We start from the raw sequence: 54,925 nt of genomic DNA on the forward strand, positions 1-54,925 counted from the left end.
CGCCTCGCAGAACGGATGGCTGGACGAGAAGGCCGTGGTGCTGGAGTCGCTGACGGCGTTCAAGCGCGCGGGGGCGGATGCGATTCTGACCTATTACGCGGTGGACGCGGCGCGGTGGTTGCGCGGGGAATGACCCGCTCTGCCCGATGCACAAAGGCATGTCCGAAGTCGGCGGTCGACAGGTGCTGCCATGGTTAATCAGGGCAAGAAACGGGTCGTCCCAGTGATCGTCTTGCTGTGCGCCATGTTGTGTCTGTGCGTGGGTTTATGGGTTCGGGATCGCTTGGTGGTGAAGGTGCAGGGGTCGGTGATTGCGCGCGCGCTGACGGCATCTACTCCGGCCGGTGTCGAGGCTGCCCGGAGCTACCCCGCCGAGACCGTTGGCGTGGACGAGGCTGGTACCCATGTTCGCCGCTTCCTCCAGAAAGCCGGCTACACGTACGCCGCGTTCAACGGCGAATTGCTTGGTGCTGATCGCGGCGAGTGGGGTGGGGAGCTGGTGTTTCGTGATGCAAGCGGGGCGGTGCAAACGTTACTCAGGCAGAACGTGCGGGGCATCGTGGGCATGCCGTTCGGCGTCGTTGTCTTCACCGGGTTGTCCCATATGGGGCATGGTGCCGGCGCCATTTTTCGCGTGGAGCAGCGCAACGATGGTGTCGTTGTCGCGACGCCACTGCATTCTCTTCGCGGTGCTCCGGGTGATGTGCGGTGGACAACGCGCGGTGATCTGGTGTTTACGGTCGATTATGTGTCTCGTGGCAGACTCTTCGGAGGGATGCATACGCAATGTTTCCTGCTGAAGAGATCAGGTGGCCTTCGAAGGCAGCCTTGCCTGGCCATCGCAGGTGCATAGCAAAAGAGCAGGAATGCCAGCAGGAGCTCTCGTCCTCCTGCTCTGAAAGCGGCAAGGGCATCGCGGACAGAGTTCGCCCGGACCCGATCATGGGCGCAACCTCGCGCCTAGGGAACGGCCGCTCGACGACGGGCCCTCGAATCAATCCGCTTCGCGATCATCCCCGCCATCGATATGCGCTCCGCGCGCCGCATAGCGACGCGCCACCACCGCGCATACCATCAGCTGCAACTGATGGAAGATCATCAGCGGCAGTACCAGTGCGCCGAGGCCGCCGAGCTGGCCGGCGAACAGGATCTTGGCCATCGGGATGCCGCTGGCCATGCTCTTCTTGGAACCGCAGAAGACGATCGTGATCTCGTCCTCACGGGAAAAGCCCAGCCGTCGTGCGGCCCAGGTCAGGATGGGCATCATCAGCGCCAGCAACAGGCCGCACATCGCCAGGGTGGACAGCAGCGCCGAGAGCGGCGTGTCGCGCCACAGGCCTTCCACCACCGCGGCGCTGAAGGCGGTGTAGACCACCAGCAGGATCGTGCCGCGGTCGGTGTAGCCAAGCACGGGCTTGTGCCGATCGATCCAGCCACCGATCCAGCGCCGCGCGCCATGGCCGAGCGCGAACGGCAGCAGCAACTGCAACACGATGTCCAGCACGCCGTGCCACGAGGCGCCGCCGCCACGGGTGGCCAGCAGCAGGCCGACCAGCAGCGGGGTCAGCGCGATGCCGATCAGGTTCGACATCGAGGCGCTGACCACGGCGGCCGGGACATTGCCGCCGGCGATCGAGGTGAACGCGATCGACGACTGCACCGTCGAGGGCAGCGCGCAGACGAACAGGAGGCCAAGGTAGAGATCCGGCGTGAGCAGTGCGTGGCCCAGCGGCCGCAGGGCCAGGCCCAGCAGCGGGAACAGCACGAAGGTGCCGGCGAACACGGTGAGGTGCAGGCGCCAGTGGGCCAGCCCCTGCATGATGGCCGAGCGCGGCAGCTTGGCGCCGTGCAGGAAGAACAGCAGCGCGATGGCTGCGTCGGTGATCACGTCGAAGGTTCGCGCCAGCTCGCCCCGGCAAGGCAGCAGCGAGGCCAGTACGACGGTGGCGAGCAGGGCGAGGGTGAAAGGGTCCGGCAGCAGGCGACGCGACGACATGTCGGGGATTCAGTCCAGCCCGCACTGGTCGCGGTGCTTCCTGCGCCACCACAGCACCAGTCCGATCACCGCGAGAATGCCGACCAGGGCCCACAGGCTGCTCTGGCCGCGATGGATCCACTTCACCAGCCATGCATGGTTGTCGGCGCCCAGGAAGCCCAGGTAAACCCAGAACGGCACGCTGATCAGCGCGGCTACGGTGTCGATCAGCAGGAAGCGCAGGAACGACACGCGATGGGTCATGCCGGCGGTGAGGTAGATGGTGGTGCGCATGCCGGGCAGGAAGCGGGCGAAGAACAGCACGCGGTTGCCATAGCGCTGGAACTTGTCCTGCACCCTGCAGTAGCGCGAGGGCGTGAGGATGCGCGCCACGAAACGCCACTTCAGGATGCGCGCGCCGTAATGGTGGCCCAGCAGGAAGATCGCGCAGTCGCCCAGCAGCACGCCGAACATCGCCAGGGCGACCATCACGTGGACGTTCGCATAGCCCAGTCCGGCGATCACGCCGCCGGCGACCAGGGTGATGTCTTCGGGCAGGGGCAGGCCGGCGCCACAGATCATCAGCGCGAGGAAGACGGCGAGGTAGCCGTTCTCGGCAAAAATCGTGACGAGCTGTTGCAACAGATCCATCAGTAATCCCGTGCGTTCCGCGGAACACGCCGGGACGAAGCCCGAGATGATCCCACACTCGCATTGTCGCCCGCAGCGACAGCCAGGATGGCGCGGGCGCAGGGCCCGGACCTGCGGCAGTTCACCGCAGTCACGCCGAGGCCACCGGCGGGCGCACGCGGGCGGCCAGCAGTTCGCGCAGTTCGGCCTTCTCGGCGCTGTCCAGCGTGCCTTCGCGGCTCTTCGCGGTCAGCGCATCGCGGCGCTGGGTGACCGCCTGGTCTTCCATGCGCTGCAGCGCATCGAAGAATTCCGCCGCTTGGGCCTCGGGTTCGCCGACGACCGTGGTCGCCATCAGTTTTTGCAGCGACGGGTAGGCTTCGCGCTCGGCAAAATGCTCCACCAGCATCGCCGGATTGATGCCTGGGCGGGCGCGCGCCAGGTCGAGCAATTCGGCCAGCAGCTCCACGCCGGGCTTGTCCAGGCGCAGGAAGCGATAGGGCCTTTCCACCTGGTCGGCCAGGCCAGGCTGGGCCAGCAACAGCGAGATCGCGCTGCGCACCAGGCTGCGCTGCACCGCGGTGGGGCGTTGCAACGCGCGGTGCGCGGCCGGGTCGGCCTGCAGCATCGCCCGCGCGCCGCTGCGTTTTTCCAGCTCCTGCGCCATCAGGTCGCGGAACGCGCCGTCGGGCAGTTTGCCGATCAGCGGACGAGCGCGCTCGGCCAGCCGGGCGCGGCCGTCGAGGCTGGCCATGTCGACGTCGTGCGACAGTTCGTTGAAGAAATAGTCCGATAGCGGCATCGCTTCCCGGATGCGCTTCTCGAAGCCGTCCTTGCCCTCCTTGCGCACCAGCGAGTCCGGGTCCTCGCCGTCGGGCAGGAACAGGAAGTACGCCTGGCGACCGTCGCGCAGGCGCGGTAGCGCCGATTCCAGCGCCTTCCAAGCGGCGGCGCGGCCGGCGCGGTCGCCATCGAAGCAGAACACCACGTCCGGCGCGGCACGGAACAGCACCTCGGTGTGTTCCGGCGTGGTCGCCGTGCCCAGCGTGGCCACCGCGATCGGCAAGCCGGCCTGGTGCAGCGCGATCACGTCCATGTAGCCCTCGACCACCACGATCCGCAGCAGGTTCGCGTTCGCCTGCTTCACCTGCCACAGCGCGAACAGCTCGCGGCCCTTGTGGAACAGCGGGGTCTCGGGAGAGTTGAGGTACTTCGGGGATTGTTCGGAGCTCAGGACGCGGCCGCCGAACGCGATCACCCTGCCGCGGCGGTCGAGGATCGGGAACATCAGCCGCTCGCGGAAGCGATCGTATTTGCTGCCGCGCTCGCTGGAGGCGACCATGCCGGCCTCGTTCAGCAGCTCCATCCGGCGCGGCGTGTTGCCCAGCGCCTTGATCACGCCGTCGTAGCCGGCCGGTGCCCAGCCGAGGCGGAAACGCCTGATCGTCTCGGCGTCCAGTCCGCGCTTCTTGCAATAGGCCTGGGCATCGCTGCTGCGCGGCAGCTCGCCTTCGTACCAGCCGGCGGCGGCATCCAGCAGCGCGTAGAGATCGGTCTTGTCCTCGCGCGGCACCGCTTCGCGGCCGCCTTCGCGGGGCACGGTCAGGCCCACCGTCTGGGCCAGTTCCTCGACGGCGTCGGGAAACTCCAGGCGGTCGTAGTCCATCAGGAACTTGATCGCGCTGCCGTGCACGCCGCAACCGAAGCAGTGGAAGAACTGCTTGGCCGGGCTGACGTAGAACGACGGCGAGCGCTCGTTGTGGAACGGGCAGCACGCCGTCCACTCGCGTCCGGCCTTCTTCAACGGCACCCGCCGCTCGATCACGTCGACGATGTCGACGCGGGCAAGCAGTTCATCGATGAAGCTGTCGGGGATCAGGCCACGCATAAGCGGCCTAGTTTAGTCGGTCGGCGCCCCCGCCGCGTCCGCGGACTGCGCTAATCTCGGCCGGGGTCTCAACGGGAATGTGACGACGATGGCTGGATGGCTGTTCCGCCCGGCGGCCGCCTCCGACGTGGAGGCGGCGGTGCCGCTGATCCATAGCTCGGGGCCGGCGGCCTTCGACTATGTTTTCGCGGTGCCGGACGTGGGTGATGCGCAGGCCTTTCTGCGGCGGGCCTTCGTCGACGGTGCGGGCGAGTTCGGCTGGCGCAACCACGTGGTGGGCGAGCGCGACGGCGTGGTGGTAGCGGTCGGGGCGGGCTACGGCGGCGACACCAAGTGGCCGTTCACCCTGGCCGCGGCGCGGCAGATCGTGCGCCATTACGGCTGGCGCCATGCGCCCGGGGTGATCGGGCGTGGCCTGCGCACCGAGTCGGTGATCCCGCCGCCGGCCGGCGATCTGTATTACCTGGGACATCTGGGTGTGAGTCCGGCCCTGCGCGGCAAGGGTGCGGGCACCGCCCTGGTCGCCCACCTGCTGGCGCAGCGGCCGGCGGCTGCGCTCGGCCCCGTCGTGCTGGACGTGGCAATGACCAACCCCGATGCCCAGCGCCTCTATCAGCGGCTGGGGTTCGGGGTGACCGCCGAGCGCCCATCGACGCTGGCCAATCCGCAGGGCCGCGTGCCGGGCCACCGGCGCATGCAATGGCAGGCGCCGGCGGAGCACGCCTAGAGGATGTGGAAGACGCCGATCACCGCCAGCACGGCCAGCAGGAACAGGATCACGAAGCAGGCGAACAGCACCTTGGCGATGGTCGCGCTGGCGCCCGACACGCCACCGAAGCCGAGCCAGCCGGTGACCAGCGAGATGATGGCGAAAATGATGGCCCACTTCAGCATGACGATCTCCTGCAACTGCGGGTTAGGCACGGCGGGACTCCACCGGCTCGGTTTGCTTTGTAGCGCCAGAGGCGTGAAGCCGATGCATCACGCCACTTGCCCGCACCAGCTGGCCGCGGCAAGCTGCGCGGCCAGCCGGGAGTGACGAATCGTGGTGATCATCGCGGTGATGATGGTGAAACAGCGGAAGATCGTCCGCGCGTTCGAGCGGGCGGCGGCAACCACGCCCGCCACCGCGTGCCGCCCGGAACAGCTGGGCCTGAAGCAGGGCATGGCCTGGTATTCGCTGGTGCAGCACGCGGTGTTGCGCTGCCCCGGCGAGGGGCGCTATTTCCTGGACATGGCGAACTGGCAGCGGCTGCGCAAACGGCGCCAGCGCGTGGCGCTGGCCGTCATGGCGATCCTGCTCGGCCTGCTGGCGCTGATGGTGCTGCTGCGACAGGGCTGAGGCAGCGTACGCCGCGAACGGAGATCAGCCCGCCAGGCGGGTCTTGATGCGGCCCGACACCACGCCCATGTCGGCGCGGCCGGCGGCTTTCTCCTTCACCGCGGCCACCACCTTGCCCATGTCGCGCGGCGAGCTGGCGCCGGTTTCGGCGATCGCGGCGGTGATCAGCGCGTCGATCTCGGCCTCGTCCAGTTTGGCCGGCAGATAGGTCTCGATCACCACCATCTCGGCGCGTTCGATCGCCGACAGGTCGTCGCGACCGGCCGCATCGAACTGGCTGACCGAGTCCTTGCGCTGCTTCATCATCTTCTCGAGCGTGGCCAGCACCTGGACGTCGTCGAGTTCGATCCGCTCATCGACCTCGCGCTGCTTGATCGCGGCCAGCATCAGCCGGATCACGCCCAGCTGGTGCTTTTCGCCGGCGCGCATGGCGTTCTTCATGTCTTCGGTGAGCTGCTGCTTGAGCGTCATGGGCGGGGCCTTATGGGATGAATGGACCATTCTACGGAAACGACAAAGCCGGCGTTGCCCCTGGGGACAACACCGGCCATGTCGTATCGGCTGTGCCTGCGGTGGCTGCGAGCGGCTCTCGTCGAAGAGCTGGCGCCGACCGTGTTTCCGGGTGCGCAGCGCCGGGGCGCCGCATGACCTGCCGGACGGCAGGTCGGGAAACTCAGTACAGGCGAACCTTGCGCGAAACGTCGCGCGACAGACGGCGCAGGTGACGCTTCACGGCGGCAGCGCGCTTGCGCTTGCGTTCCTGGGTCGGCTTCTCGTAGAACTCGCGCTTGCGCGTTTCGGCAAGGACGCCGGCCTTTTCGCAGGTACGCTTGAAACGACGCAGTGCGATCTCGAACGGCTCGTTCTCGCGAACTTTTACGTTGGGCATGGAAACTCCGGGTGGTAATCTGCCTGCTCTTGCAGGACAGCTGAATGTGGTGAGCCGGGAATTATACCGTGCATGACGAAGAATTTTCAAAGGCCGGGCCGATGAAGCCGATTCTGGGCATCGAGAGCTCCTGCGACGAGACCGGCGTGGCGCTGTTGCGCTGGCAACCGGACGCGCCCGGGAAGGGGCTGCTGGCCCATACGCTGTACAGCCAGATCAAGCTGCACGCCGATTACGGCGGCGTGGTGCCGGAGCTGGCCAGCCGCGACCACGTGCGCAAGCTGGTGCCGCTGATCCGCGAGGCGCTGGCCGAGGCCGGGTTGACCGTGCAGGACCTGGGCGGGGTGGCCTACACCGCCGGGCCGGGTCTGGTCGGCGCCCTGCTGGTCGGTGCGTCGCTGGGCCGCGCGCTGGCCTGGGCGCTGGGCGTGCCCGCGATCGGGGTGCATCACATGGAAGGCCACCTGCTGGCGCCGCTGCTGGAGGAAAACCCGCCTGAGCCGCCGTTCGTGGCCTTGCTGGTGTCCGGCGGCCATTCGTTGCTGGTCGAGGTGAAGGCGATCGGCCAGTACACGATCCTGGGCGACACCCTGGATGACGCGGCCGGCGAGGCGTTCGACAAGACCGCCAAGCTGATGGGCCTGCCATATCCGGGCGGCCCGGCGCTGGCGAAACTGGCCGAGCAGGGCACGGCCGGCGCGTACCGATTCTCCCGCCCGATGACCGACCGGCCCGGGCTGGATTTCAGCTTTTCCGGCCTGAAGACCCAGGTGCTGCTGGCCTGGCAGAAATCCGACCAGAGCGAGCAGACCCGCGCCGATATCGCCCGCGCCTTCCAGGAGGCGATCGTCGACACGCTGATCATCAAGTGCCGCCGCGCGCTGGAAGCCAGCGGCGCGCGCCGGCTGGTGATCGCCGGCGGCGTGGGCGCGAACCGACATCTGCGCAGCGAGCTGGCCAGGGCCGGCGAGAAGGACGGCTTCCGGGCGTATTTCCCCCGGCTGGATTTCTGCACCGACAACGGCGCGATGATCGCGCTGGCCGGCGCGATCCGCCTGGCCAGCGGCCAGCATCAGGACGAAACCATCCAGGTACGCCCGCGCTGGGATCTGCAGACGCTGCCGGCGGCATAGCGCGGCATGGCGATGGGCGGGTACCGCCTTTTTGCCGTCATTCCCGCGAACGCGGGAGGCGCTTTATCAACAGCGAAGCTGGCCACCCATCCTGATTTTCAGGATGCAGGCGCTTGGGTGCTCACCACTGCGTGCGCCCCGGCAACAGCCCCTTCAGCTCCGCTTCGGTGAGGTTGCGCCACTGGCCGGGTTTCAGATGGGCCAGCTTGACGTTGTCGATGCGCACGCGGCGCAGCTGGGTCACCCGGTAGCCGAACGCGGCGGCCATCAGCCGGATCTGGCGGTTGAGGCCCTGGGTCAGCACGATCGAGAAGCCGAACTTGGCGATCCGGCGCACGCGGCAACGCTGGGTCATCTGGCCGTGGACGCGCACGCCCTTGCTCATGCCGGCCAGAAATTCGTCGGTCACGGCCTTGTTCACGCCGACCAGATATTCCTTCTCGTGGTGGTTCTCCGCGCGCAGGATCTCGTTGACGATGCCGCCGTTGCTGGTCAGCAGGATCAGCCCCTCGGAATCCTTGTCCAGCCGGCCGATCGGAAAGATCCGCTGCGGATGGTCGATGAAGTCCACGATGTTGCCGTCCACGCCCTGGTCGGTGGTGCAGGTGATCCCCACCGGCTTGTTCAGCGCGATATAGATCGCCTTCTTCGCGCCCGGCGTGGCAGCGAGCACGCGCGCCTTGACGATCTCGCCATCGACGCGTACCTCGTCGCCATCCAGCGCCTTCGCACCGGTCGTGACCACCTCGCCGTTGATGCTGACCCGACCGGCCAGCAGCAACTCGTCCGCCTCTCGGCGCGAACACAGGCCGGCTTCGCTGATGTACTTGTTGACGCGCATGTCGGCTCCTACCCACTGCTCTCAGGATCGAAGCCCCACGCCCCGTCGCAGCAACTGCAGCGCCGCCATCGTCAGTCCGGCGATGAACACCAGCATCACCGCGAACGCACCGCCCACCGACACGTCGCTGATGCCGAGCACGCCGTAGCGGAATGCGTTGACCATGTACAGGATCGGGTTGGCGTGGGAGATGGCGCGCCACGGTTCGCCCAGCATGTTGATCGAATAGAACACGCCGCCGAGGTAGGTCAGCGGGGTGATCACGAAGGTCGGCACCAGCGCGATGTCGTCGAACTTGCTCGCGAATACCGCATTGATGAAGCCGGCCAGCGCGAAGATGACCGCACCCAGGGTGACCGCGGCCAGCGCCACCAGCGGATGTGCCACGTGCAGCGAGGTGAAGAACAGCGCCACCAGCAGCACCAGCGCGCCGACCACCAGGGCGCGTGCCACCGCACCGATCACGTAGCCGTAGAGGATCGCCCAGTTGGCCATCGGCGACACCAGCATTTCCTCCACCGAGCGCTGGAACTTGGCGCCGTAGAACGAGCTGGAAATGTTCATGTAGCTGTTGTTGATGACGCTCATCATCACCAGCCCCGGCACGATGTACTGCATGTAGCTGAAGCCGCCCTCGACGATGCCGATGCGGCTGCCGATCAGCTTGCCGAAGATGATGAAGTACAGCGTCATCGTGATGATGGGGGGGATCAGCGTCTGCGTCCAGATGCGCACGATCCGCACGATTTCGCGGCGCGCCACGGTGTACAGCGCGACAAGGTTGGTCGAGGCGTTCATGCCGCTTTCTCCCGGGCCGGTGCACGGCCTTGCTCGACCAGCCGCACGAACAGCTCCTCCAGCCGGTTGGTCTTGGTGCGCATCGAGTTCACCGTGATGCCGCCGGCGGTCAGTGCGCCGAACAGTGCGTTGAGGTTCTGCGTGCGCGCCATTTCTGCCTCCAGCGTGCGCTCGTCGATGCGGCGGAAGCCGATGCCGTCCAGTTGCGGCAGCTCGGGCGGCACCTCGCTGACGTCGAGCACGAAGGTCTCCACGTCCAGCGTCGCCAGCAGGCGTTTCATGCTGGTGTTCTCGATGATGGTGCCGTGGTCGATGATCGCGATGTTGCGGCACAGCGACTCGGCTTCCTCCAGGTAATGCGTGGTCAGGATCACCGTGGTGCCGGCCGCGTTGATCGCGCTGACGAACTGCCACATCGAGCGGCGAATCTCGATGTCGACGCCGGCGGTGGGTTCGTCCAGGATCAGCAGCTTCGGCTCGTTCATCATCGCGCGGGCAATCATCAGCCGCCGCTTCATGCCGCCGGACATCTCGCGCGCCTGGTGGAAGGCCTTGTCCCACAGGCGCAGTTCCTTCAGGTACTTTTCCGCGCGCTCCGCAGCGAGCTTGCGCGGGATGCCGTAGAAGCCCGCCTCGTTGACGCAGATGTCGAACGGCTTCTCGAACTGGTTGAAGTTGATCTCCTGCGGCACCAGCCCGATCAGCTTCATCGCCTCGCTGCGCTGATGGTTCACCGACACGCCGAACACCTGGGCGTCACCGTCGGTGGCGTTCACCAGCGACGACAGGATGCCGATCAGGGTCGACTTGCCGGCGCCATTGGGGCCGAGCAGGGCGAAGAAATCGCCGGGCTGCACGGTCAGGCTGATGCCTTTCAGCGCTTCGACGCCATTGCGATAGGTTTTGCGCAGATTGTCGACGACAAGTGCGGGTGCCGTGGGGCGGATTTCCGGGGACATGGGCTGCACCGAGGGGGTTAGCCCTTATTATAGCGGGCCAAGCCGCACCGCCCGAGCCTGTCTGGCGGCACACACTGTTTCCGGAAACCCCATGGCCGATCATTTCCAGCTCCGTCTTGTCGACAGCGTCATGCTGGCGCCCACCGTGCGCCACCTGGTGTTCGAGCGCGTCGACGGCCAGCCGCTGGCCTTCCAGCCCGGCCAGTTCCTGCAGGTGCATTTCCACTACGACGACGGCACCGCGACCAAGCGCAGTTATTCGGTGGGCAGCGTCGGCGACGGCAGTTCACCCGTGCAGCGCATTGAGATCGCAGTGAGCTATGTCGACGGCGGTGCGGCAACCAAGTTGCTTGGCGGGCTGGCACACGGCGGCGTGATCGACGCCAGCGGCCCGTACGGCCGCTTCTGCCTGCAGGAAGCGGACACCCATCCGCGCTACCTGCTGCTGGCCACCGGCACCGGCGTCACCCCGTACCGCGCCATGCTGCCGCAGATCGAAAAGCTGCTGGCCGCCGGCGACCGCGAAGTGGTGCTGCTGTACGGCGCCCGCAACGAAACCGAGCTGCTCTACGGCGAAGAGTTCGAAGCCTTCGCGCAAGCCCACCCCGGCTTCCACTTCCATGGCTGCCTCAGCCGAGAAGCCCGCGCCGTGCCTCGCAGCAGCGACCGCAGCGGCCATGTGCAACACGTGCTGGCCGAACTCGGCCCCCACGCCGACCGCGACATCGCCTACCTGTGCGGCAACCCGAACATGGTCGACGCCGCATTCGCCGCGCTGCAGGAGTTCGGCCTGCCGGTGAAGCAGATCAGGCGCGAGAAGTACATTTCGTCGCGGTGAGGTGCTGGCGACGAGCGCGAAGCTCACGCTTCACGCTTGGACGGTTCAGTCGTGCGCGCGCTGTTGCTACAGAATGATCACGCGGAACGTCACCGAGAAGTTCGGCGCGGTCGCACCGCTCTTGCCGGCCATGATGCCCTGCGGGGCGATCTTCAACGCCTTCACGTTGGCATCGGCACCGCTGCCGTCGTTGGCTGGGGTGTAAGTCCATGGCCCTGCGCTGCCCACACTGGAGTAGCTCACGTTGGCTGGCGCAAGCGTCAGGCCGCTGATAGGCGTGCCGTCGGCGAAGGCGACACTGCCCAGCACGAACTTGGTGTTCGCCGGCAGCGGGTCGGTGATCACCAGGCTGTTGTTGTCCGCAGGACCCACGCCGTTGTTGCTGACGTTGATGGTGTATTGCACTGCCGCGCCAGGAAAGGAGTGCATCGCCTTGCCCGCGGGTACGGAACAACTGGCGGGATTGCCGGCTGTGGTGCAGTAGGTGGGATCAGTCGCCACGGTGACTGATTTCATCACCAGCAGATTGGGTTGCGGGAACGCGACGTCGAACATCGCTGCCGCCGTGTGCTTCACCGTGCCCTCGGTGCCTTCGTAGCCAGTTACCTGCGCAAGCCAAGAACCCACTTTGATGTTGGCTGGCAACGTGTAGGCGTACTCATAGGTACGTGTTGCCGCGCCGCTGGAGTTGAGCGGCTCTGTCATGGCTGACGGAGTCAGCACAACCGTATTAGAGGAGTCTGTTAGCGTGATTGTGGCCTGGGTTACGTCGTAGCTGCCGAACGGATCGCTGATCACTGCGCGTACATAAACAGTATCGCCCGGTGCATAGGATGCTTTGGTGGTAGTGGCGCCGTAAGCGGCCGAGTAGATCTTGACGCTATCGACGTTGATGACGGTGGGTGTGTCGAACGACACTGTACTGCGATTGACGCCGGTGAGCTGTTCGACGTCAATATTGACGGTACCGCCAAGGAGATCGCTCCCTGAGTTGTTCAGTATCCGCAACGAAAGAACATCCCCCGTAGCCAAGTTCCCTCTACCGTCATTCGGTACCGTGACGGTGAAGGAGCGCAACGTCCAAGCGGTGCTACTGAAAGTCTGAGGAGTGCTGGTGCCGATCAAGGTGTTGTTCTTATACAGTTGAACGTACATCGAGCGGCTATTCTGAAGGAACGCACTACCGCTTTTACGAGTCATGAGAGATATGCTGACGGCGTCGGTTCCCGGCGTGAGTACCAAAGGCTTCTTGACGGCAGCAAGCAGCCAGTTGTCAGATCTGCCTCTCAAGATCGTAACGGGCGCGCCTCCTGCAAGTTGTGGCAAGCGGCTCATCGTGTTGTCGTCGTACAAATACAGGATCTTGGTGCCCGACGCGGGCTTTGAAACCTGTGTGGCTGACACCGTTACCGTAGGCGCAATCGGTGTTCCGCCGGTGCCTCCCGAGTTGGTCACGGTCGCGCTGTTGTCGATGGTGAACCCCGGAGCATCGCTGCCGGACACGGTGACGTCGTAGACGATGGTGACGCTGCCGTTGGCTGGCACGCTGATGCCGCTCACGCTGACCTTGCCGGTGCCGTTGGCCCCGCCGCTGCTGGTGCTGCCGTTGCTGCTGCCGACGGGCGTGCTGACAACGTTGAGACCGCCCACGCCGGCCGGAATGTCATCGCTGACGCTGACCCCGCTGGCCACGGCGACGGTGTTGTTGATCAGGGTGATCGTGTAACGCAGCGTGTCGCCGGGGTTGGTGTCGCCGCCGTTGGTGTCCAGCACGGTCTTGGTCGAGGTGGACAGATCCGAGCGGATGACGGTGGCGACGTCGGTGCTGCTGTTGTTGGCCTTGCTGTAATCGCCCAGTGTGGCAACGGTTGCCGTGTTGCTGATGCTGGCCGGCGCATTGCCGGCCACAGCCACGTTCAGCGTGATCGCCGGCAGGTCGCCGCCGGCAGCCACCGTGCTGGGGTTGCTGCAGGTCACGACCTGGCCGGCGGCGCCGCAGGTCCAGCCAGTGCCGCTGGCGGAAACGTAGCTGAGCCCGGTGGGCAGCGTGTCGGTGACGGTGGTGGTGCCGGAGGTGGCGTAGGCACTGTAATTGTGCACCGCGAAGTTGTAGCTGCCGTTCACACCGGTGGCGAAATTGCCGCTGTGGGACTTGGTGATGCCCAAGTCGGGACCGACGTATTTCACGCCGAAGAGTGCGCCCTGCAGGCCGCCGGCGGTCAACACGGCCCTGACCGTACTCGGGCTGCCTGCGCTGGCAAAGGCATAGCTGCCTACTGTTCCGGCAACGCCGGACTCCGTCACCGTGGCGGTTCCGACGCCACTCCGGCTCGGGTATATATTTGACGTGCCATAAGGGATGCTGGCGAGCAAGGTCCAGGGAGTGCCGCTGGTGTAGAAGCTGAGGCTCTCATTGTCATTGCTGGATTCGCCATCCGCCGCCACGAAGGCAAATGGGGCGGGACCACCGGAGGTGTCGACGTTGATGCCGGTGAGGTTGATGGTCACCGTGCTGCCATCGTTTGCCGTATAGAGCACGGGTTGGCCGGGAATACCCGAAAACGTCGAATTGTTGCCGAGCGCGGCACCCGACCACGACGGAACACCCACGGTGTTTGTCGCGGCGCTCGACTTCAGGTTGAAGCTCATCACGGCGCCGTTCGACAGCGTGACGACAAAGTCCTGGCCAGCGCTGTTGCGCGCCGCGCTGTCGCTGTAGCCGCTGAAGTCGATCCAGCAATAGGACTGATAATCGGCTGGCGCCGTACCGCGACTGGTTGCGGGGCCGCAGGTCGTGTTCGTGGCTGCGAGCGCCGGCAGGGTACCCAGGCAGCCTGCCATCAACAGCAGAAGCAGGACGCTCCAGCGGGCGAAATTCCCACGCAGCGTTCTCGTTGCGCACGTACGCATGGTCGTGGTCAATCGGAAAAACGGTGTCATCGGCTCATTCCTTCCGCCATGGCCCTCACCGTATCCTGATCGAACTTGAAGCGGAAGCGCAGGAACATGCCTTTCGCGGTGTAGTGCGCGGCGGTGAAGTCCTGGTCGTAGTAGCCCTTGAAGTTGTAGCCCACGCTGAGCCACATGTTGGTGCCGACGTCCCAGCCGGTTTCCAGGCCGAGGCTGCTGCTGGATACGCCGGAGCGGTACGAGTGCATGCGGCTGGCGATCACGCCCACGTCCCAGTGCTCGGACACGTCGTAGCGGAACTCGCTGCCGATCAGGTCGGTGTAGCCGGCGTAGCTGCCGCTGTCGAACTTGTAGCGCGCGTACTTCGAGCCGTAGTAGATCGACCACTGCGAATGGTCACCGCGGTAGTTGGCCTGCAGGTTGTTGACCAGCTTGGCGGTCTGCTGGTTGATGCCGAACGTGCCGGAGCTGCCCAGCGCGCCGGCCAGCTGTTGCGGGCTCTGCTGACTGGCGGCGATGCCGGTGCTGCCCTGCTGCAGGAACGGCGACACGGACAGGCCCTGCTGGTTGTTCCAGGTCAGGTCGAGTTGCTCCAGCAGCGACCAGCGACCGTCGTCCGGGCGGTGCGCGAAGCTGAAACGCAAGGTCGCATTGCTGGACTTGCCGCCAGGACTGAAGCGGCTGTCGAACGCCTGCAAGGTGCTGGAGAACGCGTTGCCGGCGGACAGGTCGCGGTAGAAACCACCGAACAGGCCGATCCGCCTTTCGCTGGTGGAACGCAGCGACTCGACGCGGCTGGTCCATGACCAGTCCTTCTGGCGCCAGGTGCTGCCGAGGAACATCGAGGTGAAGTCTTCGGTGGCCGAGCCGGCGATCGAGGGCGTGGCCGCATCGAGCGCGCCCGCCACCGGGACGGCCTGGCCATCGGTGGTGGTGCCGGTGGTCGGTGCATCCGGGCGATGCAGCGACTTCACCTGGTTCAGGCCGGCGCTGAGGGTCAGCGACTTGCTGACCTGCCAGCCCTGGGTGAGCCCGGAGGTGGAGAACGTGCGCGGACCGTATTCGGTCATCTGCTGGCCGATCGAGTTGGTCAGCTGGGCACGCTGCCACGGCGTGGCCCGCACGCCCAGTTCGGTCATGCGGCTGTACTGCTGCTGCGCACCGTCGTTGAACTGCTGGTTGACGAACAGGGTGGCCGCGTCGGTCATCTTGTAGTCGACGCCCAGCAGGGTGCTGGCCGGGTAGGCGGGGTCGTTGCCGGCGATGTTCTGGCTGGTGATGCCGTGCAGGGTCACCTTGTTGTCGAAGATGCCGGTGCTGCCGCCCAAGTAGACCTGGTCGGCGCTGCCGCTGCCATAGCTGCCCAAGCCGTTGCCGAGCTGACCATTGCCGAGGATGCCGCTGGTGACGCCACCGTTGCCGGCGTCGACCACCGTGGCGCCTGCCTGCGGATAGTCGTCGCTGACGTGGCGTACGCCCATCGTCAGCGCGTGGTTGCCGGACTGGTAGCGCACGCCCGCGTCGGCCACGGTGCGCGTGCTGGCCAGCTGCAGCGACTGCTCGCGATAGGCTTCCATCTGCAGCGACCAGTGCTTGTCCAGCAGGTAGCGTGCGTTGCCACCGAACTTGCGCGTGCCACCCTGGCCCAGCGACTGCTGGCCCAGGCCAAAACCCACGCCGAGCTGGCGCAGGTAGAGTTCGCTCTCCAGTCGCTTGCCGTGATTCTGCAGGGTCACCAGATAGGCCGTGCCGGAACCTTGCGCCGTGCCGGAGGTGCTGGCACCGGGCACGTTGTTGAAACCGGTCAGCAGGTTGGCGGTGCCGGCCGCCGACGAGGTGTGCGACACCTCGGCCTTCAGCTCGCTGGTGCTGGTCAGCTTCACCCGCAGGTCGGCGCCGCCCAGCCGGTTGCTGCCGGTATCGGCGCCCTCGTTGACCATGGTCACGCCCAGCTCCAGTCGGTCGCCGGCGGCCTTCACCGCGACGCGGCCGCCGGCGGTGATCGACTGGTCGCCGGCGCGCATCACCTCGTACTCGGCCACGATGTAGACCGGGTTCATGTTCTCGTCGAAGCTGGGCACCGGCTGCTTGAAGAACAGCGCGCCGCTGTAATAGTCCAGCGTGTAGTCGAGATAGCTGCTCAGCTGCTGCGTGCTGATCACGCGCTCGTTGTGGTAGCGGTCACGCGTCTCCAGGCGGATGCGCTCGGAGTTCAGCAGGATCTGCTGGCGCGCCAGGTGGTACAGGCCCGAGGTGCCGTTGCCCTGGATCTCGTCGTGCACATAGGACTGCGCGTTGCGCGCGGCGAACGCGGTGTAGCCAAGGTGCCTGCTTTCGTAGGCGCTCTGCACGCCGTTGAAGCGGCGGTCGTAACGCGACAGCTCGGTGACGTTGAGGTTGGTGTCGAAGTCGCCGAACATCGCGTAGAACTGGCCGCGTTCGATCTTCAGGTACAGCTTGCTGGCGCTGGACGCGTCGTAGCCCTGCTCGGCAGCGTCGCCGTACAGCATGAAGTACTGGTTCGGATCGACGCTCTGCTGGAGGCCGTTGAGCGTGGCGCGATCGGCGCCGCTGGCCTTGGCCGAATCGTAGGCGGCGGTCAGCAGGTACTGGCCCTTGATCATGCCCTTGGCGTACAGCGCGATGCGGCCGTCCTGGAACAGGTCGCGGTTCGGATCGTTGCCTGGCACGTTCTCGATATGGCCGCGGATGCCGTTGAACGCGGCGGTGCCGTTGGCCACGCCGACCAGGATCCAGTCGCGCTTGCCCGGCTGCATCCACGCGCGCAGGTCCTGACGGGTGTCGTTCTGCAGCGGAATGCTCACCATGACCTGGCCCGACACGGTGGTCGGGGCCAGTTCCAGATACGCGATGCCGTCATCGGCGACGGTGTACTTCGGTTCGCGCGGGGCGATCGCCAGCAGCTGGTTGTCCTGCAATTCCTGCTGGCTCTGGTACGGCTGGTAGGGCGATTGCAGCGTGTAACGGCCGGTCATGCCGCGACGCACCGGATAACCCCAGCGGTCGTACACGCGGATGGCCACGCGCGGGCGGCTCCTGCCGTTGGCGACCAGGCTGGATTTTTCCGGCGCCAGCTCGGCGCGCACCGGCACGCCGGAGTAGTGCACGCGGTGCTCCATGCTTTGCACCACCTTGTCGCCTTCCATGATGTCCGCGAGCAGGATGTTGTCGCCTTCCACCAGCGGCACGCCCAGCCATTCGCTGGCGGCGACGGTATGGCCGGCGTTGAGCTTGGTGCCGGAGAAGTTGCGCGACGACACCGGCGTGCCGTTCACCGACAGGCGCACCTGCTGCTTCGGGCCATGCCTGACCGCCACCTTGATGCTGGGTACGGACGGCGAATAGCTGCTGTCGGGCCAGATGAATCCGGCCTGCGATCCGGCGCTTTCCACTTGCTGCATGTTCAACTGGAAGTGGTCGGCCAGCGCGTCACCCTCCGCGCTTTTGTCGTCCTGCATGGTCTGCGTCGTCGCGGCTTTCGCTGCGGACGGGGCCAGGCCCAGCGTGGCGACCTGCTGCCGGTCGGAGCGGGCGGCGCCGCGCGCCGGGAGCGTCACCGAGGCCGGCGGCGTGTGCTGGTGGGCGGCCCCGGGCGTGTCGAAATTGATCAGTGCCTGGGTGACCCGCGTGGTGCCGGCATCGGCCTTCGACTGCAGATCGAAGCTCAACTTGCCCTGCCATCCGGCGGCACGGTCGCCGAGGCGGAATACCAGGGCGCCGTCCATCACGTCGGGCGCAGCGAACGCCTGACCGTCGAGCCGGGCCGATCCATCGACGTAATGCGCGCCGGCCGGCACCAGCACGGTGGCGCTCAGCTTGCTCACCGGCACCTGCGCGACCGCCAGCGTCAGCGTGTTGTGGATCAGCGCGCCGTCAGCCTGCTGTGCCAGCTGCACGGCGACATGGCCGCTCGGCGGCGGCAGCCGGCGCACGTGGAAATCGGCGCGCCACAGCGCGCCACCATGCAGCTCGACGAACTGCGAATAGCTGCGCCCGGCGAAGCGCGTATTGCGCTCGCAGTCATCGGTCGCGTAACCCTGCGGCAGGCTGTCGGTGTCGAGCTGCACCACGTGGGTGCCGTTCTTCACCGCCTGGAAGTGGAAGCGGCCATCCTTGTCGGAGACCACGTAGCTGCCGTCTTCCATCAGCACGCGCACGCCGGCCAGGCCTTCGTGCGAATCGCAGCCGACCAGCACGCGACCGATCACGGTGTTCACGTCCTGCATCAATTCGTTGCGGATCTCCACCTGGGCGGTGGCGATGTTCGAGGCGATGCCACCATCGGCAAGGCCTTGCGCGCGGTTGATCGATGCGCCCAGCGGCGTGGCGGCGGTGACTTCGGTGACATAGGTCAGCTGCAGCCGGCTGGACTTGTCGATGTTGCCCAGGTCGAATTGCAGCTGCTGGCCGTTCGTGGCGATCCGCGGGTCGGCGGCCTTGCCCGTCCCAATGCGCGCCGATCCCTTCACGTAGCGGAAGCCCTGCGGCAAGGTGTCGACCAGACGCACAGCCTGCGCAACGCCCACCTTGTCGCTGTTCTCCACCGCCACGGTGAACTGGATCATGTCGCCTACAGCAGCGACATTCACCGAGGCGGTCTTCTGCACGAACAGGCTGCTGGAAACCGGGTCCAGCGGAATGTCGAAGCCGATCGGCTGCGCGCTGGCCAGGGTGAAGGTCTGTTCGAACGAGGCCGGGCCCAGCACGTACGGAGCGCCGGCCAGCTGCTGCAGGGCGGCCTGGGTGGCCGTCGACGCGTAGCGATAGCCGGCCGGCGGCACCACCTGCAGGCGGTAGCGACCCGCGGGCACCTGCGGCAGCAGGAACGCGCCGGCGGAGGCGCTGTAGGTGGCACCGGAGCTGTCGGTGACACTCTGTCCCGAGGTCACGCTCGACGGGAAGCTGCTGACGCCGTCGCGACCGGTGACATGGGCCACGGCGACGCCGGTGTCCGCGTCGACCAGGGTGATCTTCGCGCCATTGATGCGCGCGCCGGTGGTGGCGTCGAACACCACGTTGTACGGGCTCACCAGCGCCTGCGTGGCAGCCGTGTCGCTGGCGTCGGCGATGTCGGTGTAGTGCAGCTCCAGATGCTGGTTCGGCTGCAGGCTCAGTGCGCAGGCGATGCCGGCGTCGCTGCTGCTGGGCACGTAACCGGTGAAGATGCCGCTGTCCGGGCCATTCTCGGTCAGGCGCACGGTCACCGACTGGCTGCTGCCGGCGACCGCTACGGTGGCCAGGATCGTTTCGCGCGCCAGCGGGTTGAGGTTCTGGTCGTGGTCGGTGATCTGCACGAACACCGGGTCGCCCGGGTAATACATCTGCGCCGGGCCCAGCGGCTGCGCGCTGTTCGGGTCCAGCTTGGTGCCCTGCGCCGACAACGGTGCCGGCAGGGCGTTGAACGTGGCGCCGCCATCGCGGCTGCACTGGGTCGGGCCGATCAGTGCGCTGGTGGAACCCTGTGCGTAGGTCAGGAACACCGCGCTCGACGGCGTGCGCACGCCGGTCACCGGCGTGGCCTGGGCGGTGGTCAGTGAAAACGTGGGTGCTTCGTTCAGTCCGGCGGAGCCTACCGGGCCCTGCCAGGTGAGCGTCGCCTGGTTGTTGATGATGGTGCCCGGTGGCGTGGGCGTGGCCGCCCACGCTACCGGCAGTGCCGACAGGGCGAGGCCGGCCAGCAGCCACGCCTTGCCAAAACGTCCTGCCCGGTCCTTGCGGGGGGAAGAGGCTTTGGCAAGGCGGGTCGATGCGGAAACTTCGTGCATCAACCGCGACTTGTCCATGCATTCATCGTGCGTACCTGCGTGCTGCAGGCACAGAAGCGCGTCGCGCGCGGGTCGTTGCCGACCCGTGCGCGAGCGCAGTCCTGAAATCCTGAGCAGAGTGTGGAACACGGTGCGATCAGTCCGCCGTCAGTTGATGGTGACGTTGAACGTGATCGTCGCGGTGTTGCCCGGTGCCAGCGTGATGTTGCCGACCGATACGGTCGAACTGCTGTATCCGCAGGTCACTGGCGTATAGATTCCAGTGGCGGTCAGCGTGGTACCGCTGTCTGCGCAGGTGCCGCTTGCATTGCCAGTGCCGGTGCTGGCTACGGCAAGAGAGTTGGGGCTCCAGGTCACATTGGTCAGCATCGACGACAGGCTGTCGTTGATCGCGATGGAGGACGCGTTCGCGCTGGCGCTCGAAGCGTTGGCCACCGTGATCGTGTACTGCATGACCGCACCAGGAATGGCATGGGGAATCGTCGTACCGGTCGGATCACTGATCACCTTGGACGTCTTGGTGATGGTCAGGCTGGCTGACTTGACGAGGTAAGCGTTCTGAGCCGAGGCCTTGCCATCCAATGTGCCATCATCGCTGCCCGCCGCGTCGGCAAAGATCAGCTGCATGGTGCCCGGCGTCCACGCGGCCGTACGGTCGTCCGTCGTGATATCGGTACCCGGTGCGGTGGCGTAGTTGGCATCGGCACCAGCCTTTGCTACCTGCGCGACCAATGCCATCACGGCGCTGTCGCCGTTCAGTTGTGCCAGCGGAATGCTGGACACCACGAACACGTACCGTGAAGCGCCAGGTGCCAGCTGCGAGATGGCCGACGCCGTGTCGTTGGTGGCGTTGTATGTGCCCGTGTTGTTGGCCGATACGCGGATCTGCACTCCCGTCGTATCGAAGTTGTCGGCCGGCTGGCTCGCGAACGGGTTGGTGGTGCCGGTAGCCTTGGCCAGCGTCGTGAAGCTCACGCCCTGGGTGCTGTTGCCGGTGTTGGTGACCTGGTAAGCCAGCACGGTACCGGCTTGGCCCGGCGTCACGTTGACGATCGAGCCATCCACCTTGGTGACGGTAAGCACGAGCTTCGCATCGACCACAAAGGTCGTGGCGGTGCCATTGCCAACGCCCGGCGTGGAATTGCCGGTGGGCGAACTCTCGACCTGCGTCTGCGCAACGGCGCCGACGTTGTAGCTTACGGTCGCCTTGTTGGAGATCGACGTATTTGCCGGAGTATTCGTGGCAGCATTCGCCGCCATCGATCCCAGCCCAAGCAGCGCGCCGACCATCAAGGTCGATGCGAGCCTGGCTCGATTGAGATGTTTCATGAGTGTTTCCTCTGTAAAGGTTTTTCAGGACTGTTGATCCGCTGGCCATGTGGATCGGTGTCGCCATGCCTGGCTGGCCGTGTTGCCGGGACGTCGGTTCTTGCGCCGTTGGCCCGTGTCGCTTGCGTGTTTTCGGCACGCACTTCCCTCTGCGGCCAGACACGTCGTGCCTGGCCGGCATCTACCTAGCAGTGCGTGAACACCCCGAGCCGTGCGGGCTTGCCCCGCCGGCGGTTACGTCACAACGCCATGCTCCCCGAGTAACCGGGCCTGCTCGGCCCGGTCAGCAAAACCTGTGAACTGATCCTTCTGTCATGTCATTGCTGTGCTGCAGAACCCCGAGTTACTGCAGCACCGCACGAAAACTCACCGAACCCTTCGCGCCAGGCGCGACCTTGCCGTTCACCACCCAGCGGATGTGGGTGCAATCCTTCTCGGTGGCCGGGCGCATGCTGCCGTCGGCGTTCTTCACCGACAGCTGCGCCAGCGTGCCGGCCCACGTCTTGCCGCCATCGGCCGAGTAGCTGATGGTGGTGTTCGCGCCGGTCGCCGAGTCCGCGACGTAATCCATGTGTGCAGGCACCGGGTTGTTGATCACCACGTCGTCCGCCGGCTTCGCGCCGACGTTGTGGTAGTTGATGGTGTAGGTGACTTCGGTGCCGGGAACCACGCGTGCAGCCGGCACCATTTCGGTGTGCTTGCTGCCGTCCTTTTCCACGGTGACTTTCTGCTGCGTGGCCACCGACTGCAGCTCGATGCTGCCCTTGGCCGGTGCTGCCTGCAGCGCAAACGCGGCAAGCAGGCCAAGCGCAAGAAGGGGGATGCGGATCGATTTCATGTTCGTGACCTCAATTGATCGTGACTTCGAAAGTGATGGTGTGCGGATTGGCCGTCCCGGGCATGTTGCCCAGCCGGACCGCGATGGCGTTGGCCGTGGTGACGTTGTAGTCGCCGGCGTCGCCGTCGGTGTTGCCGTCACCGAGGGCGACGCCATCCAGGGTCAGGCTGCCCGGGTCGTAGGTGGTGTGTTCGGGGATCGGATTGGTGACGATCAGGTTGCGGCCGGCGGCGCTGCCGCCGTTGCCGGTGACCGTCATCGTGTAGACGATGCGTGAGCCGGAGGTCGCTACGCTGCCGCCGGACCTGTCCGTCACCCGCTGGGTCGAGGTGAACTGGTAGCCGACGCTGCTGGCCTGGTAGGTGCCGTCGGATGACGAGCGGCCATGGCTCATGCCGACCACCACGTTGTTCATGCCGGGTGTGCCCGTTGCTGCCCTGGAGTTGCCTGGCGTTCCGCTGAGGATGTTCGAGGTGGCGGTCAGCCTGACCTTGGCGAGGCTGGCGTCATTCGCCGTGGCGGGCAGCGCGCAGAGGGCGAACACATCGATGTAGCTGCCGGCGGCGAGAACCGGGTCGTTGTTGCCCGGCACGTATTCCGGGTCGCTGCCGGAATAGCTGCCGTTGCGATCCTGGTCGATGAAGAGCCTGCACTGGTCGACCGCGAATCCGGTGCCGCTGGCGGGCAGGGCGGTCGGCGCCAGCTTGTAGTTGTCATTCCCGTTGCCGGTATTGGTCAGCCGGAACAGCAGGGTCTGGTTGACCGATCCGGCCGCCGCCTGCACCGGCTTGGCATCCTGCCAGGTCGTCGTCACGTCGATCAGCTGATCGACCACGAAGCTCGCGCTGGCCGTGCCGGTAAGCGTGGCGCCGCCCTGCACATAGCTCACCGTCACCGTGTTGTTCACCTGCGTGCCGGCCGCCACGCCAGCCGCCGATGCCGTGGCAGCGAATGTCGATCCGAGCAGGAGCAGGGCAGCGAGCAACCATGCCCTGGCATGGCCGGCAAAGCGGACACACAGGCTCGCCAGGGACGCTGTGTCCCGGCAATCGGCCCTGTGATGTCCCGCTTGCTTCATGATGAAAAACTCCCGACAAGCCTGTTCTTGAGAGGTGGCGCGTAGGCAAAAGCAAACTACGTGCCAAATTCTTGAAACTTCTGATGCCCTGTTTCGACGGGTTCCTCCCTTTTCCCGAGCGTTGTTGGACAGGCGCCGTTTGACGCCTTTTTTTGATATTTCATTACAAATTTTCCACAAACCGTGAACGAAACGAGCGAGTCATGAAATGAGGTTTGTGTCACAAAGGTGAAAAATGAGTCACCCGACCCTTGCACGTGGCGGGGCGGGCTTGGCCAAGGCCCTGAAACGGAGTGTCAGGACCCGACAAAGGTCGGTGGGTGTCGTGAATGTCGGTACTGCGCAGGAGTGGTTCCGGACGCGACGCCTTGCCCAGGTGAATGAGGGTCACTCCATCTGCTGAAAGTGACTCGGGCCGCCACGCGATCGACGCGGCCACGTGCAATGGAAGCGGATGGCCGGCTGCGGCCAGCATGCCGATCAAGGCCTCACGCAACCGTGGAGCAACGGGGCGCGTCAATGCCGCGGCGGAATTCGTTGCCATTGGGGGCGGGGCGTCCGGGCGCTGACTGCCTCTGGCATGAACTTCGGGCCGGGATTGGACTCCTTGCGGGTTTCACGCCGTCCTAAGACGTGACCCTGCATCATCCCTCGCCCGTTCTGGCCAGAAATGCGTGGTCTGTCTGGCAGATGGCGCGGGCGATGGTCACGAACAGTTCGCTTGAACCCTGAGGCTCTGCTCTGGATTCCGTAACCGCTTGGCCGCCCCGGAGCAACGGGGTACTGCGAGGTGCAGCATGAGGTGGTCGATCAGTTCACCGCTGCTCATGATTTGCGCAACGCGAATACCTGGAGCTCGCTCAACGGTCATGGTGGGCGGGGCCGGGGGTTCGGGCGGCGACATCGCCATCACGGCTCTCCGCTTCATCGCAGCCGCCCTGGTGCTCCTGCCTGCTCTGGCTGTTGCCCGCCAGTCTGCCGGTACCTTGCGGATATCCCTGACTGTCGTGGCCTCATGCAGCGTCCAGACCCGGCCACTTGTCTTTGCGCCCTATCGAACAGGCGGTCCGGCTGCGGGCACCGGTACCGCAGGGTCCATCGATGTGACCTGCAGCCAGGGTGTTCCGGCAGCCATCTATCTGGAAGGCGGTCGCACGTTGAGAGGGCCCGACGGGGCGGCCGTGAGATACGTGCTTGAGGCGAACGGCCAACCCTGGGCCGTTGGCGAAACGTTGCATGTAAGGGGACAGGGCGAGAAGGCAGTCCATCTGGTCATTTCCGGATCAGTGCCCCCTGGACAACGCGTTCCCCCGGGCGAGTATTCGGACGCGAAGGTGGTTCGAATCGTCTATTGAAATGCTGTCGAGCACTGCCCGTCGCAGGGGCGCCGCTGCCGCGGAGAGGCTCGGGAAGATCGTCCGTCGACTTCCGCATGCGGTTGCCGTGGTTCGGCCCGGAATTCAGTAGTTCACGATAACGGTGACGGTGTCCGTATAGGTATCGGGCTTGTAGTTGGCGTCGGGCGCCACGGCATATGCGCTCAATGATCCGGTACCGGTGGCGGCTACGCCGTTGCCCGCGCTGGTCGAGGTGGCGGTGTTGCCCCATATGGGTCCACTGGTGCTGCCGGAATGAAGTTGATACGGCACCTTGTCGCTATTGCTGCCGGTGCCACTCATCACTCCGGCACCGCCGGTGTTGCCGTTGGAGGGCGACAGGCCGACGTAATAGGCGGTGCTGGGCGGGCAGGTCACGCTGATGGTGTTCTGGCCGGCGATATTGGTGGCCGTGCTGGGCTGGCTGCCGAGGTCGATGTCGGTGGCGCTGACACTCACGGTGCACTGATTGGACACGGTTGCCTGCACAACGAGTTGCGGGGGCGTCACGGTCCCCGAGAATTGCTGCAGGCCGTTGCATAAAGCGGGCGGAGGATCGCCATTTTTATTGGCGCCATAAGACATCTGAAGGGTGGAGGTATACGAATACAGGCCCGGTGGCAGACTGGAAGGAATGGGAGGAATTTTCCCGAAAAGCGGCACATTGATGGATACGCTGTTGCCGGCAGCCAGTGTCAAAACCTGCACTACCGTGCTGGTGCTGGTCGACAGCGGTGTCGTGGCGGCAGCATCCGTATACAGACCGAACGGTAGCGCCCCGCCCGTACCAGGCGGAATCAGCTGCATCTGACGAGGGGATGCGCTGGTCTCCTGGAGACAAATGCGCAAGGTGTGGTCCTGGTTGCTCGTGCTGGTGCAGGTGACGCCACCGATGGCTTGGGTGGTGGGGCTTGCCGAGTTCGAGGGCAAGCTGATGGAGCCGAAATTGACCGTCTGGGTGTTGGCACTGCAGGTGATCGTTCCGTTGTCCGCATGCGCCGGAGCGGCCCACGACAGTCCGATGCCGATCAGCAGCAACGCGACACAGCAGCGAAACAGCGGCAGGTTCATGGTTGCTCCTCGCGACAGGTCAGCGGCCCGATCTGCGGGATGCCGTCACCCTGCTTGTGGTAGTCGAAGGTCACGTGGCAGGTATCTGCCGGAGTATCCACGTCCAGCACGTTGCGCACGTCGAGCGTGTCCAGATACACCACGCCGTCGAAGCCGAGCAGGGCCGGCGCATCGTGGTGTCCGCGCACCCGCACCGTACTGCCCACGGGCAGCGGCTTGCCCGCCGCGTCGACCAGAATGATCGAGGCGGCGCGGGTTGGCGTGATGCCGAAGCGCACCAGCGTTCCGGCGCGATCAGTCGGCGTGGTGATGGTGTTCACCCGGGTGATGCGCACGCCGGCCGGCAGATCCATTGGGTCGATGCTGAGCTTGTTGTTCTGATAGGCATTGAGCGGGGTGACCAGCAGGTGGCCGCTCCTGTCGGTGGTGCCGACAAGGTTGTTCTCCAGCTTCACCGGAACGTTCGGCACGCCATCCGTGGAGACGACCGCGAAGCCGCCATAGATCTGGCGTGCGGCGAACAAGCCGCCACCCATCAAGACCACCGAACCGTTGGCGCCGGCGTAGGTGTAGTGACTCCCGGCCATGTTGCTGATGCCGGCCTGCACTTGGCCGTAGCGGCCCAGGTAATCCAGTTCGGCCTGGCCGCCTTGCGTGCCCTCCCCCTGCTGCAGTTGCGCGCGCCAGCCGAAGCCGCCAGCGGTGGGAACGGACTGGGTGGCGTTCACCGTATAGAGGTTGCGGTCGCCGTCATGTTGCACGCCCGCACTCATATAAATGCGATCGTCCAGCGACAGGTTGAGACTCAGGAAGAAGCTGCGGTCGCGTCGTTGATCGAGGTTCTGGTTGACGTTGAGACTGAGCGTCATGCGGCGGCCTGCCGACTTGTACCAGTAGGCGCTGGCGTAGCGGGAGGCCTGCTGTTGCTGGTAGCGCAGATGCACGTAGTTGAGGCCGAAGCTGCCCAGATGATCGGTGCTGAAGCCCGCTTGGGCACTGGCGCTGAGCTCCGGCGGCGGACCGCCATACAACGAGGCGGTGTCACGATAGTCATCGTCGGCGCGCATGCCGTTGACACCAAAGTTGTAGCGGCTGCTGGTCCAGCTGTAGCCCAGGCTGTATTGCGATCCGCTCAAGCCTCGGCTCTGGCTGTGTGCCGCCGAAGCCGAAACCACGCCGACGCTGCCGAGCAGCCAGTTGCCGCCGGCGCCGGCATTGGTCAGGTCGCGGGTGACTTCGCCATGAAACTCGCCGGTGAAGTTGCTGCTGAAGCCGTGACGCCACGTTCCGCTGCTTGCCGGGTTGTCGTCGTAATCGAAAGAGGCCAGACCATAGTTCTCGCGCACCACGCCGAGTTCCGCCGACCAGTCGGACAGTCCTTTCTGCAGCAGGGTCGGCGTGTTGTACAGGGAGAAATCCAGTGTGGTGACCTGACCCAGTGCATTGGTCAGCATGACCTGGGCATTACCCGCGCCATTGATGCCCGGAACGGTGTTGAGCTGGAACGGGCCGGCCGGCACGTTGCCGCTGTACTGCTTCATGCCATTGACATACAGCTCCACCCGAGAGGGCAGGGTGGCCGAGCCCATGAACTCGGGCAGCGGTATGGTGACGCGGTAAGGCTGCAGCGAGAAATTGGTGCCGATCTGCACGCCGCCCATGCGCATGCTGCGGGACCACGAGGTGGTCGCGGTGAGCGTATCGCCAATGCGCAGGGTCAGCATCTCTTCTGGAAACGATGTGCTCCAGCTGGTGTCCAGTCGTACCGACCTGTTGTTCCATGCGTCGCCAGCGCGGCTCGCCTGCGACAGGGAGGTGGAGCTCAGCACGCCGGTGCCGTTGAAGGCGCGCAATTCGGTGAACGCATTCAGGCTGCCGTTGCCGTGCCCACCTCGCGTGCCATAAAGGTCGTAATTGAGCAGCAAGCCGGGCGAGGCGCCGGCTTTCCGGGGCGCGGTCGTCCAGGTGTCCAGGATGTGAGTGGGCAGCTTCAACAGGCTCAACGGCGCAATGATGACAACGCTTTGCCGCTCCTGATCGAAGCTGACTTGCACGCCATGCAGGCTGTCCAGGCGTATCGGGTCGGCCGTGTGTTCCGGCAGCACGAAGCCGAGCTGGCGCAGAGTCGCCTTCGTCGCCCACAACTTTCCGTCACGCTGGCCAAAGTGGGCCAGGCCGCTACTGCTGCCGTTGACGGTAACGTCAAGATACAGGTCGGTGCCGCCGAAAGCGGCCATCGAGTCTGCTACATCCAGGGTCAATGCCGGACTCGCGCCGAAGGCAGCGCTGCCTGCTGCAGCCGCGGGGCCGTCCGCGGCATGGGCCGAGGATGCAAGCAGTCCCAGCAGCAAAACCTCAGTGAGCGCGGACGGCCAACGACAGCTTTTGCGTGGCCTTGGCGCCATTGATCATCACCTCGAAAGTGCCATTGCCGGCAAAAGCTGCCGCAGACTGCTTCAGTGTCCAGTGCATCGTGGCGCCCGGCAGCACGTACCCCAGTAGCCCGCCGGAAATCTCGGTGCGATGGCCCCGGTCGTCCACGTAACTGACCTGGGCAAGCTGGGCGTGGCCCGTTCCGCTGTTGGACACCTGCAACACGGCGCGGTCACCGTCGCGCTGCATGCTCCATTGCAACTGCGGGGCCACTGCTTCCGTACCCACGGGTTCCACAAACACCGGGACCGAGTAGTGCAGCACGAACTGCAACCCCTTCTTGCCCTGCGTATCGATCGGAAGTTCGTCGATCGATACGCGATAAGCGTCTTCCACGGCGCCCGCGCCACTGGGCGGTGCGCCGACACGGATCACTCGGACCAGTTGTTGATCGCCAATGCCGATCTGCAGCATCGGCGGGCTGATGATCAATCCCCGCGAGGGCGTGAGCTGTTCCTCGCCGCCCTGTTGCGTCCAGTGATACACCCGCACCTGCGCATGCACGATGCCGTCGCCGCTATTGCTCAGCCACAAGCCGTCGGCGCTTTGCCTGGCCTGCAATGTCAGCGAGACAGGCGACACCTGCAGGCCGCTGGCCAGCGTGGTCCCGCTAACCAGCGAGAGCGCGATGGCCAGGAAAGTCCGTGCATGCAGACGCGGCTTCATGTGCGGTGATCAGTAGTAAACGTGCACGGCGACTTCGTCGGAGTAGCTGTCGGGCGTGACATTGAGGGCCGCGGCCAGCACCTTCGCGTGCACCGTGTAGCTCTGGGTCTGATTGCCAACGAGGTCGGTGGTGCCGCCCAGCCGATTGGCCGTCGCGTCACCCCACGCAATGCTGTCACCTGCGTCCTGATAGAGCGCGTAGGCAACCGTGTCGCTGCTCAGGGTGCCGGCCATCGAACCGGTGCCGTCGGTATTGGTGCTCGAGGGCAGCAGGCCAATGGTGTAGGGCGTGTTCTTGGAGCACACCACGCTGATGTTGTCGGTGGCGTCGACGGTCTGGTCCGCGCCGGCGTCGGCGTTGACCTGGTTGAACGTGGCGTCGGTGGCGCTGACCGTGCAGGCGCTCTTGATCGTGAGGTTGACATGGAAGGTCGTCGAGGCCGGACTGGCCGCCATCGAGGATGAAGCAAAACCGCCGAAGGCAATCATGGCGGTGACAAGCAGGGTCTTCTTGAACAGCATGGTGATTCTCTCCAGGTGGTTTCGAGGGTTGCGAACGGACTTAAGCAAGTCACATGCCAGACTATGAATGTAAACGGTTACTACCGCTGCCCAGTGGCTCCGGGAGCCAGGTAAAATGGGACGTCGCAAGGGTTTGATGACGATTTGTAAGCTATCCCTGACAAAAATTGGCACTACAAAATGCCAACTTGGTCACTATTTCGTGGTGCGACAACCAGCTCTTTTCGGACCAGTGGCGGCTCGGCCAGCGTGTTGTTGATGATTGCTGTCAAGTTCGCTTGACATCATCCGTGCGGACTCTATAGGCTTGTGCTGTCAAGGTTGCTTGACATCATTTCCGAGGAGCTATCGCCATGAAAAAAGGATCGCGTCGCTGGATTTTCCCGGTGCTGGCACTGGCGCTGCTGACCGGAGCGCCGGTGGCGCTGGCGCAGTCACCGGCAGGTAGCACGGTCGGCACGCTGAAAGTCGAGCGTCACGGCGACCATGGTCGTGCGGTGATCCTGGTCCCCGGGCTGCAGGGTGGGCCGTGGGTGTGGCAGCGGATGATCGAGCAGTTGCAGAAGGATCACGTGGTGTACGCGGTGACGCTGGCGGGTTTTGATGGCGTGCCGGCGCCGGCTGACGGCGGCAACCTGTTCGATCGGGCGGATGCGTCGCTGGAGCAGTTGATCGAACAGCGGAAGATCGACAAGCCGGTGCTGATCGGCCACAGCCTGGGCGGCACGCTGGCGCTGCGCTTTGCCGGCGAGCATCCGGCACTGATCTCGGGTGTGGTGGCGGTGGATGGACTGCCGATTTTCCCCGGCATGGAGCGGGTGAGCGCGGAGCAGCGCAAGGCGATGGCGGCGCAGATGCAGCAGCAGATGGCGGCGGTGACGCCGGAGCAGTTCCAGGCGCAGTCGCTGGGCTACATGCAGAAGATCGGCGTGATCGATCCGCAGCTGGCCGCGCGCTACGCGCCGATGAATGCGCGCAGCGACATCAAGGCCAGCGCGCAGTACATGGCCGAGGATCTCGCCTTCGACGGACGCGCGGCGCTGAAGAACGCGAACGTGCCGATCCTGGAGATCTCGCCATACAACGCACCGGATTTCAGCCAGCCGCCGATGGCGATGAGCGAGGCGCAGAAGACGGCGTACTACCAGTCGCTGCTGGCCGATGCGCCGAAGGCGAAGGTGGTCTCGATCTCGCCGTCGAGGCACTTCGTGATGCTCGACCAGCCGGTGAGGTTTCAGCAGGCGCTGGACGTTTTCCTGAAGTCGCTTTGAGGCCACGTGATGACCCGTCTTTCGAACAAGAGCTACCAGTGGCAGACCCTGCTCAGCATGAGTGTCTACATCGTGCTGCTGTTGCTGGTATGGCCATTGGCACGCACGGTGGAGGGCTGGGCGGCCAAAGGCCTGCTGGCGTTGGCGCCGGTGCTGCCGATGCTCTACCTGTTCATGCTGATGGCCCGCCGTATCCGCGAGAGCGACGAACTGGAGCAGCGCATGCACCTGGTGGCGCTGGGCGTGGCCACGATGCTTACGGCAGCGCTCAGCCTGGTCGGCGGCTTTCTGGCGGCGGCGCACGTGCTCGCCATCGACGGATCGATCCTGATCTGGGTGTTCCCGCTGATGATGGCCAGTTACGGAATCACCCGGTCGCTGCTGGTCCGGCGCTATGGCGGCGACATGTTTGCCTGCGCCGGCGATTCGGGCATTCCCGGTTACGTGCGCGCCTTGCTGGCCGCCGTGCTGATGGCGGTGGTGGCCGCCTTTGCCTACATGAAGAACGACGATCAGTTGTGGGGCGTGTTCGCGGGGATGGCGGCGGCATTCATCGCTTTTGCCATGCTGCAGCTGGTCCGTCACCGTCGGCAGAAGGCGGCGCTGGCAGATGACCGGAGGCAGGGATGAGGCCCGTGTCGTCGACCACACCATCAACCGGGGGACATGACTGATGGCCATGCGCGAAGTGCACAAGCGCTACCTGCGCGAATTCCTGCCGGCCATGGCCGCGTATGTCGTACTGATCTTCCTTTCGGCGCTGGTATCGGCTCGGGTCGACAGTGTCACCTGGCGCGTCGTGCTGGCCCTGCTGCCCCTGTTGCCCATCCTGCTGGCCATCCGCGCGATGGTTCGCGTGGTTCGCGACCAGGATGAACTCGAGCGGCGCATCGACCTGGAGGCGTTCGCGATCTCCGCCATGGTCACCGGCTTCGGCTTCTTCAGCTTCGGCCTGCTGATGGGCGCCAATGTGGGCTGGTCGGTGTCGGGGCAGGTGGTCGCCATCTGGGTGATGCCGTGCCTGTTCGCCAGCTTCGGCATCGCCAAGCTGCTGGTGCTGTGGCGCTATCGCAGTCATGAATAACCATGTGCGTGAACTGCGCGGCGCGCAGGCCTGGTCGCAGGCCGACCTGGCCGAACGGCTGGATGTTTCGCGCCAAACCGTCAACGCCATCGAGACCGGCAAGTACGATCCGAGTTTGCCGCTGGCCTTCAAGATTGCCCGGCTGTTCGGGCAAACGATCGAATCCATTTTTGAACCTGGGGAGTGATACGTGAGCATGAAACCCGGAAAACGCATGGGCGTGATGGTCGCCGTCGCGGTGGCGATCATCTCGGCCAACCGCGTCGCCCATCATCGTGAGAAGGACCCGGCGCCACCTGCGCCGGCTTCGGCCTCGACTGCGGCTGTCGCACCCGCGCCGGCCGCCACCTGGAAACTCGGCAGCCTGACCCTGACTGCATGCGAGCTTGCCGCGCCGAACAGCGGCCTGAGCACGGCGGCCTGGTGCGCGGACTTCCCCGTGCCGGAAAACCGGGCCGATCCGCACAGCCGCACGATCAAGCTGAAGCTGGCCGTGCTGCGTTCGCGGGCGCAGGTGGCCAGTCCCGACATGCTGGCCTTTCTTGCCGGTGGCCCGGGACAGGCGGCCACCGATTCAGCGGGCCAGGTGGCGACGGTGCTGAAGCCGCTGCTGGCCCATCGCCACGTGCTGCTGCTCGACCAGCGTGGCACCGGCGGCTCCAACGCACTCAGCTGCAAGGAGTCCGCCGCCACGACCACGCCGGACGACAGCACCTTCGACGCCGACAAGCTGCGCGCAGCGGCGGCGCAGTGCCTGAAGCTGCTGGCCGGTCGTGCCGATCCGCGCTACTACACCACCACGATCGCGGCGCAGGATCTGGAGGACGTGCGCAAGGCCATCGGTTCGCCGCAGTTCGACCTGCTCGGGGTGTCGTACGGCACGCGGATGGCGCAGCAGTACCTGATGCGTTTTCCGCAGTCGGTGCGCAGCGTGGTGCTGGACAGCGCCGTGCCGAATTCGCTGGCCCTGGGCGAGGACTTCGCCCGCAACCTGGACGACGCGCTGAAGGCGCAGTTCGCCCGCTGCACCGCCGAGCCGGCCTGCAAGAAGCAGTTCGGCGATCCGGACCAGACCCTGTACCAGCTGCGCGACGCGTTGCGGGCCAATCCGCACCAGGTCAGTTTTCGCGATCCGCAGAACTACCAGACGGTAAAGCAGATGCTGGACGAGGACTCGCTGGCCAGCGTGGTGCGCATGTTCGCTTACACGCCGGCCACCGCCGCGCTGTTGCCGCTATCGATCGACGCGGCGGCGCATGGCGACGTGGGTCCGCTGCTGGGCCAGGCCAAGCTGCTATCCGGCGAACTGTCCGAGTTGATGGGCAGCGGCATGCAGTATTCGGTGATCTGCAGCGAGGACGCCGACCTGCTGGCCGTGCGCCCGCAGGATGCGCAGACCATCCTCGGCACGCGCATGGTCGACGCGCTGAAGGCGGTGTGTTCGGTGTGGCCGAAAGGCACGCGCCCGGCCGATTTTCACGCGCCGCTGAAGACCGACAAGCCGGTCCTGCTGCTGGCCGGCCAGTACGACCCGGTGACCCCGCCCCGCTACGCCGAGGAAGTGGCCAAGGGCCTGCCGAACGCGCGGGTGCTGACCCTCAAGGGCCAGGCGCACAGTGTCATGGCGACCGGCTGCACGCCGCAGCTGATCCAGCATTTCATCGAGAAGCTCGACCCGAAGACGCTGGACGCGAGTTGCCTGGACCGGTTGCAGCCGACGCCGATCTTCATCGACTTCAACGGAGCGACCCCATGATCGAGGTAAGGGATTTGCACAAGGCGTTCGGCGCGGTGAAGGCTGTCGACGGCGTCAGTTTCACTGCCCGCGACGGCGAGATCACCGGCCTGCTCGGCCCCAACGGCGCCGGCAAGACCACCACGCTGCGCATGCTGTACACGCTGATGGCGCCGGATCGTGGCCAGGTGCTGGTGGATGGCATCGATGCAGCGGCCGACCCGCTGGCCGTGCGTCGCCAGCTCGGCGTGCTGCCGGATGCGCGCGGGCTGTACAAGCGGCTCAGTGCGCGCGAGAACATCGACTACTTCGGCCGTCTGCACGGTCTGCCCGAAGAACTGCTGGCGAGCCGGCGCGAAGCCCTGGTCAAGGCGCTGGAGATGGGCGACATCGCCGACCGCCGCACCGAGGGTTTCTCCCAGGGCCAGCGGGTGAAGACCGCGATCGCCCGCGCGCTGGTGCACGACCCGCGCAACGTCATCCTCGACGAACCCACCAACGGCCTCGACGTGATGGCCACCCGTGCGCTGCGCCAGTTCATGACGCGGCTGAAAGAAGAGGGGCGTTGCGTGCTGTTTTCCAGCCACATCATGCAGGAGGTGGGCGCCTTGTGTGACCGCATCGTGGTGATCGCACACGGCCGCGTGGTGGCCGACGAAACGCCGGACGCGCTGCGCGCCCAAACCGGCGAGGACAACCTGGAGGATGCCTTCGTGAAGATCATCGGCAGCGAAGAGGGCCTCGCCGCATGAACGACATGTCCGCGAAAATCCGGCGCAGCAGCGCCTTCCTCACCGTGTTCCTGAAGGAGGTGAAGGAAAACCTGCGCGACCGCCGCACCCTGATGAGCGCCTTCCTCACCGGCCCGCTGCTGGGGCCGCTGCTGTTCGTGATGCTGATCAACCTCACCCTCAACCGCGAACTGGACAAGGCCGAGAAGCCGCTGCCGGTGCCGGTGCTGGGCGCCGGGTATGCGCCCAACCTGATCGATGCGCTGAAGGCCGGCGGCGTGGTGCCGGGCGCGGCGGTGGCCGATCCCGCGCAGACCGTTCGCAAGCAGGACGCCGACGTGGTGCTGCGCATTGCTCCTGATTACGGCAAGGCGTGGCGCAAGGGTGAGCCGGTGCAGGTGGAGCTGTTCTACGACTCCTCGCGGCGTGATGCGAACACGTCGGTGGAGCGGGTCAGCGACCTGGTCGAGAACTATGCGCGGCAACAGGGTGCGATGCGACTGGTCGCGCGCGGGATGTCGCCCAGCACCGCGTGGCCGCTGCAGGTGGCCAAGCGCGACCAGGCCACGCCGCAGTCGCGCGCGGTGCTGATGTTCGCGATGCTGCCGTACTTCTTCGTGATCACCATCTTCATGGGCGGCATGTACCTGGCGATCGACCTCACCGCCGGCGAGCGCGAGCGGCAATCGCTGGAACCGCTGTTCGCCAACCCGGTGGCGCGCTGGAAGATCCTGTGCGGCAAGCTGGCGGCGATCTGCGCGTTCTCCACCGCGAGCCTGCTGATCACCTTGCTGGGCTTCGCCGTGGTCGGCCGCTTCATCCCCGCCGAGAAGATCGGCATGGAGCTGGACCTTGGCCTGCACTTCGCCACCTACGTGCTGCTGCTGATGCTGCCGCTGGTGCTGCTGCTGTCCGCGCTGCAGTCACTGGTGGCGGCGTTTGCCAAGAGCTATCGCGAGGCGCAGACCTACATCTCGCTGCTGATGCTGGTGCCGATCATCCCCAGTGCGCTGCTGTCGTTCATGCCGATCAAGGCGCAGGCGTGGATGTACGCGATCCCGCTGCTGGGGCAGAACCTGGGCATCATGCAGTTGCTGCGCGGCGATGGTGTCACCGGCGAACAGCTCGGCCTGTGCCTGGCCGGCAGCCTGGCGGCGGCCCTGCTCGCGGTGCTGGTGACCGCGCAGCTGTATCGCTCCGAGAAGCTGGCGATCTCGGCCTGAGCCAGGGGCGACCCCACCCCGGCCCCTCCCCTGCACGCAGGGGTGGGGCATTATCCGGGTGGCGCGGTCAGTTCGTGGGCGTTGAGGTAACCGTCGCGGTTGCGGTCCAGCTTGTGGAACTGGCGGCGCAGGTTGTCGCGGTTTTCCTGCAGCGTGATCGGCTGGCCGCGGCCACTGGGCAGTTCATCGGTTTCGATGATGCCGTCGCCGTTGCTGTCCATGTTGCGAAAACCCTGGCTCATGTAGGCCACGTATTCCGCCGCGCTGACCCGGCCGTCGCCGTTGCCGTCGAAGCGCCGCAGGTACTCCTCGCGGCTGGACTGGGCATGGGTCGCCGTCGATGCCAGCAGCAGGGCCGCGGCGGCAGCGATCACCCGCGTGTTCAGCGGTGGCCGCCGTGGATGCCGATGAACTGCAGGAACTCGGCGCGCGTCCTGGCGTCCTCGCGGAAGGTGCCCAGCATCTGGCTGGTCACCATCGATACGCCGCGCTTGTGCACGCCGCGGGTGGTCATACACTCGTGGCTGGCGTCGATCACCACCGCCACGCCGGCCGGCTGCAGGGTTTCCTGGATGCAGTGGGCGATTTCCGCGGTGAGTTTTTCCTGTACCTGGAAGCGCCGCGCGTAACCGTCCACTACCCGGGCCAGCTTGCTGATGCCGACCACGCGGTTGGTCGGCAGGTAGCCGACGTGGGCGCGGCCGATGATCGGCGCCATGTGGTGCTCGCAATGGCTCTCGAACTCGATGTCGCGCAACACCACCATCTCGTCGTAGCCCTCGACTTCCTTGAAGGTGCGCTTGAGGAAATCGGCCGGGTCCTCGGCGTAGCCGGAAAACCAGTCGCCGTAAGCCTTCACCACCCGCTTGGGCGTGTCGAGCAGGCCTTCGCGCGTGGGGTCTTCGCCGGCCCAGCGCAGCAGGGTGCGCACCGCCTCCTCGGCTTGTTCCTGGCTGACATCGTTCGGGTTGCGCTGGTCGCTCATGCGAAGGCCTCGGTATGCGGACGTACCAGTTTAGCGTCCGTGTCCAGTGGCGTCTGTGCAGCGCTCGTTCCGGTGCCGGGCCGGTGCAGGCTGCTCCGCTGAAGGTCATGTTGACACGACAATATGTAATGTATAACGTACATAACGTCCAATGGAGTAGACATCGTGCCTCGATCCTTGCGTTATGCCGTGCTGATCCCGCTGTCGGTTCTCGCGTTCTATGTGCTGTTCGTGCTGCCGGACATCGACCTGGGCTGGCCCGGTGGCTTGGCCATGCTGGGGGCGGCATGGCTGGTCTGGTACCTGCTGTGGTCGACCATGCGCGAATCGGCGGCCGCGGCGAAGACGGATGAGTCGATGGCGACGGTGTCCCCCGGCGAACAGCGCGCCTGGATCGGACTGATCTTCACCGCGGCCATCCTCGCCTACTACGCCCTGCGCGGCTCGCAGATGGTCGCCGCGGATGGCTCGATGGCGCCGGAGGCCTCGGCGATCGGCCGGCACGTCGGCTGGCTGGTGGTCGCGTGGCTGGTGGTGATGCAGGTGTTGCGCAAGCGCTGGCGCGACACCGTGGAGGCCGACGAGCGCGATCGCCAGATCGAGGCGCGCGCCAGCGGGTGGGCACGCGGGGGGCTGTCGGTCTTCGTGCTGGCGCTGGCGGTGATGTTCGCGTTCTCGCCGCTGGATCATCTGGCCTGGGCAAGGCCGATGGCGATGTCCAACCTGCTGATGGCCGGCCTGATCGCCTCCTGCCTGCTCGAGTACGCGGTGACGGGCATCACCTACTGGCACGACCGGCGCGCCGCATGACCGGCACGCCGATCGACAACCTGATCCGCAAGCTGCGCTTCGAGCATGGCGAGATGACCCAGCAGGCGCTGGCGGATGCCTGCGGCATCACCCGGCAGACGGTGATCGCGCTGGAGGCGGGCAAGTACGCGCCCTCGCTGGAGCTGGCGTTCCGCATCGCCCGCGTGTTCGGCGCGGGCGTGGAAGACGTGTTCCAGTGGAAACGGTGAGCGCCGTCTGTCCGTAGGCGCATTCGTCCTACGGCGCGGTGGCGTCGTCACCACCGTCATCCAGCGCGGGAACATCATCCAGCAGCAACGGGCTGTCGCCGGACAGCGATTCCACGTCGCGCAGCTTGCGCTCGATCGCGCGGGTGCGCTGGCCGGCGCTGTCGATGCTGTTGCGGGCTGCGTCGAGTTGCTTGCGGGTCTTTTCCAGCACCACGCCGAACTTGCCGAACTCGTTCTTCACCGCGCCGAGGATCTTCCACACCTCGCTGCTGCGCTTGGCGATCGCCAGCGTGCGGAAGCCCATCTGCAGGCTGTTGAGCAGGGCGCTGAGCGTGGTCGGACCGGCCACGGTGATCCGGTGGTCACGCTGCAGGTTCTCGAACAGGCCGGGGCGACGGATCACCTCGGCGTAGAGGCCCTCGGTGGGCAGGTACAGCACGGCAAAATCGGTGGTGTGCGGCGGCGCCACGTATTTGCCGTGGATGCGCTTGGCCTCCTCGCGCACGCGCAGTTCCAGCGCGCGGCCGGCGGCCTGCGCGGCATCGGCATCGGAGGCTTCCTGGGCGTCGAGCAGGCGCTGGTAGTCCTCCACCGGAAACTTCGCGTCGATCGGCAGGTAGACGTGTTCGCCCTCGTCCTGGCCCGGCATGCGGATCGCGAACTCGACGCGGTCGTTGCTGCCCGGCACGGTGATCACGTTGGACGCGTACTGCTCGGCGGTGAGCATGTCTTCCAGCAGGGCGCCCAGTTGCACTTCGCCAAAGATGCCCCGCTTCTTCACGTTGGTCAGCACCCGCTTCAGGTCGCCCACGCCGGTGGCCAGGTTCTGCATTTCGCCCAGCCCGCGCTGCACCGCTTCGAGCCGCTCGGACACCAGCTTGAACGATTCGCCCAGGCGGGTTTCCAGCGTGGCGTGCAGCTTTTCGTCCACGGTGGCGCGCATCTGTTCGAGTTTCGCCGCGTTGTCCTGCTGGATCGCGCCAAGCTTGGCTTCCAGCGTGGCGCGCATCTCGCCCATGCGCTTTTCGTTGTCGGCGGTGAGCGCGGCCAGGCGCTGTTGCTGTTGTTCGCCCAGCCGGTTGAGGGTGGTGGCGATTTCCTCGCGGCCCTTGCGCGCGTCCTCGATCAGTCGCTGGGTCAATGACTGCAGGCCGTTGTCGGTGCGTTCGGTGAGCAGGGTCAGCCGCTGGCCGAAGCCGTCGATGCGCTCGGACTGTTGCTGCGACATGCCGTTGAGCTGTTCGCCCAGGTGGCCGCGGAAGCGGTCGAAGCCCTGCTGCAATTCCTCGCGGCCGGCGCGCTGTTCCTCGCGCACGGTGCGTTCGACGCGGGCGCTGTCGTCCTTCAGCGTGTCCAGCTTGGCTGCGAGGCCGGGATCGCCGCGGCCGCGCAGCAGCAGCGCCACCTGCAGCAGCAACACCAGCGCGGCGAGGATCACGAGGACAATCAGCAGGGTTTCATTGAGCGGCATGGAACGTTTTCCCGGAGCAATGCATCCAGTGTACGTCGAGCGGTCGCGTTGGCTGCGCCCGGATTCATGTTGCCGTCGCCGGGGCGGTGCATCATGGGCTGAGGTTCAGCCCGGGAGAACGTCATGGAACATGTCCACGATTACCTGATCATCGGCGGCGGCATGGCCGCCGACGCCGCTGCCAAAGCCATCCGCGAGGTCGACGGCGCAGCGAACGTCGGCATCGTGGGCGACGATCCCGCGCCACCCTACCAGCGGCCGCCGCTGAGCAAGGCGATGTGGAAGGGCGACAAGTCGCTCGCGGACATCGACCTGGCCACCGCAGGGAGCGGAGCGACACTGCATCCGGGGCGGCGCATTGCCTCACTGGATCGCGTCGCCCACGTGGCCCGCGACGACCGGGGCGACAGCTATCGCTATCGCCGGTTGCTGCTGGCCACCGGCGCCACGCCGCGCCTGCTGCCGGTCGATGGCGGCGAAAGGCTGATCCACTACCGCACGCTGGCCGACTACGAAGCGCTGCGCCGCTACGCCCGACCCGGCGCCTACATCGCCGTGATCGGCGGCGGCTTCATCGGCTGCGAGCTGGCGGCCTCGCTATGCAGCATCGGCTGCAAGGTGAGCCTGCTGTTTCCCGGCGAGACGATCGGCGCGGGCCGCTATCCCGATGGGTTGGCGCACTATCTCGACGACTACTACCGCAGCCGTGGCGTGGATGTGCGCAGCGGCGTTCGGGTCATCGGTGGCAGCAGGACCGACGGCGGCGTGGAGCTGAGCCTGTCCGACGGCGAGGTGTTGCGGGTGGAGGCGGCGGTGGCCGGCCTCGGCGTGACGCCGAACACCGCGCTGGCCGAGCAGGCCGGGCTCACCGTCGACAACGGCATCGTGGTCGATGCGCAACTGCGCAGCAGCGATGCGGACATCTGGGCCGCCGGCGACGTGGCCAATTTCCACAGTGTCGCGCTTGATCGCCGGATGCGCGTGGAGCACGAGGATGCCGCGATCGGCATGGGCCGGCATGCGGGACGCGCAATGGCCGGCGTGGCGGAAGATTACGTGGTCCAGCCGTTCTTCTACTCGGATCTGTTCGACCTGGGTTACGAAGCCGTCGGCCTGCTCGATACGCGGCTTCAGGTGGTCGAGGACTGGCGTGAGCCGTATCGCGAAGGCGTGGTGTACTACCTCGACGGCGGTCGCGTGCGCGGCGTGCTGTTGTGGAACACCTGGGACCAGGTCGGCGCCGCGCGCGAGCTGATCGCCGAGCCTGGCCCGTTCGATGCCGCCTCGCTGCGCGGGCGACTGCCCCGCGGCGCGTGACCCTCCTGCGGAAGCAGCTTCAATCCACCCGGCAGAACACCGCCTTCAGATAACGGCCTTCCGGCACGTCGGTGCGGACCGGATGATCGGCGCCGGCGCCGCGCACTTCCAGTACCTGGATCGTGCGGCCGGCGTTGAGCGCGACCCGGCGCAGCATTTCCAGGAACTCGCCTTCGCCGACCAGGCCGGTGCACGAACAGGTCAGCAGCAGGCCGCCGGGCGGGATGATGTCCAGCGCCATGCGGTTCATCGCGAAGTATTTCTTCAGCGCGTCCATCACCTTGCTGCGGTCGCGGGTGAGCTTGGCCGGGTCGAGGATCACCGCGTCGTAGCGCTCGCCGCGGGCTACCGCCGCGCGCACCCAGTCGAAGATGTCGGACTGCTCGAAGCTCACCGCGACGTTGTTCGCCTGGGCATTGGCGCGGGCGACTTCGAGGATGCCGGCGTCCAGGTCCACGCCGACGGCCTCGCGCGCACCGGCCGCCATCGCGTGCACCGCGAAACCGCCGGCGTTGCAGCACAGGTCGAGCACGCGGCGGCCCCTGGCCAGTTCGGCGAAGCGTTTGCGGTTGTCGCGCTGGTCGGCGAAGAATCCGGTCTTGTGGCCGGAACCCGGCGCGGCGTGGAAGCGCAGGCCGTGTTCGTGCACCTCGAACGGGGCGGGCACGTCGGGGCTGCGGCAGTCGAACGATTCCTGCTTCTGCACGTGCGATTCGGCGAACCAGTACAACTGCGCGTCGGGGAAATGCGCGAGCAGGGCGGCGTGGATCGCCTCGCGGAACTTCCACATGCCGGCGGCGAAGTATTCGACCACGATGACGTTGGCGTAGCGGTCGACGATCAGGCCCGAAAGGTCGTCGCCTTCGCTGTGCACCACGCGCCACGCGTCGCTGACCGCATCGAGCTGCAGCCAGTCGCGGCGCAGCTGCACGGCGCGGGCGATGCGCGCGGCGATCCAGTCGGCGTCGATCGTGGCCTGCGGATCGGTGTCGAGCAGGCGCAGCGCGATGCGCGCGTGGCCGTTCCAGAACGCGCGGCCCACGAAGCGGCCCTTCGCGTCCTGCACCTCGACCACGCTGCCCGGCGGCAGTTTCGACTCGGGCTTGTAGATCTGTGCCGACCACACCCACGGATGGCCGGGGCTGCGGTCGGATTTCAGGCGGATGACGGGTAGCGCGGCGGGAGTATTCATCCGCCCATGATAGCTGGTGGCCGGGCGCTGGCCGCGCTGCGACGGCGAATGCTCAGTCGGCCTGGACCACCGCCAGTTCGTTGCCGTGCGGGTCGAGGAACTGGAAGCGCCGCCCGCCGGGGAAGGCGAAGATCGGACGCACGATGCTGGCGCCCGCGGCCGTCACCGCTAGCAGGGCGGCTTCGAGGTCGTCCACCGCGATCACCGGCAGCGGCGCGCGGGTGGCTTCGGTCGGATCGCCCTGCAGGCCGACGTCCACGTCGCCGGTCATGGTCGCCGCGTAGCTGGGACCGAAGTCCGTCAGCTCCCAGCCGAAGGCCTGGCGGTAGAACGCCTTGGACGCCGTGATGTCGCTGGCCGGCAGTTCGATGTAGTTGGGACGCGCCATCACGGATTCTCCGGGGTTGAACAGGTCAGCACCTGTGAAGAAAACCACTTCCCGTGGTTTTCTTCTATCGCACGTCCGGTACGTGCCCGGACGTGCTCACGCGAATCAGTCACCTGCGTGACTGCTCCGCGACCGGCCGTCCATGGCCGGGCTGAGAGGTTGAAACATAACCCCTCAGCGCAGTCGCAGCACCAGCCACGACAGCAGCGCCAGCAGGTTGATGCCGATCCGCGACACCGACGGCCCGGCAATCGCCAGCAGGAACCCCTGCGAGCCGAGGTGCCAGTCGATGCCCAGCCGCGGTGTCGACTGCAGCGTGGCGAACACGTTGACGAAGGCGCCGCAGTGCAGGCCGTAACTGAACACGGGCAGGGCGATCAGCGGCAGCTGCAGCAGCTGCGCCCAGCGCGACATCCGCACGCCCTGCTCGCTGCCGGTGACCAGCTGGATGCCGGCGGCCAGCACGAAACCGTACAGCGCCAGGCCGAGCAGGGCGATCAGGCTGTCGTGGGCGCCGAATGGCAGCAGCCGGTGCAGCATCGCCGCCACCCCGTAGAAGCCGCCGGCGATTTCGAGGACGCCGATCAGGCGGAACAGAACAGTGCGCATGCGAAGCCCTGGCGGAAAAGACGCAAGCTTAGGCGATCAGCACGCCGCGCGCTTCCTCGACGATGGCATGCGGCACGAAGCGTGCGCTGTCCTGGGTCACCAGCGAGCTGTCCTCGCGGATGCCCATGCCGCAGGCGCGGTCGCCGACCACCCAGCTGCCGATCAGCGGATAGTGGCCGTCGAACGCGGTCAGCGGATGGTAGGCCTGGCGGATGCACGGGCCGTCATACGGGCCGTCGGTGCGCAGTTCGCGGCCGTCGTCCAGGTGCATCGCGATGTTGGCGCCCTCGCGCGAATGCAGCGGCTTGCGCACCCAGCCGCGCGGCAGCGCGCCGCCCTCGTCGAACTCGGCCGGCAGCAGGTTCGGGTGGCCGCGGTGCGCATCCCACAGCAGCGGCAGGATGCCCTTGTTGCTGAGCAGCGCCTTCCACGGCGGTTCGATCAGCTGCAGCCCGGAGCGCGGCAGGTACGGGCCGAACGTTTCGCGGAACAGGTCTTCCAGCGGGTACAGCTTGAACAGGCAGCCGATCACCTGGTCGTCGAGGTCGGTGAAGCGGCCGTCCTCGGAGATGCCGATGTCCTCGATCGCCAGCGTGCCGCACTCGATGCCGGCCTGCAGCGCGCAGTCGCGCAGGTAGGCGATGGTGCCCTGGTCCTCGTTCGAGTCGCGCACGGCGGCGAAATGGAACGGTCGCGCGATGCCGCGGGCGATCGTGCCGAACGCCTCCACCAGCGATTCCTGGATCGAGTTGAACTGGTCGCTGCCGGCCGGCAGCTGGGCGCGCCCGAGCTGGTCCTCCAGCCATTGCCACTGGAAGAACGCGGCCTCGAACAGCGAGGTCGGCGTGTCGTAGTTGAGCTCGTACAGCCTGGCCGGACCGCGGCCGTCGTAGGCGAAATCCAGCCGGCCGTACAGGTGCGGTTCGCGCCGGCGCCAGCTTTCGGCGATCCAGTCCCGGTACGGCTCGGGTATCGCCAGCTGCTGCATGAGCTGCTCGCTGCCCACGATGCGCTCGACCATGTCCAGCGCCATCGCGTGCAGCTCTTCGGTGGGCGACTCGATGTCGTGCTCGATCTCGCGCAGGCTGAAGGCGTAGTACGCGGACTCGTCCCAGTAGGGCGCGTCGTCGATGGTGTGGAAACCGAAACCGCAGTCCGCGGCCCTGGCGCGCCAGTCGGGGCGCTCGGCCAGCGCGATGCGGCGCATCAGCTGCCGAAACCGCGACTGCCGCTGGAGCGGCCGAAGCCGGAGCGGCTGGTGGTGACCGCGCGATTCGGCGTGGCGTTGATCGGCACCATGCCGGTGCCTGCGGTGCCGCCACGATAGACCCCGCCGCTGGCGCTGCCCGCCGCCGGCCGTTGCCAGCCGCCGTTGCTGTCGCGGAACGCGGGGGCGCTGTTGAAGCCGTTGGCGGCCACGCCATTGCGCATCATCTGCGACAGGAAGAAGCCGGTCATCAGCGGGCCGAAGAACGAATGGTTGTTGCCGTCGCTGCGTTCGGCGCACTTTTCCTTGCCGTAGCTGGCCTCGCATTCCTCGCGGTTGGCGAAGCGCGGCGCGGTGGCCACCGCTTCCTGCTCGGCCTTGGCGAAGGCCTGGTTGCAGGTGCTGCTGTCATTGGTCTGCGCCACGCAGGCCTCGACCGAGGTGTACAGGCCTTCGCGCGCCTCGTTGCGGTCGCAGGCGGTCAACAGCAGCGGGGCCGTGCCCATCAGCAGCAGGGCGGCGGTACGGGATCGTTTCATGGGAATGCTCGGCCGGGGTATCCGCTCAAGCATGCCTGTTCGGGCGCCCGGATGAAAGTTCTTGCGAATGACCGGGGTGGGCTCTGCTGGCGGCCATCCGGCTATTCGAGTTCGTCCGCCAGCTCGTGCAGATCGGCGATGTGCTGCTCCCACCAGCGCGATTCGGCGGCGAACGGGAACGCGATGGGGAAGGCCGGGTCGTGCCAGCGCGCGGCGATCCAGCCGGCGTAGTGCAGCTGGCGCATCGCGCGCAGGGCAGGAATCAGCGCCAGTTCGCCGTGGTCGAAATCGCGGAACTGCTGGTAGCCCTCGAGCAGCGCCTCCATCGTGCGTTCGTCGCTGGCCAGCATCCACAGGTCCTGCACGGCGGGGCCGCTGCGGGCGTCGTCGAAGTCGACGAAGTGCGGGCCGGCCTCGGTCCACAGCACGTTGCCCGGATGGCAGTCGCCATGCAGGCGCAACTGGCGCAGCGGGCCGATCGCCTCCATGCGTGCGCCGATCGCCGCGTCCAGCCGGGTCGCGGCGGCGCGGTAGTTGGTCTGCAGGCCGGTCGGCAGCAGCGACGAGCCGAGTACCGCATGCATCGGCTGCTGCACCATCGTGTCCTGGTCGAGTCTGCCGCGATGTTCGAACGGCGCGCGGGCGCCGATCAGATGCATGCGCGCGATCAGCCGACCCAGCCACTGCAACTGGTCGACCGCTTCCAGCTCCGGCGCGCGACCGCCCCGGCGCGGGGTCAGCGCGTAGCGGAAGCCGCCGTGATGCAGCAGGCTGCGACCGTCGAACAGCAGCGGCGCCACCGCGGGCAGTTCGGCGTCGGCCAGTTCCTGCGCGAAGGCGTGTTCCTCGATGATCGCCGCATCGCTCCAGCGGTCCGGCCGGTAGAACTTCGCGATCACCGGAGCGGCGTCCTCGATGCCGACCTGCCACACCCGGTTCTCGTAGCTGTTCAGCGCCAGCAGGCGGCCGTCCGGCCACAGCCCGCAGGCGCTCACGGCGTCGAGCACGAGATCGGGCGTGAGGTTGCCATACGGCGCAGCCGCCATCAGGAAACGCGCCTCTTGCTTTCGCCTCCTCTCCCCGTGTCGGGGAGAGGATTGAGGTGAGGGGACGCTCTATCGAGATGCGGCATGTTCAACGCGTGCCCATGCCGCGCGCCGCGATCACCGCCATGGTGATGCGCGAAATGCACACCAACGCGCCTTCCTCGCTTTCGATGCGGATCTCCCATACCTGGGTGGTGCGGCCGATGTGCAGCATCTTGGCGGTGCCGGTGACGCTGCCGCCGCGCACGCCGCGGATGTGGTTGGCGTTGATGTCCAGTCCCACCGCCAGCTCCTTCGCCGGGTCCAGGGTCAGCATCGCGGCGGTGCTGCCCAGCGTTTCGGCCAGCACCACCGAGGCGCCGCCGTGCAGCAGGCCGTAGGGCTGGTGGGTGCGATGGTCGACCGGCATGGTGCCAGCCAGCCAGTCGTCGCCGACCGCGGTGATGCGGATGCCCAGCGTCTCCATCATGGTGTTGGCGCTCCATGCGTTGACGCGGTCCAGGTCGGTGGATTGTTTCCAGATGCTCATCGTTGATTCCCGTGGATCGAGCCCGCATTGTCGTCCGGGGTCATCGCCGCGACAATGCACACGTGTTCAAGGTCACCCTCAAGACATCCGGCCGCCAGTTTTCGGTGGTCGCGGGCGAAACCGTGCTGGAAGCGGCGCAACGGGCGGGCGTGGCCTTGCCCTACTCGTGCCGGGCCGGCGTCTGCGGCAGCTGCAAGGCCACCTTGCTGGACGGGCGTTGCGAGTATCCGCGCAATCCGCCGCTGGCGCTGAATGCGGACGAGCAGGCCCACCATGCGGTGTTGCTGTGCCAGGCGGTGCCGGCGACCGACCTGCTGCTGGAGGCGCGCGAAGTCACCTCGGTGGAGGACATCGCGCGGCGCCAGCTGGGCATGGTGGTGACCGAGAAGTGGTCGCTGGCGCCGGATGTCACCGGCCTGCGCCTGCTGCCGGCACGCGGCGAGCGTCGCCTGAAGCGCCTGCCCGGCCAGTATGTCGACGTGCTGCTGGAAGACGGCAAGCGTCGTCCGTTCTCGATCGCCAACGGTCCGCAGGCCGACGGCATGATCGAGATGCACGTGCGCCACGTGGCCGGCGGCGGTTTCACGTCGTGGGTCAGCAGCACGCTGAAGCCGGGCGATCACCTGCGCGTGGAAGGTCCGCTGGGCACCTTCGTGCCGCGCGAGGATTCGGAACGCCCGATGATCTTCATGGCCGGCGGCACCGGTTTTGCGCCGGTGAAGGCGATCGTCGAGCACTTCATCGCGCTGGGCACGCGTCGCGCCATCCAGGTGTACTGGGGCGCGCGCGTGGCGGATGACCTGTACCTGCGCGCGCTGGCCGAACGCTGGGCGGGCGAGCTGCCGAACCTCGCGTTCCACGCGGTGGTGTCCGACGCGGACGGCCCGGCGGGTTTGCGCACCGGCCTGGTGCACGAGGCGGTGCTGGCCGACCAGCCGGACCTGTCAGGCCACGACCTGTACATGAGCGGGCCGCCGGCGATGATCGATGCCGCGCATCCGCGCTTCCTCGCCGCCGGCCTGCCGGAGGATCGGCTCTACTACGACTCGTTCGAATACGCGCCCGACGTGCTGGCGCAGATCATCGCCGGGCGCGCGGGCATCCACGACTTGCCGGTGCCGTAGACACCTGGCGATCGACGCCTGGCGATCGCTGTCTGATCGGGCAGCGGGGCGGGAGCGTGGCCCGCCAGCGGGTTCCTTACCGGTTGCCCTTGGCCACCGGCAATTGCGCCGCGTGCCAGGCCAGCACGCCGCCGTCGAGGCGGTGGACCTTGGCGAAGCCGGCCTTGACCAGTCGCTGCGCAGCCTTGATCGAATTGCCGCGACCGTCCTTGTCCATCACCACCACCGGCAGCTCCTTCGCCTTGGCCAGATCCTTGTTCTCCGGATCGAACTGGCTCATCGCCACGTGTTTCGCGCCGGGCACGTGCATCTTCTCGAACTCGGCGATCGCCGACAGGTCGATCAGCAGCGGGTTCTCGCGATTGATCAGATGGGTCAGGCCGGCGGGGCTCAGTTCCCCGACCTTGCTGAACAGGGCGCTGACCTGCATCACGATCAATGCCAGCAGCAGGATCGCGAACAGGGCCACCAGGGCCACATGGTTGCCGACAAATTCGGGCAGCTTGTGCAGGAAATCGTTCATCGTCAGTCCACAGGTGCCTTGATCGCACCAATTCGGGTAAACCGGCGATTATACGGGGTTGCCGCCGCTTGCGCGGGCCGCGCCGACTCAATCCTGGGTGATGTCCGGCAGGCCGCTGGTCAGCCACCAGTGCCTGGTCGCCTCGTCGTAATGCCAGGTCTGGTGGTCGACGACGCTGCGCTCGGACTGGTTGTGGATGTTGACCAGGTTGATCACCACCGTCTGCTGCACGTCGAAGTCGCTGGTCGGCACCGGGCCTGCATCGTCGTTGTATTCGGTGACCCGCACCTGCTGGAAGCGCGCCAGCTGCAGCGAGGTCAGCGGATGCGCAGCGCGAACCTTGGGCTCGACGAACTGGGCGGCGCTCTGGAAATCGCCCCAGCGCAGCGTGCTGCCGTACGCCTTCAGCGTGGCGGTAAGGGCATCGCTGCGGGTCTTGGTGGCGCAGCCGGCCAGCAGCAGGCCCGACAACAGCACGATCAGAAGACTGGACATCCGGCGCATGTGGTTTCCTCCCCGATGAAATCCCGCCCATTCTGCCTGATGCGCAGGCAGTCCACTCAGGCGCGGCGTTTGGCCACGAAGCGCGCGTTCAAGGTGCACGCCGGTTCGCCATTCTCGCCGAGCACCACGCAGTCGATCGCGATGCGCGCACGGCCGCGGTTGTCCAGGGTGGAGAAGAAGGTCGCCCAGTCCGCGTCCTCGGCCAGTCGCGCCTGGCTGTGGAAGTCGTCCCACAGCGGCGCCAGGTAGCGCACGCTGGACTCGGCGACGAATACGTCGCAGTCCGTGCCGCGCCGGCGCAACGCCAGTTCGACCAGCGCCCAGCCGCTCAGCGTCATCACGCTGACCAGGCTGCCGCCGAAGGCGCAACCCTTGTCGTTGACGTTGGGCGCCAGTGGCGCGCGCAGGGTCAGGCTGTGCTCGTCGCAGTCTGCCAGTTCCAGGTCCATCGCATGGGCCAGCGGGATCTCGTCGCGGATGAACTGGATCAGTTGTCGTGCCTGCAGGGTTGCTTCGGTCTTGCTCACGTGATCGGGGATTCGCGTGGGGAAAGCCCGGCAGTGTAAAGGATGCTCTGATCTATTCAGCACTGGCGTCACCGGCTCTGTCTGCCCGCAGATTCGTGGTGCGCGGACGAAGACAGGCGTCGGCCTGTCGAGGAGGCGCGCCGCGGAGATGCGGGCAGACAGAGCCGGCCCCAACCGATTGAATACAAAGATGGGGTGACGTCCAGAAGGCCCCCAGGCGGCAGCGCACGGCTTGCCAAGGCGGCCAGCCTTGCCGGCACCGCGCACTGCCACCTGGGGGCCTTCTGGACGTCATGCCGCCTGCGCTGAATAGATCAGAACATCCTGAGCCACCGCTACACTGGAGCCATGACAGTGAGCGTGCGCGGTGCGCGGATGCAGCAACCATCCAGCCGGAAAACCCCAGACCTGCATGGCCGGATCGTGGTGATCACCCGTCCGGCGGGCACCGCCTCCGCGCTGGCGCGGAAGGTGCGCGCGCTGGGCGGCGTGCCGTTGCGCCTGCCCGGAATGGGCTTGCGTGCCGCACCCGATGCGGACGCGGTGCGCGCGAGCATGCGCGCCGCGCTGGCCGATGAGTTGATCGTGTTCACCAGCCCCGCCGCGGTCCGTCATGCCGCGGCGCTGCTGCCGCTGCGCACCGCTGCGTGCGTCCTGGCGGTGGGCCAGGGCACCGCGCAAGCCTTGCGTCGACACGGTGTCGCCGCGCCGCTGGCCCCGCGTCGGCAGGACAGCGAGGGGCTGCTGGAACTTCCCCAGCTGCAGTCGTTGCGCGGACGCCGGGTGGCCCTGATCGGCGCGCCGGGCGGTCGCGGCGTGTTGCGCGAGCAGCTCGCGGCGCGGGGCGCGCGTCTGCGCGAGCTGCATGTCTACCACCGCGTGCCGCCGCGACTCGATCGTCGCCACGTGGAAGCGCTGCTGCAGCTGCCCGCCTCGGCGCGGGTGCTGCTGTCCAGTGCCGAGGCCCTGCACAACCTGCAGCAGTTGCTGCCGGCGCCGGCATGGGCGCGATTGTGCGCGGCCACCGCGGTCGTCAGCAGCGAACGCCTGGCCGAGGCGGCGCGGGCGGCCGGGTTCCGGCGCATCCGCGTGGCGGCTTCGGCGGTGTCCGCCGACCTGCTGGCCGAGGCCGGTACGGCCGGTTGAGGGAATCTTCACATCCGCGTGCTACGAACGCGCGCGTATGGGCTGCTAGCATGCGCTCATGAGCAACCACGACATGCCCAACGAGCCCGCCGCGCCCGAGGGCGCCCGTTCCGCACCCGTCGCGCCCGATGCGGTGCTGGTCGAACCGCCGCTGCGCCCGACACGGCCGGCTTCCCATCGCCCCGCACCACGCCCCCGTGGTGGCGGCACGCTGGCGCTGGCGATCCTGCTGGCGCTGGTCGCGGTGGGCGCGTCCGGCTACGTCGGCTGGCGCCAGTGGCAGCAGGAGCAGGGCGCGGCGGTCGACACGCGGAACGTGGCCAGCCTGCAGCAGCGCGTGGAGACCCTGGAGACCACCCTGACCGCCATGGGCGAGCAGCGCGGCAGCCTCAACCAGCGGCTGGACGATGCGGCCCAGGTCAACCGTTCGCTGCGCGAGGAATTGCTGGGCCAGGCCGAACGGACCCGCCATGTCGAGGACGCGGTGGCCCGGCTTGCCGAGAAGAGTCTCAGTGGCCATGACGGCATGCTGCTGGACGAAACCGAATCGCTGCTGCGCATGGCCAGCGAACGCTACACGCTGTTCCACGACGCGCAGGGCGCGGCGGCCGCCTATGCGCTGGCCGACCAGACCCTGGCCGCGGTCAACGACGGCGCGTTCGGCGGGCTGCGCCAGAGCATCGAAGCCGAGCGCGAGGCCCTGGCCAGGAGCCAGCCGGCCAGCCAGGCCGCCGCCCTGCAACAGTTGCTGGCCTTGCGTGGCGAGCTGGCCACGCTGCCGCTGAAGCCGCTGGACAGCGGCACCGCCGTCGGCGCCGACACCTGGTCGCGGATTCGTCGCGCGCTGGCCAGCGTGGTCAGCGTGCAGCGCGACAACGGCGCGCCGCTGGCCGTCGCCGACGCGCGTCTCGCCCGCGAGCTGGCGACGCTCGACCTGGCGCAGGCACAGGCAGCGTTGCTGGCCTACGACAGCAAGGACTACGCCGCAGCCCTGCAGCGCACGGACGCCGCCCTGGCCAGCCAGTTCGACGCCGCTGCGCCCGCCGTGCAGCAGGCGCGCGCCACGCTGCGGCAATTGGCGGCGCAATTGCCGGCGAAGCCGTCGGTACAGCTCGGCGCCGCGCTGACCGAACTGCGCAACCTGCGCGCGGTGCATGCGCTGGGTCCGGCATCGTCCAGCAGCAGCGCAGCGCCGGCCGAGGCGCAGCCATGAGGCTCTGGTACGGGGTGTTGCTGGCGGTGCTCGCTGCCGCGCTGGCCGCATTCGGCTGGCACTGGGTGGCGGAGGACCCCGGCTACGTGCTGCTGCGCCTGCGTGGCTGGAAGATCGAAACCACGATGGTCGCCGCGCTGGTGATCCTGCTGCTGGCGTGGGCCGTGCTGACCACCTTGTGGCGCCTGTTGCGCTGGCCGTTCGGCGCGCTCTCGCGGCGGCATCGGCGACTCAGCCAGCAGCGCCTCGGCGCTGGCCTGATCGCGCTGATCGAAGGTCGCCACGGCGATGCCGAACGTGATCTCAATCGTGCCTCGCGGCTGGACAGCCTGCGTGGTCCGGCCCTGCTCGCCTCGGCCGAAGCCGCTTTGCGCCGTGGCGAACCCGGCCGCGCGCTGGAGGCGCTGGACCAGGCGGCGCAATCGGTGCCGCAGGCCGCACGGGTGTTGCGCGCCCGCGTGCTGCGTCGCGAAGGCAAGCCGGCCGAAGCGCTGGCCCTGCTGCTGCCCGAATCGGACAAGGGCACGCTGACTCCCGGCGGCTGGCGCGAACTGGTGCAGGCCGCGCTGGCCACCGGCGACACCCGTCGCGCCCGCGAGGCGCTGGCGCCGCTGCAGAAGAGCGGCGCGCTGGGTCATCGTGCCTATGCCGCGCTGGAGGCGCAGGTGCTGGTTGCCACGCTGAACGCCACGCCCGACGGGGCCACGCTGAACGCGATGTGGTCGCAATGGCCCAAGCCGCAACGGCGGGTGCCGGCCGTGATCGATGCCTACGCGCGTCGCGCCGCCGGTTTCGGCCTGACCCTGCCGGCCATGGATGAAGTGGAATCCGCGCTGCGCCGCGAGTGGTCGCCGCTGCTGATCGAAACCTACGGCAGCCTGTCCGGCGATGACGTGGAGGCGCGCCTGCGTCGCGCCGAAGGCTGGCTGGACGCCCATCCGAACGACGCCAACCTGCTGCTCACGCTGGGCCGCATGTGCGTGCGACTGAAAGTCTGGGGCAAGGCCCACCAGTACCTGCAGCGCTCCCTGGCGCTGGCGCCGGGCGCCGCCGCGTGGGAAGCACTGGGCGACACTTTCGCCGGCCAGGGTGACGCCGCCCAGGCGCAACGCTGCTATCGCAACGCGCTGGCGTTCACCCGTGGTGACGTCGTCACGCCGCTGGCGCAGACCGCCAATCCGATGCAGCCGGACACGCATCCGATCGCGATCGAGGAGCGTGACGCGCACGGACTACCGAGGTTGCCCGGGTAACGCCGCTACAGCGTCGTCAGATTCGCGTAGGCGGCCACCAGCCACTTGCTGCCCACGCCTTCGAAATTGATCTGCAGCCGGGTGTGCGCCCCGCTGCCCTCGGCGCTGACCACCACGCCTTCGCCGAAACTGGGATGACTGACGCGCTGGCCGAGCTTCACCGGCAGCGTTTCTTCCAGCGACGACGATGTTTCGCGCGGACGGCCGCTGTACATCGGTCGGGTCACGTGCACGCGCGGGCGCACTTCGTCGATCAGTTCGGCCGGCATTTCGCCGAGGAAACGCGACGGTCGCGCCAGCATCTCGGTGCCGTGCATGCGACGCGATTCGGCGTGGGTGACCACCAGCCTTTCGCGGGCGCGGGTGATGCCCACGTAGGCGAGCCGGCGTTCCTCCTCCAGCCGGCCTTCGTCGTCGACCGAACGCTGGCTGGGGAACAGGCCTTCCTCCATGCCGACCAGGAACACCACCGGAAACTCCAGCCCCTTGGCCGAGTGCAGCGTCATCAGCTGCACGCAATCGTCCCAGGCTTCGCCCTGGTTCTCGCCCGCTTCCAGGGTGGCGTGGGACAGGAACGCGGAGAGTTCGCTCAGGCCCGCGTCGATGTCCTCGGCGGTGCGCTCGAAGCGGCTGGCCACGTTGACCAGTTCGTCCAGGTTCTCCACCCGCGACTCGGCGTTGCCGCGCGAGTCCTTCTCGTAGAAATCGCGCAAGCCGGTGTGGGTGATCGCGTGGTCGATCTGTTCGGCCAGGGTGAGGCCGGGAGTCGGCAATGGGGAGTCGGGCATGGGAGGATCAACAGCGGGAAGCGCGGCATCGGCTTCTCCGATTCCCGCTTCCCCATTCCCGCTTCCCGCGAAGCTGCGCGCCATCCCGTCGATCAGCGCCAGGAACGCCTTTACCGCGTTCTTCGCCCGCCCGGCCAGTTCGCTGCCGCCGGCCAGCTCGAGCAGTGCCGCTTCCCACATCGACGTATCGTCGTGGCGGGCGCGGCGGCGCAGCACGTCCAGCGTGCGATCGCCGATGCCGCGGGGCGGGGTGTTCACCGCGCGCTCGAACGCGGCGTCGTCGTGCCGGTTCGCGGTGAGGCGCAGATAGGCCAGCGCGTCCTTCACCTCGGCGCGCTCGAAGAAGCGCTGGCCGCCGTAGACGCGGTAGCCGATGTTGCGCTGGACCAGCTGCTCCTCGAAGTTGCGTGATTGCGCGTTGGAGCGATACAGGATCGCGCAGTCCTTCGCCGAGCCGTGCTCGTCGATGTACTCGCGGATGCGCTCGATCACGAAGCGCGCCTCGTCCTGCTCGTTGTACGCCGCGTACAGCGCGATGCGTTCGCCGTCGTCGCCGGCTGTCCACAACTCCTTGCCCAGGCGGCTGCCGTTGCGCTGGATCACGCTGTTGGCGGCTTTCAGGATGGTCGAGGTGGAGCGGTAGTTCTGTTCCAGCTTGATCGTGCGGGCACCGGGGAAGTCGCGCAGGAACTGCGACATGTTCTCCACCCTGGCGCCGCGCCAGCCGTAGATCGACTGGTCGTCGTCGCCGACTGCGAAGACCTGGCCGGCGGCGCCGGCCAGCACGCGGATCCAGGCGTATTGCAGCGTGTTGGTGTCCTGGAACTCGTCGACCAGCAGGTGGCGCCAGCGTTGCTGGTAGTGCTCCAGCACGGCGGGATGCTTCAGCCACAACTCGTGAGCGCGCAGCAGCAGCTCGCCGAAATCAACCAGGCCGGCACGGCGGCAGGCGTCCTCGTAAGCCTTGTAGATGTTGACGAAGGTCTGCGTGACCGGGTGATCGCGATGCTCGATGCCATCCGGGCGTTTGCCTTCGTCCTTCCAGTGGTTGATCTGCCACATGGCCTGGCGCGGCGGGTACTTCGCATCATCCAGGCCCAGCCCGGCGACCACCCGTTTCACCAGCCGCAGCTGGTCGTCCGAATCGAGGATCTGGAACGTCTCCGGCAGTCCGGCCTCGCGCCAGTGCCGGCGCAGCAGCCGATGCGCGATGCCGTGGAAGGTGCCCACGGTAAGGCCCTGGGTGCCGCCGGGGATCAGCGCCTCCAGCCGCGCGCGCATCTCGCCCGCCGCCTTGTTGGTGAAGGTGACGGCGAGGATCGCCCACGGCGGCACGCGTTCGGCCTGGGTCAGCCAGCCGATGCGGTGGGTCAGCACGCGGGTCTTGCCCGAGCCGGCGCCGGCGAGCACCAGGTAATGGCCGGGAGGGGCGCAGACGGCTTCGCGCTGCGCGTCGTTGAGCGGATCGATCAGGTACGAGACATCCATCGTGCCCATTGTAGTGGGCACAAAAGAAAACCGCCGCGAAGGCGGCGGTTTTCGGAAGAACGAAGCCAGCAGGTCAGCGCTTCTGCATGAAGCCGCCAAGCGCCAGCAACGCGCCGACCACGATGCCGGCAATGCCGATCCATTGCGGCACGCCCTTGTCGTGGGTGGCGGTGAGCTTGGCCGAACCTATCTGCACCAGGGTGTCGGTGTCTTGGTAGAAGGCATGGCCGGCCACCACCCAGATGCCCGCGGCGACGAGGATGATGCCGACGATGATCAGACCTGTGCGCATGGAGTTCCCCCTTGATGAGTGTGCCCCGGAGTATGCCGTGCGCCGGTGTGCATGAAACGTACAGGTGAGGCGGCAGCCCCGTGGGCAGTCGGAGCACGGACGGCAGGCAAAAAAAGCCCCGGAGGCTAGGGGGAGCCTCCGGGGCGGGGCAGACACGAAGACCCAGGGGAGAGGTTCGTGCCTGTGGCGGCTCAGGGAGGTGAGCGCGCCGCGGATGCCGTTGCGTGCATCCGTGGGATTAGAGTGGGGTGGATCGAAAAAGTTGCAAGGCCTCCAGGGAAATTTACGAGCGATTCAGTCTCATGGAAAATTAACGGGAACGCCGCTCAGTGCGCCTCGTCCCAATTGGCGCCCACGCCCACGTCGACCAGCAGCGGCACCGCCAGCGCCGCGGCGCCGGACATCCGCTCGACCACGGC

General features: G+C 66.7%; 55 protein-coding genes (2 of these 55 cut by a window edge). 21 read left to right on the plus strand and 34 right to left on the minus strand.

The window, feature by feature from the left end; all coding sequences use genetic code 11:
• Positions 1–133: the end of a porphobilinogen synthase gene (gene hemB / locus AC3A56_RS13620; RefSeq protein ID WP_487770679.1), read on the plus strand. It extends 860 nt beyond the left edge of the window; only the last 133 of its 993 coding nucleotides appear in the window; the start codon falls outside the window, past its left edge; its stop codon occupies positions 131–133.
• A gap of 57 nt (positions 134–190) precedes the next feature.
• Entirely contained in the window at positions 191–853 is a 663-nt protein-coding gene (locus tag AC3A56_RS13625; RefSeq protein ID WP_487770680.1) for a hypothetical protein, read from the plus strand.
• 141 nt (positions 854–994) lie between these two features.
• Here the strand turns inward: AC3A56_RS13625 and AC3A56_RS13630 are convergent, their stop codons facing one another.
• The 3 genes from AC3A56_RS13630 to dnaG form a co-directional block, all read right to left on the minus strand.
• Positions 995–1,996, minus strand: a complete 1,002-nt coding sequence (locus AC3A56_RS13630; protein WP_487770681.1) for a bile acid:sodium symporter family protein — start codon at positions 1,994–1,996, stop codon at positions 995–997.
• A gap of 9 nt (positions 1,997–2,005) precedes the next feature.
• Positions 2,006–2,626: a DedA family protein gene (locus AC3A56_RS13635; RefSeq protein ID WP_056717976.1), complete on the minus strand. Its 621-nt coding sequence runs from the start codon at positions 2,624–2,626 to the stop codon at positions 2,006–2,008.
• A 130-nt stretch (positions 2,627–2,756) separates the two neighbouring features.
• Positions 2,757–4,493, minus strand: a complete 1,737-nt coding sequence (gene dnaG, locus AC3A56_RS13640; protein WP_487770682.1) for a DNA primase — start codon at positions 4,491–4,493, stop codon at positions 2,757–2,759.
• An 88-nt stretch (positions 4,494–4,581) separates the two neighbouring features.
• Here dnaG and AC3A56_RS13645 point away from each other — a divergent pair, with 88 nt between their 5' ends.
• Complete coding sequence (locus AC3A56_RS13645) at positions 4,582–5,220, plus strand: GNAT family N-acetyltransferase (RefSeq protein ID WP_487770683.1); 639 nt, start codon at positions 4,582–4,584, stop codon at positions 5,218–5,220.
• Here AC3A56_RS13645 and AC3A56_RS13650 read toward each other — a convergent pair.
• Entirely contained in the window at positions 5,217–5,387 is a 171-nt protein-coding gene (locus AC3A56_RS13650; protein ID WP_082542842.1) for a DUF1328 domain-containing protein, read from the minus strand. The genes AC3A56_RS13645 and AC3A56_RS13650 overlap by 4 nt on opposite strands.
• 151 nt (positions 5,388–5,538) lie before the next feature.
• Between AC3A56_RS13650 and AC3A56_RS13655 the strand changes: the two genes are divergently transcribed.
• Positions 5,539–5,835 carry a hypothetical protein gene (locus tag AC3A56_RS13655; RefSeq protein ID WP_056768149.1) on the plus strand — a complete coding sequence of 99 codons (297 nt, stop codon included), beginning with the start codon at positions 5,539–5,541 and terminating at the stop codon, positions 5,833–5,835.
• Between the two features lie 24 nt (positions 5,836–5,859).
• On the opposite strand, the gene AC3A56_RS13660 is transcribed toward AC3A56_RS13655, so the two are convergent.
• Both AC3A56_RS13660 and rpsU read right to left on the minus strand, forming a co-directional pair.
• Positions 5,860–6,306 carry a GatB/YqeY domain-containing protein gene (locus tag AC3A56_RS13660; RefSeq protein WP_056717981.1) on the minus strand — a complete coding sequence of 149 codons (447 nt, stop codon included), beginning with the start codon at positions 6,304–6,306 and terminating at the stop codon, positions 5,860–5,862.
• Positions 6,307–6,508: 202 nt separating this feature from the next.
• Entirely contained in the window at positions 6,509–6,724 is a 216-nt protein-coding gene (gene rpsU, locus AC3A56_RS13665; protein ID WP_007081639.1) for a 30S ribosomal protein S21, read from the minus strand.
• 101 nt (positions 6,725–6,825) lie between these two features.
• On the opposite strand from rpsU, the gene tsaD reads away from it, so the two are divergent.
• A complete protein-coding gene (gene tsaD / locus AC3A56_RS13670) occupies positions 6,826–7,857 on the plus strand; it encodes a tRNA (adenosine(37)-N6)-threonylcarbamoyltransferase complex transferase subunit TsaD (protein WP_487770684.1) in 1,032 nt (343 codons plus the stop codon).
• A gap of 121 nt (positions 7,858–7,978) precedes the next feature.
• On the opposite strand, the gene AC3A56_RS13675 is transcribed toward tsaD, so the two are convergent.
• The 3 genes from AC3A56_RS13675 to AC3A56_RS13685 are packed head-to-tail and all read right to left on the minus strand — an operon-like array spanning position 7,979 to position 10,455.
• Positions 7,979–8,698, minus strand: coding sequence for a pseudouridine synthase (locus tag AC3A56_RS13675; protein WP_487770685.1), 720 nt, complete (start codon positions 8,696–8,698; stop codon positions 7,979–7,981).
• 21 nt (positions 8,699–8,719) lie between these two features.
• Positions 8,720–9,496, minus strand: a complete 777-nt coding sequence (locus AC3A56_RS13680) for an ABC transporter permease (protein ID WP_487770686.1) — start codon at positions 9,494–9,496, stop codon at positions 8,720–8,722.
• Complete coding sequence (locus tag AC3A56_RS13685; protein ID WP_487770687.1) at positions 9,493–10,455, minus strand: ABC transporter ATP-binding protein; 963 nt, start codon at positions 10,453–10,455, stop codon at positions 9,493–9,495. Before AC3A56_RS13685 ends, AC3A56_RS13680 begins: the two co-directional genes overlap by 4 nt.
• 91 nt (positions 10,456–10,546) lie before the next feature.
• Here AC3A56_RS13685 and AC3A56_RS13690 point away from each other — a divergent pair, with 91 nt between their 5' ends.
• On the plus strand, positions 10,547–11,293 hold the full coding sequence (locus tag AC3A56_RS13690; protein WP_056768164.1) for a ferredoxin--NADP reductase: 747 nt from the start codon (positions 10,547–10,549) through the stop codon (positions 11,291–11,293).
• A gap of 66 nt (positions 11,294–11,359) precedes the next feature.
• Here the strand turns inward: AC3A56_RS13690 and AC3A56_RS13695 are convergent, their stop codons facing one another.
• From AC3A56_RS13695 to AC3A56_RS13715, 5 genes are all read right to left on the minus strand, one after another.
• On the minus strand, positions 11,360–14,233 hold the full coding sequence (locus tag AC3A56_RS13695) for a CshA/CshB family fibrillar adhesin-related protein (RefSeq protein ID WP_487770688.1): 2,874 nt from the start codon (positions 14,231–14,233) through the stop codon (positions 11,360–11,362).
• Positions 14,230–20,007, minus strand: coding sequence for a hypothetical protein (locus AC3A56_RS13700; protein WP_487770689.1), 5,778 nt, complete (start codon positions 20,005–20,007; stop codon positions 14,230–14,232). Before AC3A56_RS13700 ends, AC3A56_RS13695 begins: the two co-directional genes overlap by 4 nt.
• 129 nt (positions 20,008–20,136) lie before the next feature.
• Positions 20,137–21,318, minus strand: coding sequence for a hypothetical protein (locus tag AC3A56_RS13705; RefSeq protein ID WP_487770690.1), 1,182 nt, complete (start codon positions 21,316–21,318; stop codon positions 20,137–20,139).
• A 343-nt stretch (positions 21,319–21,661) separates the two neighbouring features.
• Complete coding sequence (locus tag AC3A56_RS13710) at positions 21,662–22,156, minus strand: hypothetical protein (RefSeq protein ID WP_487770691.1); 495 nt, start codon at positions 22,154–22,156, stop codon at positions 21,662–21,664.
• A gap of 10 nt (positions 22,157–22,166) precedes the next feature.
• Positions 22,167–23,081, minus strand: a complete 915-nt coding sequence (locus tag AC3A56_RS13715; RefSeq protein ID WP_487770692.1) for a hypothetical protein — start codon at positions 23,079–23,081, stop codon at positions 22,167–22,169.
• A gap of 1,022 nt (positions 23,082–24,103) precedes the next feature.
• Between AC3A56_RS13715 and AC3A56_RS13720 the strand changes: the two genes are divergently transcribed.
• On the plus strand, positions 24,104–24,589 hold the full coding sequence (locus AC3A56_RS13720; protein ID WP_487770749.1) for a spore coat protein U domain-containing protein: 486 nt from the start codon (positions 24,104–24,106) through the stop codon (positions 24,587–24,589).
• A gap of 105 nt (positions 24,590–24,694) precedes the next feature.
• Here the strand turns inward: AC3A56_RS13720 and AC3A56_RS13725 are convergent, their stop codons facing one another.
• From AC3A56_RS13725 to AC3A56_RS13740, 4 genes are all read right to left on the minus strand, one after another.
• A complete protein-coding gene (locus AC3A56_RS13725; protein ID WP_487770693.1) occupies positions 24,695–25,681 on the minus strand; it encodes a Csu type fimbrial protein in 987 nt (328 codons plus the stop codon).
• Entirely contained in the window at positions 25,678–27,918 is a 2,241-nt protein-coding gene (locus AC3A56_RS13730) for a fimbria/pilus outer membrane usher protein (protein WP_487770694.1), read from the minus strand. Before AC3A56_RS13730 ends, AC3A56_RS13725 begins: the two co-directional genes overlap by 4 nt.
• Before the next feature lie 118 nt (positions 27,919–28,036).
• The gene (locus AC3A56_RS13735) at positions 28,037–28,780 is read right to left on the minus strand and encodes a fimbrial biogenesis chaperone (RefSeq protein WP_487770695.1); all 744 of its coding nucleotides are present in this window, start codon (positions 28,778–28,780) and stop codon (positions 28,037–28,039) included.
• A gap of 9 nt (positions 28,781–28,789) precedes the next feature.
• Positions 28,790–29,302 (minus strand): Csu type fimbrial protein, encoded by a 513-nt coding sequence (locus AC3A56_RS13740; protein ID WP_487770696.1) that lies wholly within the window; start codon positions 29,300–29,302, stop codon positions 28,790–28,792.
• 353 nt (positions 29,303–29,655) lie between these two features.
• On the opposite strand from AC3A56_RS13740, the gene AC3A56_RS13745 reads away from it, so the two are divergent.
• From AC3A56_RS13745 to AC3A56_RS13775, 7 genes are read left to right on the plus strand one after another with little or no spacing between them, the layout of a single operon-like run.
• Positions 29,656–30,573, plus strand: coding sequence for an alpha/beta fold hydrolase (locus AC3A56_RS13745; RefSeq protein WP_487770697.1), 918 nt, complete (start codon positions 29,656–29,658; stop codon positions 30,571–30,573).
• A gap of 9 nt (positions 30,574–30,582) precedes the next feature.
• Positions 30,583–31,203 carry a hypothetical protein gene (locus AC3A56_RS13750; RefSeq protein ID WP_487770698.1) on the plus strand — a complete coding sequence of 207 codons (621 nt, stop codon included), beginning with the start codon at positions 30,583–30,585 and terminating at the stop codon, positions 31,201–31,203.
• A gap of 43 nt (positions 31,204–31,246) precedes the next feature.
• A complete protein-coding gene (locus tag AC3A56_RS13755; RefSeq protein ID WP_487770699.1) occupies positions 31,247–31,657 on the plus strand; it encodes a hypothetical protein in 411 nt (136 codons plus the stop codon).
• Positions 31,650–31,844, plus strand: a complete 195-nt coding sequence (locus tag AC3A56_RS13760; RefSeq protein WP_007806678.1) for a helix-turn-helix transcriptional regulator — start codon at positions 31,650–31,652, stop codon at positions 31,842–31,844. Before AC3A56_RS13755 ends, AC3A56_RS13760 begins: the two co-directional genes overlap by 8 nt.
• 9 nt (positions 31,845–31,853) lie before the next feature.
• The gene (locus AC3A56_RS13765) at positions 31,854–33,413 is read left to right on the plus strand and encodes an alpha/beta hydrolase (RefSeq protein ID WP_056768182.1); all 1,560 of its coding nucleotides are present in this window, start codon (positions 31,854–31,856) and stop codon (positions 33,411–33,413) included.
• On the plus strand, positions 33,410–34,144 hold the full coding sequence (locus tag AC3A56_RS13770) for an ABC transporter ATP-binding protein (RefSeq protein ID WP_056717994.1): 735 nt from the start codon (positions 33,410–33,412) through the stop codon (positions 34,142–34,144). Before AC3A56_RS13765 ends, AC3A56_RS13770 begins: the two co-directional genes overlap by 4 nt.
• Positions 34,141–35,346 carry an ABC transporter permease gene (locus AC3A56_RS13775; RefSeq protein ID WP_487770700.1) on the plus strand — a complete coding sequence of 402 codons (1,206 nt, stop codon included), beginning with the start codon at positions 34,141–34,143 and terminating at the stop codon, positions 35,344–35,346. The genes AC3A56_RS13770 and AC3A56_RS13775 overlap by 4 nt, the downstream gene beginning before the upstream one ends.
• 50 nt (positions 35,347–35,396) lie before the next feature.
• On the opposite strand, the gene AC3A56_RS13780 is transcribed toward AC3A56_RS13775, so the two are convergent.
• Positions 35,397–35,720 (minus strand): EF-hand domain-containing protein, encoded by a 324-nt coding sequence (locus AC3A56_RS13780; RefSeq protein WP_487770701.1) that lies wholly within the window; start codon positions 35,718–35,720, stop codon positions 35,397–35,399.
• 8 nt (positions 35,721–35,728) lie between these two features.
• Complete coding sequence (gene folE, locus AC3A56_RS13785) at positions 35,729–36,331, minus strand: GTP cyclohydrolase I FolE (protein WP_487770702.1); 603 nt, start codon at positions 36,329–36,331, stop codon at positions 35,729–35,731.
• Between the two features lie 165 nt (positions 36,332–36,496).
• On the opposite strand from folE, the gene AC3A56_RS13790 reads away from it, so the two are divergent.
• Together AC3A56_RS13790 and AC3A56_RS13795 are read left to right on the plus strand one after the other, a co-directional pair.
• On the plus strand, positions 36,497–37,141 hold the full coding sequence (locus tag AC3A56_RS13790; protein ID WP_487770703.1) for a hypothetical protein: 645 nt from the start codon (positions 36,497–36,499) through the stop codon (positions 37,139–37,141).
• Positions 37,138–37,350 (plus strand): helix-turn-helix transcriptional regulator, encoded by a 213-nt coding sequence (locus tag AC3A56_RS13795; protein WP_056768190.1) that lies wholly within the window; start codon positions 37,138–37,140, stop codon positions 37,348–37,350. Before AC3A56_RS13790 ends, AC3A56_RS13795 begins: the two co-directional genes overlap by 4 nt.
• 28 nt (positions 37,351–37,378) lie before the next feature.
• Here the strand turns inward: AC3A56_RS13795 and AC3A56_RS13800 are convergent, their stop codons facing one another.
• The gene (locus AC3A56_RS13800) at positions 37,379–38,821 is read right to left on the minus strand and encodes a DNA recombination protein RmuC (RefSeq protein ID WP_056768193.1); all 1,443 of its coding nucleotides are present in this window, start codon (positions 38,819–38,821) and stop codon (positions 37,379–37,381) included.
• Positions 38,822–38,944: 123 nt separating this feature from the next.
• On the opposite strand from AC3A56_RS13800, the gene AC3A56_RS13805 reads away from it, so the two are divergent.
• The gene (locus AC3A56_RS13805; protein ID WP_487770704.1) at positions 38,945–40,138 is read left to right on the plus strand and encodes an NAD(P)/FAD-dependent oxidoreductase; all 1,194 of its coding nucleotides are present in this window, start codon (positions 38,945–38,947) and stop codon (positions 40,136–40,138) included.
• Between the two features lie 19 nt (positions 40,139–40,157).
• Here the strand turns inward: AC3A56_RS13805 and AC3A56_RS13810 are convergent, their stop codons facing one another.
• The 7 genes from AC3A56_RS13810 to AC3A56_RS13840 all read right to left on the minus strand — a co-directional run bounded on the left by AC3A56_RS13810 (position 40,158) and on the right by AC3A56_RS13840 (position 45,648).
• The gene (locus AC3A56_RS13810) at positions 40,158–41,330 is read right to left on the minus strand and encodes a class I SAM-dependent rRNA methyltransferase (RefSeq protein ID WP_487770705.1); all 1,173 of its coding nucleotides are present in this window, start codon (positions 41,328–41,330) and stop codon (positions 40,158–40,160) included.
• A 52-nt stretch (positions 41,331–41,382) separates the two neighbouring features.
• Positions 41,383–41,718: a VOC family protein gene (locus AC3A56_RS13815; RefSeq protein ID WP_487770706.1), complete on the minus strand. Its 336-nt coding sequence runs from the start codon at positions 41,716–41,718 to the stop codon at positions 41,383–41,385.
• 174 nt (positions 41,719–41,892) lie between these two features.
• Entirely contained in the window at positions 41,893–42,327 is a 435-nt protein-coding gene (locus AC3A56_RS13820) for a hypothetical protein (RefSeq protein ID WP_204109822.1), read from the minus strand.
• A gap of 28 nt (positions 42,328–42,355) precedes the next feature.
• On the minus strand, positions 42,356–43,534 hold the full coding sequence (locus tag AC3A56_RS13825) for a glutathionylspermidine synthase family protein (protein WP_487770707.1): 1,179 nt from the start codon (positions 43,532–43,534) through the stop codon (positions 42,356–42,358).
• A complete protein-coding gene (locus AC3A56_RS13830; RefSeq protein WP_487770708.1) occupies positions 43,534–44,073 on the minus strand; it encodes a DUF1190 domain-containing protein in 540 nt (179 codons plus the stop codon). Before AC3A56_RS13830 ends, AC3A56_RS13825 begins: the two co-directional genes overlap by 1 nt.
• A 101-nt stretch (positions 44,074–44,174) precedes the next feature.
• Positions 44,175–45,119 (minus strand): serine/threonine protein kinase, encoded by a 945-nt coding sequence (locus AC3A56_RS13835; protein WP_487770709.1) that lies wholly within the window; start codon positions 45,117–45,119, stop codon positions 44,175–44,177.
• Positions 45,120–45,207: 88 nt separating this feature from the next.
• Positions 45,208–45,648: a hotdog fold thioesterase gene (locus tag AC3A56_RS13840; protein ID WP_056718007.1), complete on the minus strand. Its 441-nt coding sequence runs from the start codon at positions 45,646–45,648 to the stop codon at positions 45,208–45,210.
• Between the two features lie 62 nt (positions 45,649–45,710).
• Here AC3A56_RS13840 and AC3A56_RS13845 point away from each other — a divergent pair, with 62 nt between their 5' ends.
• A complete protein-coding gene (locus AC3A56_RS13845; RefSeq protein ID WP_487770710.1) occupies positions 45,711–46,772 on the plus strand; it encodes a 2Fe-2S iron-sulfur cluster-binding protein in 1,062 nt (353 codons plus the stop codon).
• A 76-nt stretch (positions 46,773–46,848) separates the two neighbouring features.
• Here the strand turns inward: AC3A56_RS13845 and AC3A56_RS13850 are convergent, their stop codons facing one another.
• The 3 genes from AC3A56_RS13850 to AC3A56_RS13860 form a co-directional block, all read right to left on the minus strand.
• Positions 46,849–47,295, minus strand: coding sequence for a rhodanese-like domain-containing protein (locus tag AC3A56_RS13850; protein WP_056768212.1), 447 nt, complete (start codon positions 47,293–47,295; stop codon positions 46,849–46,851).
• Positions 47,296–47,382: 87 nt separating this feature from the next.
• Positions 47,383–47,799 (minus strand): hypothetical protein, encoded by a 417-nt coding sequence (locus AC3A56_RS13855; protein WP_487770711.1) that lies wholly within the window; start codon positions 47,797–47,799, stop codon positions 47,383–47,385.
• A gap of 56 nt (positions 47,800–47,855) precedes the next feature.
• A complete protein-coding gene (locus tag AC3A56_RS13860) occupies positions 47,856–48,326 on the minus strand; it encodes a YiiD C-terminal domain-containing protein (RefSeq protein ID WP_487770712.1) in 471 nt (156 codons plus the stop codon).
• Between the two features lie 375 nt (positions 48,327–48,701).
• On the opposite strand from AC3A56_RS13860, the gene AC3A56_RS13865 reads away from it, so the two are divergent.
• Genes AC3A56_RS13865 through AC3A56_RS13875 form a run of 3 tightly spaced genes read left to right on the plus strand, consistent with a single transcriptional unit; the run spans position 48,702 to position 51,938 of the window.
• A complete protein-coding gene (locus AC3A56_RS13865) occupies positions 48,702–49,472 on the plus strand; it encodes a uroporphyrinogen-III synthase (RefSeq protein ID WP_056718012.1) in 771 nt (256 codons plus the stop codon).
• A 58-nt stretch (positions 49,473–49,530) separates the two neighbouring features.
• Complete coding sequence (locus AC3A56_RS13870) at positions 49,531–50,685, plus strand: uroporphyrinogen-III C-methyltransferase (RefSeq protein WP_056718013.1); 1,155 nt, start codon at positions 49,531–49,533, stop codon at positions 50,683–50,685.
• Complete coding sequence (locus AC3A56_RS13875; protein ID WP_056718014.1) at positions 50,682–51,938, plus strand: heme biosynthesis HemY N-terminal domain-containing protein; 1,257 nt, start codon at positions 50,682–50,684, stop codon at positions 51,936–51,938. The genes AC3A56_RS13870 and AC3A56_RS13875 overlap by 4 nt, the downstream gene beginning before the upstream one ends.
• A gap of 5 nt (positions 51,939–51,943) precedes the next feature.
• On the opposite strand, the gene AC3A56_RS13880 is transcribed toward AC3A56_RS13875, so the two are convergent.
• The 3 genes from AC3A56_RS13880 to polA form a co-directional block, all read right to left on the minus strand.
• On the minus strand, positions 51,944–54,214 hold the full coding sequence (locus AC3A56_RS13880) for a DNA helicase II (RefSeq protein WP_487770750.1): 2,271 nt from the start codon (positions 54,212–54,214) through the stop codon (positions 51,944–51,946).
• Positions 54,215–54,287: 73 nt separating this feature from the next.
• Positions 54,288–54,506 carry a hypothetical protein gene (locus tag AC3A56_RS13885; RefSeq protein ID WP_056718015.1) on the minus strand — a complete coding sequence of 73 codons (219 nt, stop codon included), beginning with the start codon at positions 54,504–54,506 and terminating at the stop codon, positions 54,288–54,290.
• 326 nt (positions 54,507–54,832) lie between these two features.
• Positions 54,833–54,925, minus strand: partial view of a DNA polymerase I gene (gene polA / locus AC3A56_RS13890; RefSeq protein ID WP_487770713.1) — the end only. The gene runs 2,688 nt beyond the window's last position; only the last 93 of its 2,781 coding nucleotides appear in the window; its start codon lies off the right edge, out of view; its stop codon occupies positions 54,833–54,835.

This window comes from Rhodanobacter sp. Soil_C_14, assembly GCF_057657335.1.

What these genes read in the sequence shown, in the direction of transcription:
- AC3A56_RS13775 (WP_487770700.1), top strand. Translation starts at nt 34,141, where the DNA reads ATGAACGACATGTCCGCGAAAATCCGGCGCAGCAGCGCCTTCCTCACC.
- AC3A56_RS13650 (WP_082542842.1), bottom strand. Translation starts at nt 5,387, where the DNA reads ATGCTGAAGTGGGCCATCATTTTCGCCATCATCTCGCTGGTCACCGGC.
- AC3A56_RS13735 (WP_487770695.1), bottom strand. Translation starts at nt 28,780, where the DNA reads ATGAAGCCGCGTCTGCATGCACGGACTTTCCTGGCCATCGCGCTCTCG.
- tsaD (WP_487770684.1), top strand. Translation starts at nt 6,826, where the DNA reads ATGAAGCCGATTCTGGGCATCGAGAGCTCCTGCGACGAGACCGGCGTG.
- AC3A56_RS13835 (WP_487770709.1), bottom strand. Translation starts at nt 45,119, where the DNA reads ATGGCGGCTGCGCCGTATGGCAACCTCACGCCCGATCTCGTGCTCGAC.
- AC3A56_RS13750 (WP_487770698.1), top strand. Translation starts at nt 30,583, where the DNA reads ATGACCCGTCTTTCGAACAAGAGCTACCAGTGGCAGACCCTGCTCAGC.
- AC3A56_RS13765 (WP_056768182.1), top strand. Translation starts at nt 31,854, where the DNA reads ATGAAACCCGGAAAACGCATGGGCGTGATGGTCGCCGTCGCGGTGGCG.
- AC3A56_RS13730 (WP_487770694.1), bottom strand. Translation starts at nt 27,918, where the DNA reads ATGGCCGCTTTCGGCGGCACCGACCTGTATCTTGACGTTACCGTCAAC.
- AC3A56_RS13725 (WP_487770693.1), bottom strand. Translation starts at nt 25,681, where the DNA reads ATGAACCTGCCGCTGTTTCGCTGCTGTGTCGCGTTGCTGCTGATCGGC.
- AC3A56_RS13645 (WP_487770683.1), top strand. Translation starts at nt 4,582, where the DNA reads ATGGCTGGATGGCTGTTCCGCCCGGCGGCCGCCTCCGACGTGGAGGCG.
- AC3A56_RS13760 (WP_007806678.1), top strand. Translation starts at nt 31,650, where the DNA reads ATGAATAACCATGTGCGTGAACTGCGCGGCGCGCAGGCCTGGTCGCAG.
- AC3A56_RS13800 (WP_056768193.1), bottom strand. Translation starts at nt 38,821, where the DNA reads ATGCCGCTCAATGAAACCCTGCTGATTGTCCTCGTGATCCTCGCCGCG.
- AC3A56_RS13880 (WP_487770750.1), bottom strand. Translation starts at nt 54,214, where the DNA reads ATGGATGTCTCGTACCTGATCGATCCGCTCAACGACGCGCAGCGCGAA.
- AC3A56_RS13710 (WP_487770691.1), bottom strand. Translation starts at nt 22,156, where the DNA reads ATGAAATCGATCCGCATCCCCCTTCTTGCGCTTGGCCTGCTTGCCGCG.
- AC3A56_RS13755 (WP_487770699.1), top strand. Translation starts at nt 31,247, where the DNA reads ATGGCCATGCGCGAAGTGCACAAGCGCTACCTGCGCGAATTCCTGCCG.
- AC3A56_RS13635 (WP_056717976.1), bottom strand. Translation starts at nt 2,626, where the DNA reads ATGGATCTGTTGCAACAGCTCGTCACGATTTTTGCCGAGAACGGCTAC.
- AC3A56_RS13870 (WP_056718013.1), top strand. Translation starts at nt 49,531, where the DNA reads ATGAGCAACCACGACATGCCCAACGAGCCCGCCGCGCCCGAGGGCGCC.
- AC3A56_RS13795 (WP_056768190.1), top strand. Translation starts at nt 37,138, where the DNA reads ATGACCGGCACGCCGATCGACAACCTGATCCGCAAGCTGCGCTTCGAG.
- AC3A56_RS13865 (WP_056718012.1), top strand. Translation starts at nt 48,702, where the DNA reads ATGCAGCAACCATCCAGCCGGAAAACCCCAGACCTGCATGGCCGGATC.
- AC3A56_RS13680 (WP_487770686.1), bottom strand. Translation starts at nt 9,496, where the DNA reads ATGAACGCCTCGACCAACCTTGTCGCGCTGTACACCGTGGCGCGCCGC.
- AC3A56_RS13820 (WP_204109822.1), bottom strand. Translation starts at nt 42,327, where the DNA reads ATGCGCACTGTTCTGTTCCGCCTGATCGGCGTCCTCGAAATCGCCGGC.
- AC3A56_RS13805 (WP_487770704.1), top strand. Translation starts at nt 38,945, where the DNA reads ATGGAACATGTCCACGATTACCTGATCATCGGCGGCGGCATGGCCGCC.
- AC3A56_RS13660 (WP_056717981.1), bottom strand. Translation starts at nt 6,306, where the DNA reads ATGACGCTCAAGCAGCAGCTCACCGAAGACATGAAGAACGCCATGCGC.
- AC3A56_RS13825 (WP_487770707.1), bottom strand. Translation starts at nt 43,534, where the DNA reads ATGCGCCGCATCGCGCTGGCCGAGCGCCCCGACTGGCGCGCCAGGGCC.
- AC3A56_RS13840 (WP_056718007.1), bottom strand. Translation starts at nt 45,648, where the DNA reads ATGAGCATCTGGAAACAATCCACCGACCTGGACCGCGTCAACGCATGG.
- AC3A56_RS13695 (WP_487770688.1), bottom strand. Translation starts at nt 14,233, where the DNA reads ATGACACCGTTTTTCCGATTGACCACGACCATGCGTACGTGCGCAACG.
- AC3A56_RS13850 (WP_056768212.1), bottom strand. Translation starts at nt 47,295, where the DNA reads ATGAACGATTTCCTGCACAAGCTGCCCGAATTTGTCGGCAACCATGTG.
- folE (WP_487770702.1), bottom strand. Translation starts at nt 36,331, where the DNA reads ATGAGCGACCAGCGCAACCCGAACGATGTCAGCCAGGAACAAGCCGAG.
- dnaG (WP_487770682.1), bottom strand. Translation starts at nt 4,493, where the DNA reads ATGCGTGGCCTGATCCCCGACAGCTTCATCGATGAACTGCTTGCCCGC.
- rpsU (WP_007081639.1), bottom strand. Translation starts at nt 6,724, where the DNA reads ATGCCCAACGTAAAAGTTCGCGAGAACGAGCCGTTCGAGATCGCACTG.
- AC3A56_RS13720 (WP_487770749.1), top strand. Translation starts at nt 24,104, where the DNA reads ATGGTGGGCGGGGCCGGGGGTTCGGGCGGCGACATCGCCATCACGGCT.
- AC3A56_RS13885 (WP_056718015.1), bottom strand. Translation starts at nt 54,506, where the DNA reads ATGCGCACAGGTCTGATCATCGTCGGCATCATCCTCGTCGCCGCGGGC.
- AC3A56_RS13770 (WP_056717994.1), top strand. Translation starts at nt 33,410, where the DNA reads ATGATCGAGGTAAGGGATTTGCACAAGGCGTTCGGCGCGGTGAAGGCT.
- AC3A56_RS13810 (WP_487770705.1), bottom strand. Translation starts at nt 41,330, where the DNA reads ATGAATACTCCCGCCGCGCTACCCGTCATCCGCCTGAAATCCGACCGC.
- AC3A56_RS13745 (WP_487770697.1), top strand. Translation starts at nt 29,656, where the DNA reads ATGAAAAAAGGATCGCGTCGCTGGATTTTCCCGGTGCTGGCACTGGCG.
- AC3A56_RS13700 (WP_487770689.1), bottom strand. Translation starts at nt 20,007, where the DNA reads ATGGACAAGTCGCGGTTGATGCACGAAGTTTCCGCATCGACCCGCCTT.
- AC3A56_RS13830 (WP_487770708.1), bottom strand. Translation starts at nt 44,073, where the DNA reads ATGAAACGATCCCGTACCGCCGCCCTGCTGCTGATGGGCACGGCCCCG.
- AC3A56_RS13625 (WP_487770680.1), top strand. Translation starts at nt 191, where the DNA reads ATGGTTAATCAGGGCAAGAAACGGGTCGTCCCAGTGATCGTCTTGCTG.
- AC3A56_RS13705 (WP_487770690.1), bottom strand. Translation starts at nt 21,318, where the DNA reads ATGAAACATCTCAATCGAGCCAGGCTCGCATCGACCTTGATGGTCGGC.
- AC3A56_RS13815 (WP_487770706.1), bottom strand. Translation starts at nt 41,718, where the DNA reads ATGGCGCGTCCCAACTACATCGAACTGCCGGCCAGCGACATCACGGCG.
- AC3A56_RS13690 (WP_056768164.1), top strand. Translation starts at nt 10,547, where the DNA reads ATGGCCGATCATTTCCAGCTCCGTCTTGTCGACAGCGTCATGCTGGCG.
- AC3A56_RS13875 (WP_056718014.1), top strand. Translation starts at nt 50,682, where the DNA reads ATGAGGCTCTGGTACGGGGTGTTGCTGGCGGTGCTCGCTGCCGCGCTG.
- AC3A56_RS13675 (WP_487770685.1), bottom strand. Translation starts at nt 8,698, where the DNA reads ATGCGCGTCAACAAGTACATCAGCGAAGCCGGCCTGTGTTCGCGCCGA.
- AC3A56_RS13630 (WP_487770681.1), bottom strand. Translation starts at nt 1,996, where the DNA reads ATGTCGTCGCGTCGCCTGCTGCCGGACCCTTTCACCCTCGCCCTGCTC.
- AC3A56_RS13855 (WP_487770711.1), bottom strand. Translation starts at nt 47,799, where the DNA reads ATGCGCCGGATGTCCAGTCTTCTGATCGTGCTGTTGTCGGGCCTGCTG.
- AC3A56_RS13685 (WP_487770687.1), bottom strand. Translation starts at nt 10,455, where the DNA reads ATGTCCCCGGAAATCCGCCCCACGGCACCCGCACTTGTCGTCGACAAT.
- AC3A56_RS13740 (WP_487770696.1), bottom strand. Translation starts at nt 29,302, where the DNA reads ATGCTGTTCAAGAAGACCCTGCTTGTCACCGCCATGATTGCCTTCGGC.